Origin of the sequence: Streptomyces albicerus (assembly GCF_008905045.1) — a bacterium.
GTDB classification, from domain to species: Bacteria; Actinomycetota; Actinomycetes; order Streptomycetales; family Streptomycetaceae; genus Streptomyces; species Streptomyces albicerus.
Window position 1 is genome coordinate 1 of record NZ_VWMY01000018.1, and the last position, 56074, is coordinate 56074.

Consider the following 56074-nt stretch of genomic DNA (forward strand, 5'->3'; position numbering starts at 1 on the left):
CTCGCGGACCGCGATGACACGGCACGCACCGACCTGGCCGCGTGCTTCGAGGCATGGGAGGGATACCTCGTCGATGGCCTCACACACATGAGGGACCGAGGCGGCCTCGCACCGAACGCCGATCCCCGCCTACTCGCCATGGCGACCTTCGCCAGCCTGCAGGGCGGACTCCTCTTGGCCAAGACGCACAAGGACGACGAGCCCCTTCGCGTCGCCCTCGACGCGGCCTACGCCCACCTGCGCACCTTCCAGACCACCAAGGCCACGCCACGCACCGGCTCTTCGCACTGACGGCTGACACGATCCCCACCAGCCAGGACGGTGGACGCCGCCGACAACAGGAGACGCGATGACCACGATCGCGGACTTCACCCGACGCGTCCCCCTCGATGGCCGCCTGTCCCTCCTCGGTGCGGCGCCGGTAGCGGTAGCCGTAGGGGGCTCCGGGGAGCACGTTGACCGTGCCCGAGCGGGCCCGGTGGGCCTTGCCACGGCAGGTGCGCTCGGCGATCTGGGCCCGCTCGTACTCGGCGATCATGGTCTGGAACCGGACCAGCAGAACGTCCTCGGGGCTGTCGGTGCGCGGGGCCTTCGCTAAGACCACCTCGGTCTCGCACCGCGCCGGCTCCTCGACCAGCAGAGCCCGGTGGGCGTACTTGCGGGCCAGTCGGTCCAGCGCGTGACACACCACCACATCAACCAGCACCTTCGCGACCAGGTCCCGCAGGATGCAGAAGACCACGGCCCGGGTGATGACCGCCCTGCTGTATACCGAGCAGGAAACGATGACCGCGGCCGATCTGTGCGAACAGTTGTCGATCAGTTCGGGTGCGGTCTCCACCTCGGTCAAGCAGCTCATCCCCGTTGGACTGGTTGAGCGCGTCCCCGCCCCTGGCAGCCGCCGCGACCACTACCGCTTCCGCGAGGGCGCCTGGGCCACTCTGATGTCCCAGCAGAACGCCATGCTCGCCGTGATGCACGACGCGGCCCAAGAAGGCATCGACGCCGTCGGCGAGGACACCCCCACCGCTTCGGCGCCTGCACGAGATGCAGGACTTCTACGCCTACGTGACCCGCGAGATGCCTGCATTGATCGACAACTGGCGTAAGCAGTATCAGGGGTGACACCCGATCAGCCCACTGGAGTGGCTACTCGTCGCCACCGGGCGAGCCGCTCGGGCCGTCTCCCTCGTACACGTCGAGGGCCCGGAGCAGCCCCAGCTGCTAGAGCCACGGGCCTGGGGCCCACGTGGGTGGGACCACGACGCCGAAGAGGATGGCACCGGCGGACGCCTTCGGGACCGTACTGCCCTGGTTCCCGGACGTGCTGACCGTCGCGGTGCTGCTGTTCGCCTTCTCCACGATCCTGACCTGGGGCTACTACGGCCTCAAGGCATGGTCCTACCTCTTCGGCAAGAGCAGGACCAGCGAGAACGTCTTCAAGGTCACCTGGAGCGTGTTCGTCGTCCTGGGCTCCCTGCTCTCCCTCGACTCACTGATCAGCCTGGCCGACTCGGCACTCTTCATGCTGTCGGTGTTCAACATCATCGGCCTCTACCTGCTGGCCCCCGTCGTCAAGCGCGAGCTCGACTCCTTCCTGGACTTCGTCCGGGGCCGGGCCGCGCGGGCCACCGTGGGCGGCGCGGACCCCGAGGACGAGCGCGAGACCGCCAAGGTCGTCTGACCCCCGCACCGGCCGTTTCAGCATATGGGCCCGCCTTATACCACCCCTCGGTATGAGGCGGCCCTTCTGTTTACCCTGACCGACATGCTGACCATCACCAAGACCCTCGTCGACCAGATCGTCACGCACGCGCGCCAGGTGCGCGTGGCTGCGACAACCAGGTGAAGCGTATGGCGGCGTCGGCCTCTCAGCGCTGCTTGCTCGTCGTCCCGGCCGGGCCTGACGCCGCCAGCACCCGGCGCAGGTCTGCTTCGCTCGGTGCGCCGTCCGTGGTGCCGTCGGTGTGGCGGTAGAGGCGGCACGACAGGCTGGGCCCGGCGCCCGGGACGGCGAACGGATCGACACCGTCGAGGAGAAGGGTGGGCGAACCCGTCATGTGCCACCGTGTGGCCGTGGCCTCGTCGGACACCTCGACGAACTCCACCGCCACGGCGTGGCCTTCGCGAGCGGCCGCGATCCGCTCACGCACGACCGGCACGTTCGGGCAGCCCGGAACCGCCAGCACCGTGATCCGTATTCCAGCGTCCCGTACTCCAGCGTCCCGTACTCCAGCGTCCCTCACGTTCATGGCGACACCTCCTGGCTCCTTGTGGGGACCGTAGACCTTCCAGCGCACTGGAAGGTCAAGAGCTAGCCTTAGGCATGCGCATCGGCGACCTCGCCGCCACCAGCGGGCTGTCCACGAAGACCATCCGCTTCTACGAACAGGCCGGGCTGCTGCCGGAGCCACCCCGCACCCCGGGCGGCTACCGCGACTACCCGGAGCGGACCACGCAGCGGCTGGCGTTCATCCGCGACGCCCGGGGCGCCGGGCTCACCCTCGCCGAGATCCGCTCCGTCCTGGCATTGCGCGACGCCGGAGCCTCCCCCTGCACCCACGTCACCGCGCTCATCGACCAGCACCTCACCGACATCGACCGGCGCCTGACCGAACTGCGCCAGACCCGCGCCGCGTTGCGCGCACTCGCCGAACGGGCGGCCGCAACCGACCCGGCCGAGTGCACGGACGCCGACATCTGCCGCATCCTGGCCGGGACGAACAGTGAGCGCCCTTACTGAGCCGCGCCCTCGCCCGGGCACAGCGTTCCGGAGGTGAAGAACCTCCACCACGCATGACGAGGAGCACGGCAATGCTGCGCGCAGTATGGAACGGCACCGTGATCGCGGAAGCCCCGCGCACCGTGATCGTCCAGGGCAACCACTACTTCCCGCCCGAAGCACTGCACCGCGAGTACTTCACCGAGACCCGCAGCCGGTCGCTGTGCTTCTGGAAGGGGCTCGCCCGCTACTACACCGTCATGGTCGACGGGAGGACCAACCGGAACGCGGCCTGGTACTACCCGCACCCGAGCCCACTCGCCCGCCGCATCAAGAACCACGTCGCGTTCTGGCAGGGCGTACGGATCGAGGGCGAGCCGGGGGGCACGTCGTGAGCGGCCGCAGCCTGGTCCGGACGGCGGCCGCGGCGGCCATGGCTCGGGAACTCGGCGCCGACTGGCACCAGCGCCACCTCAACCCCGCCCGCAAGACCCGCGATCTCGTCCGCCAGCTCCAGGCCCTCGGCCACCAGGTCGCCCTCACACCGACATCAGCCTGACCACTCGCCTCACCGACATCCAGTCCGCAAGCGGCCCGGATGCTGCCGCATGCCCGCCCGAAGATCGATTTTCCGATCAGCTTCCGTCCTGGTCGATTGGACTGCTCCGGCCCAGCAGCGCTGTCGGAGGGGCGGACGCGCCGAGCTCGCGTGTCGTGATGAAGTCCGCGCCGCGCGCGAGTCCCCGGTGGGTAGACCGGATTCGCAAGGTCGCTCGCGCTCCCGAACCGGTAACCGTCAGCAGCATTCTCGGTCCGGCGTTCACTCCCCGCCGCCCCAGGCGGACCGTATCCGACGGGACGCGGCGTGGGTGCGGGCCTCGATCAAGGAACGCATCCCTCGGACACTGAACGGTGTGACGGCGAACCGGAGCGGCAGCGGCTGGGCAGCACGGGTTGCATTGGCCGGTTCGGGGCATTTTGCACTGTGCAAACGAGTGTCGCCCCGCCCCTCACCACCGCATGAGGTAGTCGTCGGTACGTCCACGCCCGACCTGCCCGCCGCGGAGGCTCCTCCCGATGGCCAAACGTCCCTCACGCCTCACCACCCGCAAGACCCTGCTCGGCGCCACAGCCGTCGTCGCCCTCGTCGCGCTCAACGCCCCGGCCGTGGCGGGCTTCGCGCAGCACGTCTACCACCGCTGGGAGATCAACCAGCCCGAGTACAAGGCGAAGTACGGACACTGGGCGCTCGCCTCGCTCCCGGAGAAGTACCAGCTCAACTCCATCCACGCGATCCTGCTCCACACCGGCAAGGTGCTGCTGATCGCGGGGTCCGGGAACAACGTCAAGCAGTTCGACGGCGGCGTCTTCAAGAGCACCCTGTGGGACCCGGCCATGGATACCTTCAAGAAGATCGACACGCCGGCGGACCTGTTCTGCGGCGGCCACGCCCAACTCCCCGACGGCAAGGTACTCATCGCCGGCGGCACCGCTCGCTACGAGGTCCTCAAGGGCGACGTGAAGCACGCCGGGGGCGCCATGCTGGTCAAGAACGAGGACCCGGACCGCGCCCGCACCTTCCCCAAGGGCACCGTCTTCCACTCCCCCTCCGGCGTCGAGTACCGCTCCCAATTCCCCGTGCACGTGCCCGCCGCGAAGAAGACACCGACCGGCCGGGGCGGCAACGTCAAGGTCATCGCAAGCGAGGCCCGCGTCTTCGTCGAGGCGGTCGAGGAAGGCCGACTCGGCATCACCAACACCACCGAGCAGTACGCCATCCGGGGCCTGGAGGGCACGGACGCAAACAACGTCTACGGCATCGCCAACAAACTCGGACTCGACAAGAAGGACTTCCAAGGCATCAAGGACGCCTACGAGTTCGACCCGGTCACCGAGAAGTACACCAAGGTCGACTCGATGAGCGAGGCACGCTGGTACCCGACGCTGACCACGCTCTCCGACGGCCATGTCCTGGCCGTCTCCGGCCTGGACGACATCGGACAGGTCGTCCCCGGCAAGAACGAAATCTACAACCCGAGGACCAGGACCTGGTCGAAGGCCCCGACCCGCTACTTCCCCACCTATCCGTCCTTCTTCCTCACCGGCAAGCGGAAGATCTTCTACTCCGGCTCCAACGCCGGCTACGGCCCCGCCGACAAGGGCCGCACACCGGGACTGTGGAACCTGGCGGACAACACCTTCACCGCCATCGGCGGCCTCAAGGACCCCGACATCCTGGAGACCTCGTCCTCCGTGCTCCTGCCGCCTGCGCAGGAGGGGAAGGTGATGGTGCTCGGCGGCGGAGGCGTCGGCGAGTTGCGGGCAGCCACCTCCCGCACCGCGATCGTCGACCTCGACGCCGCGCGTCCCGCCTTCACGAAGGGCCCTCGTCTACCCGAGAACACCCGCTACTTGAACAGCGTGATCATGCCGGACGACACCGTCTTCACCTCCGGCGGCAGCCACGACTACCGCGGCAAGGGCGCCAGCGACATCCTCAAGGCCCAGATCTACGACCCCGCCAAGAACACCTTCACGCCCGCCGCCGACCCCACAGTCGGCCGCAACTACCACACCGAGGCATTGCTGCTGCCCGATGGCCGCGTCGCCGTGTTCGGCTCCGACCCCCTCTTCGCCGACAAGGCCGACTCCCGCCCCGGCCACTTCGAGCAGCGTGTCGAAGTCTTCTCCCCGCCCTACCTCCATCGAGGCGGCCACCGTCCCAGCCTGGCGCCCGGCGGCAGCACTGACGTCGAGCACGGCACCGAAGTCAGCCTCCGGACCGCCGACCCCGCGCGAATCACGCGCGTCAGGCTCATGCGCCCCGGCTCGGCCACCCACGTCACGGACTTCGACCAGCGCTCGGTCGCCCTCGACATCACAGGACGCGGCAGCGGGTCACTCACGGTCCGGGTGCCCGACGACGGGTCTCTGGTTCCGCCCGGCTGGTACATGGCCATCGCCACGGACAAGGTCGGTGTCCCGTCGAAGGCGATCTGGCTGCACATCCGCCCCACGACGTGACCCGCCCGGTACGCGCCCGGCGATATTGCACGATCGGGTCTTCGGTCGTCGCGGACCGTGCGGGGTACGAGTCCGGCCGCATCGCTGCGACCAAGACCACCGCGGCGACGTGGTGCTCACCAACTGTCGTGGTCTCCGTCGCCTGCCCGCGCCCCCGCCGTCTTGCTGTGTGACCGACAGAACAGAGCACAGTGCAAAATTTACCCTGAGCAATGATCGATTCGCCCGCCGCATCCATACCTCCCGGCATACAAGCCACTCGCGTCAGGAGGCCCCATGCCCATCCCCGGCAACAAGGTGGGAAACATCTTCGTGTTCGGTGCGCTGGGTCTGACCCTTGCCGCGCTCGCGTACCCCGCCATCCTCGGAATAGAGAACACGGCCACCAACTCGGAGCGCATCATCGCCAACACCCGCTACGGGCCACTCACCGAGGCGGACCGGGACTTCGTGGTCAAGGTCCGTTCGGCCGGGCTGTGGGAGCACCCTCTCGGCCTGATGTCGATGGAGCGCGGCACGACGAAGGAAATGAAGGAGGCCGGCGAACACCTGGTCGTCGGACACGCCGGCCTCGACGAAATGTGCCGCAAGATCGCCCCCGAACTCAACATCACCCTGCCCAACCAGGCCAGTCCGCAACAGCAGCAGTTCGTGGCCACCGTGGACTCGAAAACCGGCAAGGAGTTCGACTCCACCGCGGTCAACATCATGCGCGTGACCCACGGCCAGATCTTCCCGACGATCGCCAAGATCCGCGCCACGACCAAGAACACGCTGGTCCGCCAGCTGGCCGACCTGGCCAACGACACCGTCCTCGACCACATCACCGTGCTGGAGAAGACCGACCTGGTCAACTACGACCAGGTCAACTTCCAGCAGACCACCCCGCCGAAACTCCCCAAGGACGAGCTCACCCCGCCCGCACCCCAGCCGGGTTCGCCCGTCGTCGTGCTCACCGAACCTCCGGGCCTGGACGTGAACACCGCCTCTCCGACGCCCACCCCGACGGTCGGCTGATCACCGGAGAGCAGCGCCGACGTCACCGGGCGCCCCAGACCCCGAGGCCGACGCGGCGGGAGAGCCGGATGCGGTGCCGGAGAGCCGGTAGGAGCGTACGACCGCGACCACACACCCGGCCATCAGGGCGGCAGCCCAGGCGGCCAGGCCACGAAGCGGTCCCGTCGCCGAGGCCCCTGTCTCCTGGCCGCGCGGAGCCACCCGCCCTTTCGAGTCGGATACGACGGCGAGGGTGTCGCCCGGCCGGGTGGCCCGCCCGCACCCCCGCCAGATGCGCGTCTTGAGCGGTACACCGTCCTGGTCGATCACCGAGCAGAGATAGCGGCCATGGTCGGAGACGGCTGCCGGTCCGCCCTCGACCGATGTCACGACAGCGGACTCCACCCGTCCCCGCTCCGCCAGCACCATGCCGGCAGCCGCCTGGGGGGCCTGGAGCGCGAGGCACACACCGAGCAGGGTGACGATGCCGACCAACGCCCGCCCGGCACGCGCCACGCAGAGATAGAGGGCGAGCGCCGCGGCGCACACCAGGCCGCCCTCGCCGTCCGCCAGCTCGGGAACCCCGTACCAGGCGCCGGCAAGGGTGCTGCCGATGATCGCCGCCGCTGCCAGACATCCGGCGAGAACTCCCTTTCCGGCGAGCCGGTAAGGCGGCAGGCCGACGAACTCAGCCGGCCCCCAGACCGTCGTGCGCAGATGCGCCATCAAGGGCGGCTGGGACGTGGGCAGGGGTCGACGCCGATGGCGCATGCGCTCCTCCACCTCCAGCGTCGTTCCATTCCCGTTCACGGCCTCGAACCCTGGCGTCACCGACGGATGATCCGCACTACCTCCGGCCGCAGATGCTCGCGCGGGCCGCATTGCCAGGATCGGGCAGCGGCCGCACTTTCACCGTTCCCTTGCATTATGCAAAGCACGACGAGGGTACAGAAGTGCCGCCCGGTCCGACGCGAGCCAGGCCCACGCGCTCAGGCGTCGCGCGTCACCGGGCCATCCAGAGCCCAGCCCAGGGGGTATGGCCCCGAATCGTCCATCGCCGGCGCGGGCGACTCTCCCCCAGTACGCAGCCGAGGACCGTCATTCAGTTCGACAACCGCCATCACGCCGTCACCGCCTTACGCCCGGCGGCACCCGCGAACCGCCTGCCGCCTGTACGTGTTCATGGGCCTTCCCGCAGACGGCGGCGAGGCGTCGTTCCGGCCGACGGTCCGAGCCATCCTCCTCGTCCGGTTCAACGCTCCGGCACCCCATCGACACGCACCGGGACCTGTCATCTGGGACCCGGTCCTGCGGCGTTTCCCCTGCGCCCGCGCCGCTCCATGGCCCGACGCCGACGTCCGGATTTCTCGGACCTGCGGCGGTGACACGACTCAGGAGCTTGTCGAGAGTAGTTCACCGCAAGCAGCCCGAAAGACTGGCGATCTTATTTTGCGCTATGCAATGATTGCAAGCCGGGGGAGCCAGCCGGCGGCCGGTTTCCGCTCGGCGCCCAGGAGTGAAGCCGGTTACGCACAGAACGGCATGCCGGCCGCCAGAGGGCCGCTTGCGTGGTGGAGCAGGCCAGCAAACGCCCCACAGCAGCTCTCAGGTCCCTGCCCTGCGTGGCGGTTCCGGCGTCGAATCGGCACTGCGTTCGGTGACTGCACTTGACCGCCCACGTGCTACACCGCGCCCCGTACGGAGGGACGGAGGGACTGGGCAGACCGCACAAGCGACATCCCTCGCGTATACAGCCTGCGTTCTCGCGGGAGACGTCGTCCGGCGCAGGATGGATGCATTGTCCCGACCGTCACCGGTCATGCGTGAACTCGAGGGGAAGACGATCGCCCGATCACACCGTCAGAAGGCGTGCGACAACCAGGTTTGCGGAGTTGCTTCGGGGGCACTCCGAGGTCCACAGCAACCGAGTGGGGCCCTCGCTGGCAGCCCCTCGGCGGAGAGGTCCGGGCATGAACTGCTACGAATGCGTCCAGTCGGGGCGCGCCCAGGAAGCAGTAGCCGTCTGCTGGCTGTGCGGTGCCGCTGTCTGCACCGAACACGTGCGCTCGGAGACGGTTCAAGTGCGCGAGCCCGCCCAGCCCGGCAAGGTGATACATGACCAACCGGCCCGGCGGCTGACCTGTCCGGTATGCCGTGCGGCGGAGGAGTCGCCCTGAGTTTCTGTCCCAGCACCAGTCGCCGCCCCGTCCTGGTCGGGAATACGTAAGGCCCGTCGGCTGCCCGTTATTGCTGGGGTGCACCCGTACAGCAGTCCCCGGCCAACGCTCGCCGCGCTGCCGGAGAAGTACCAGCTCAACTCGACGGCGGCGTGTTCAAGAGCACGCTGTGGGACCCGGCCACGGATACCTTCAAGAAGATCAACACGCCGGCGGACCTGTTCTGCGGCGGCCACGCCCAACTCCCCGACGGCAAGGTACTCATCGCCGGCGGCGCCGCTCGCTACGAGGTCCTCAAGGGTGACGTGAAGCACGCCGGGGGCGCCATGCTGGTCAAGAACGAGGACCCGGACCGCGCCCGCACCTTCCCCAAGGGCACCGTCTTCCACTCCCCCTCCGGCGTCGAGTACCGCCGCGTCCTGGCCGTCTCCGGTCTGGACGACATCGGCCAGGTCGGCCCAGGCAAGAACAAGATCCACGATCCGCGGACGCAGACGTGGTCACCCGCCCCGACCCGCTACTTCCCCACCTACCTCTCCTCCTTCCTGGTCGGCAAGCGGAAGATCTTCTACCCCGGCTCCAACGCCGACTACGGACCCACTGGCAAGGGCCGCACACCGGGCCTGTGGAACCTGGCGGACAATCAGCGGCAGGCCGGCACGTACCACGCAGAGCTGGAGGGCGAGCGCATTGCACACACCAGGCCCCCTCGCCGTCCGCCAGCCCGGGAATACCGGGCACCGGGGACCGTGACCCCGACATTCGCTGCCGCTCCCACGCATCCGGCGAGGAGCGCTTCGGCTGCTGCCACCATGGCGGCAGGCGGACGAACTCGGCGGGCCCCCACACTGTGCTCCGCAGATGCGCCATCAGGTGCGGTCCCGCGTGTGCAGGGGCGACGTCGTCGGCGCATGTGCGTCTCCCCTCTTCGGTATTCTTCAGCCCTTTCGGCGTTCTTCAGCGTCGGCCATCCTGGTGCGTCAGACGCCCGGACCGCGCTGCCCTCGCCGGGACGATTCCTTTGCCTTATGCAAAAGGCAGGGGCGGGGAGTAGCACCCCGTATCCGACGATGACGCCAGGTGGGTCAGGAGTCGCGGGCCACCGGGACGTCCACTGCCCAACCCAGCGGGTGCGGCTCCGCGTCGTCGAACGCCGGAGCCGGGGGCTCTCTCCCGGCTTCGTTGAAGGCGGCGAGGGCCTCCATGAGTGCCAGGCGCTGCACCGGTGTGAGCCGTTCGACGATCGCGGCGATCTCGCTGCGCCGTCGGGCGGTGACGTCCTCGACCGTGCGCCGCCCTTCCTCAGTGAGCTGCAGGAGGGTCTCACGGCGGTTGTCGGGGTTGAGGTGCCGGTCGGCCAGCCCGGCCGTGATCAGCCGGTCCACCATCCGCATCGCGGTGGAGGGCGCCACCTGGAGCAGGTCGGCGAGCGCGACCAGCTTGGTGGCTCCGCGTGTGGACAGCACCACCAGCATTCTGAACTGCGGAAGCGTCACACGTTCCTCGACCTCGGCGAGGGAGCGGGCGGAGACCGCCACCAGCAGTCGCGACGCGGTCAGCACCGCCCGGGTCACCACGTCAACATCGTCCATCGCCCCCGCGGGGGTCTCACGCTCCGGCATACGTCCTTTGTACCGCGTCGAAGTCCCTGCTCACTCACGTGATGGGAACAGATTTTCCTTCCCCGTGACCGTGGTAGCGGAGCAGGAGCATCGCGGCGTCGTCGTGGGGCGGCCCGCCGGCATGCTGGGCCAGGTCCGAACGCAGGGCCTCCAAGGCCCGGTGTGCGTCGGGGTCCTTCAGCAGGTGCGCCCGCTCGTCGAGCGGGTAGAAGTGGCCGTTCTCATTCCGGGCCTCGGTGACGCCGTCGGTGTACAGCAGGAGTTGCTCGCCGGGGGCGAAGTCCACCCGATAGGGCTTGGGGCCCTCGCTCCCGTGCGCGCCCAGCCCCAGCGGAAGGGCGTAGGCGGGCGGCTGGGGGAAGTCGACGGCACCGTCGTGGCGTACGACCATCGGGGCCGGATGGCCGTAGTTGAGGAAGACGGCCTCATGTCGAGTGCCGATCTCGGAGAGGATCGCGGTGACGAACTTCTCCCCCTCCAATTCCCGGGCCACGCTCCGTTCCAGGCGCTCGCCGAGGCCCACCAGGTCCGGCTCGTCATGGGCCGCCTCCCGGAAGGCGCCGAGGACGACGGCGGCCGTCTCCACCGCGGCCAGCCCCTTGCCCTGCACATCGCCCACGATCACCCGGATGCCGTGCGGCGAGGCCACCACCTCGTACAGATCACCGCCGATGCGCGCCTCCGCGACCGCCGAGGTGTACGACACCGCCGCCTGCAACGGCCCCGCGGTCAACGGTACCGGCCGCAACAGCACCCGCTGGGCGACCTCCGCGATCGACCGCACGCTGGCCAGTTCCGCCTCCCGGCGCGAACGCATCACGGCCGCCGCGATGCCGACACCGGTCACGCCGGCCACCGAGGCCAGCGCGGTGAACCCCCGACGCTCCTCGAACAGCCCGTCGTACACACCGAGTGCCCCACACAGCACCAGCGCGACCAGCCCGAACACCGCCGTACGACGCCACCCCCCGACCAACCCGGAGAAGGCGGGCCCGAGTGACACCAGCGGGAGGAACCCGACCCCAGGCCCGGCCACGACGTCCATCACCGCGACCACCGCCATCACCACCACCGGCATCCAGGACAGCACGGTCCAGCTCGATGGCGGCTTCTTGTCGGTCATGACGCACTCCAGCGGTGTCGCAGCGCTCGAGAGCCGCCCCTCGTCCCTGCAGGCGCCCCTCCCCCACCTTTAGACTATGCAAAGGTGGCTCGCGCGAGGCGGCTCTCAACCCCGGTCCTTTACCCAATCGAGGCCGAGAGCCGACATTTCCGACCCGCGGAAGGCGACCATGACGCACCGAGACACCGCACCCCGCCGCCCCCAACTCCCCACCGGATGACGGCGCTTGGCCGCGCGGCTGCCGATCCTGTTCTTCCACGCGGGGCTGGGGTCCCTGTTCGGGAAACGGCTGCTCCTGCTGCACCACGTCGGCCGCGTCAGCGGCCTGGACCGCACGGTGGTCCTGGAAATCGCGTTACTCGTACTCGTGCGGGAGTCCTTCGATGCGCTGGTTGTTGATGGACTCTTCTGTCGCTGTCCGTCAGGCGAGAGTGAAGTAGCGAGGCCAGAAAGTAGCGGCCATGCCGCGCAGGTAGCGCCACAGCGGGGCATGCCAGGCGTTCACCAGCTCGGTGAACGCCTGCCGCTCCCCGAGCTGAAAGCGCGCCACCAGCAACTCGCTGCGCTCGTTCCCGGCCACCGCACCTCCATGTCCCGTGCCGCCCGTCACCAAGCCAGTCGGCATCAGGACCAGAAAGGTTCACCACCCCAGGCAACCCGATCAGCGGGAGCCGTCAGCACGCGGCGGGATGGGGAATCAAAGAGAGCGCCTCTAAGCAATGAGTGAGGTTTTCTCAGAGGCTAAGTTCAACGTCTCTGCGGGATCCGGCGTGGACCACTTCGAGTATCCGCGGCCTTCGCCGGTAGGCAGTCACACCGGGTCCGGCAGGTCCATGAGCGCGAGTTCGGCCGGGTCGACCACGGCGGTGATCTCGGTGATGTGGCCGTCGGCGACAGTGAAGGCCAGGAGGGAAAGCGGGGTTCCGTCCTCGCTCCAGGAGATGACGCCGGGGCGGCCGTTGACGGTCGCCGCATGTCCTCGTGCCCCACTGCCGGCCAATCGCGCGCGGGTGGCGACTTCGGTGGCCCCGAGCGTGACGAACGTGCCGTTCGGGGTGTGGACGGTGAACTTCACTTCGGGGTGGAGAACCTGCAGCAACTGCTCGAACCGGCCCTCGCGTGCTGCGCCCAGGAAGGCTTGGACCACCTCGCGTTGTTGTCGTCCGGCGCTTGCGGGCTGCTGCGCGGCCTGTACCTTCCTGCGGGCGCGGCTGGCGAGCATTTTGGTCGCGTCGGCGGATTTGCCGAGAATGGTGCCGATCTCCGCGAAGGGCACGGCGAACACGTCGTGCAGCACGAACGCCAGACGTTCGTCAGGGCGCAGCAAGTCGAGGACCGTGAGGAGCGCGAGGCCGACGGAGTCCCCGATTGCCACGAGGTCTTCCGGAGCGGGAACGTCGTCGAGCGTCACGGTGAATTCGGGCAGCTGGTCGCCGTAAGAGACTTCCGGGCGCGTCCGGCCCGACCGCAGGACATCGAGGCTGATGCGGCCGACCACGGTGGTCAGCCAGCCGCCGAGGTTGTCGATGGTGTCGGTGTCCTGGCGGGAGAGACGCAGCCACGCCTCTTGGACCACGTCTTCCGCATCGGCATGTGATCCGAGCACGCGGTAGGCGACGGCGCGGAGCCGGTCACGGTGGGACTCGAAGGCATCGGTGATCGGGTCCGCGGGATGGGCGTCGGCCATGTTGTTACCTCCGTGGAAACTGCTCCGTCATAGGGATGACGCGCACAGGCGCCGCAACGTAACCCGATGAAGGAGAGCACTCCCACATGGAAAACCGGCTCAAGAACAAGAACACGACCAACCCCGATGTGTGGACCGCGATCCAGCACCTCCAGAAGGCGATCGCCGCCGGGGGCGTCGACCCGAAGCTGCTCGCGCTGGTCCACCTGCGCGCCAGCCAGATCAACAGCTGCTCGGCGTGCGTCTACGCCAGTGTCGCCGGAGGGAAGAAAGCCGGTGACACCGACGAGCGGCTGCACAACGTCGCAGCGTGGCGCGAGGCGCCGTTCTACACCGACGCGGAGCGCGCGGCACTGGCGCTGACCGAGGCCGCCACCCGGCTGCAGGACGGTGCGCCGGGCGTCACCGACGAGATCTGGGAAGAGGTCAACGCCCACTTCACCGAGGAGCAGATCGGCGCGATCAACCTGGAGATTGCGCTGACCCACTTCTTCAACCGGATCAACCGCACGGTCAAAGAACCGGCCGGCAAGACCTGGGGCTGAGCCAGCGCGGCTCTTACCCACTGAGGCTTCCCCAGCGAAATGATCTCCGGGTGGCCCACGGGGCCGGGCAGGCGTGAAGCCCCTGGTAGGACTGGTCCGCCAAGATCATGTCCGCTCCAACCAGAGGCTTCACGTTGGTCACCTATGCTGCCGCGCTCGACGTCCCACGCCACATCGTGGAGTTCCTCGCCCGGCTGCTGGCCGCCCACCGGCGCGGGATCGGCACCCCGAAGGGCTCTCGCGTCCTGGGCCCGTTCCGCCAGGCCGTACTGGTGCTGCGCTGGTTCCGAGAACACGGCTGCGTGCACTGCCTGGCCCGGGACGCCGGGATCTCGCAGGCCACCGGCTACCGCTACCTCCCTGAGGGCATCGGCGTGCTGGCCGCCCAAGCTCCTCCGTGTCCCTCGTCGGCTGTGTTGCTTTCACAGCCAGGCTGTTGATCGACGTGTGTCGCAAGCGCGGAACTCACCGGTCGCCTTCCCGGGTCAGCAGGTCCCAAAGCCACGCTCAGCAGCCTTGTGCCGAGGGTCAGGACGACGAACTCGGTTCAGCCGCCTACCTCGACTTCGAGCCCCGGGACGCCGTTCCGGACATGTGGAAGGAGACGGGAGTCCGTGCTTTAGGGAAGAGGAAGCGGTCGAGGTGTTCGATGGTGAATCCCGCGCGTGTGATGGCTTCTTGTGTGTCGCGGCCGGTGTGACAGCCGCCGACGAGGAGCGGCCAGACGGTGGCGTCCAGCAGGCGCTGAACCCGGGTGAGGCCAGAGGTATCGGCGCGGACGTGTTCCAGGAAGCGGAGTCGTCCGCCGGGTCTCAGTGCGCGCAGGGCTTCATCGAGTGCCGCGTCGGGATCGGGGACCGTGCACAGCACGAAAGAGAACACTGCGGCGTCAAAGCTCTCACCGGGCACGGGCAGACCCTCGGCACTGCCGGCGACGACCTGGACCGGAACGGGCGCCGGCTGCGCGGCGGATTGGGCGAGTCGCCTCAGGTGCGGTTCGGGTTCAACGGCCAGTACGTGGGTGACGGTGGGCGGGTAGTGGGTGAAGTTCGCGCCGTCCCCCGCACCGATCTCGATGACCTCGCCGGTGAGTCCGGCGAGAAGGGTGCGGCGGTGTTCGGTCATGCCTGCTTGTTCCATGGCTTTGCTCATGCGGGGGTAGAGCCGGGAGAAGAGAGGGCGGTTCATGTCGATCACCAGGCCACGGGGAGGTTGACGAGGCCGCCCGTTAGCACCTCGCTGCGGACGGTCAGTTCCTCGACCGGTATGGCGAGCCGCATCGTGGGGAAGCGCCGGACGAGCTGCGCGAGGGCGACCTGCAGCTCGATGCGGGCCAGGGGTGCGCCGAGGCAGTAGCGCGCGCCGTGTCCGAACGTGAGGTGGGAGGCGGCGCGGCGTGTGATGTCGAAGCGGTCGGGGTCGGGAAAGGCCGCGGGGTCGTGGTTGGCGGCGCCGTTGTCCAGCATCACGATCCCCGGCTTGGATGGTGACGCCGCCGATGTCGAAGTCGGTGCGGGCGTAGCGGGGTATGCCTCCGCCGCCTTTGCCGGGAGCTCGCAGGATCTCTTCGACCGCTCCCGGGACCCGGTCGGGGGCCTTCGCCATGGTCTGCCACTGGTCCGGGTTGGAGAGCAGCAGCAGTGCGCCGAGGCCGATCTGGACGACGGTGGTCTCATAGCCGGCGAACAGCAGGGCCATCGCGAGCATGGCGATCTCGTCGTCGCCGACCCCGTCGGTCGCGCAGAGACGTGAGATCACGTCGTCACCTGGATCGCAGCGCTTGCGCGCTACCAACTCCATCCCGTACTGGAACAGTTCACCCAGTCCCTGTTCGGATCGCGGACGGTCGAGCACGTCGGCGGCGGCCTGCGTCCAGGTGCGGAACCGGGCGCGGTCTTCGTACGGCACGCCGAGCAGCTCGCAGATGGCCAGGATCGGCAGCGGCAGCGCGAGGGCTGTGACGAGGTCGGCCGGCTGGCCCTGGTGGGCGAGTTGGTCGAGTAGTCCTGCGGTCAGAGCTTCCAGGCGAGGGCGGAAGGCGCGCATGCGCCCTGGCGTGAAGTGCGGCTGGAGCAGGGAGCGCATGCGGACGTGGTCGGCATTCTCGGTCGCATAGTTGCCCAGCGGTCCGCCGAAGAGGGCCGACTCGTTGGAGCGGGCGGCGGCTTCCGGGCAGGGGTGGGAGCGGCCGAGGCGGGCGTCGTCCAGGAGCCGGCGCACCTCGTCGTATCCGGTGACCAGCCAGGCGTCGTCGCCGACGCGGGTGCGGATCTTGTGGACGGCTCCCTGGGCCTGCAACTCGCGCAGCAGCGGAGGGATCTGCAGGGGGCCGGTCTGTTCGAAGGGCAGCTGGGGAGTCACGGCAGCTCCTGAGAGCTCGTTTGTATACTCTGACGTAAACAAACGTACTTGTACACTCGTGAGTAAACAAGAGGAGGGTCATCGGGTGGCAGAGCAAGCGGGCTCCGCGGGCGTCGAGCCGGTGAAGCGGATGCGGCGGGCCGAACGGCGCGAGCAGATCTTGGATGCCGCCACCCGGGCGTTTGCGCGCGCCGGCTTCGTGGGCACCGGCCTTGATGACGTCGCCGCCGAGGCTGGCATCACTCGGGTGATGCTCTACCGGCACTTCGAGTCGAAAGCCGACATGTACCGGGCGGTCCTGGACCGAGCCTGCGTCCGTCTGGCAGAAAACGTGGGCAGCGACAACTTCGACGAGGACTCGGTCCCCGCCCTGGTCCGTGCCGCGGCGGCCGACCCCGACGCCTTCCGGCTGCTGTTCCATCACGCCGCCCGGGAGCCGGAGTTCCGCGACCTCATCGACACGCTCACCACGGCTTCAACCGAGATCGCCCAGCACAACCTCGCCGCACTCCTGCCCGCCGGACCCTGGCTGGACTGGGCGGCGCGGGTGATTCCCGTCTTCACCATCGAGGCGGTCATCGGCTGGCTGGACGCCGGACAGCCCGACCCCGATGCCGCGGCATCCAGGATCAGCGAGGCCATCCACGGCGTCATCGAGGCCGCACGCCCGGCCGACATCTGAACCTTGCGCGCCAAAGCCGCAGTCTCAGGGCCCGGCCGCGGCCGGGTGCCACGGTGCGTCGGCACGAGTGGGGCGGGCGCGGGCGTTGAGCCGCAGCGCGTACACCGGCCGGTCGGGGCCAGGGGCGGGGCCGAGGTAGGTGTGGCCGGTCATGTGGCACCAGGCGGGCAGGTCGAGCGGGGCGGCCGGGTCGGTGGCGATGACGTGCACGACCGTGTCCGGCTCGGCCTCGGCGATGCGGGCGCGCAGCTTCAGCAGCAGGGTTACGCACAGCAGGCCGGTGCCATCGACGGTGATGTCCGCCGCCGGAACGGCCGCCGTCATGGCGCCGGTCTCTGGGTGACGCGCTACAGACGGCGGGGCAGCGCGCCCTGCTTGCCCTTCTCCAGCCGTCTCCGCGGCCATCATTTCCCTGCTCGCTGAACACGTTGAGGATGCTCTCGTGGCGCGGTAGTAGAAACGGCGGTGATCAGCTCGATGGTCCGCTCGATGTCGTCGGCGGTGGTCCAGCGGCCCAGCGAGAGGCGGAGCGCGGCGAGGCTGCGGGTGTCGGGCAGGCCCATGGCGCTCAGTACCGGGGAGGGCCGGTGGTCGCCGCTGTGGCAGGCCGAGCCGGTGGAGGCGGCGATCTCAGGTACGGCGTCGAGGAGTTCGTGACCGCGGATGCCGTCGATGCTGATGTTGAGCGTGTTGGGCAGGCGCGGTTCTGCGGGGCCGTTCAGGTGGATGCGGCCGGGGAGTCGGGCGGTGAGGCCGGTGTGGAGGCGGTCGCGCAGTGCGGCGATGCGCTGTGCGCCGCCGTCGGTCAGCTCCTTGGCGGCGAGTTGGGCGGCGGCGCCCAGGCCAGCGGTGAGGGCGACGCTCTCGGTGCCGGAGCGCAGGCCGCGTTCCTGGCCGCCGCCGTAGATCAGCGGTTCGAGGGCGACATCTGCGCGGATGTACAGGGCGGCGATGCCCTTCGGGGCGTACATCTTGTGGCCGACGATCGTCATGAGGTCGACGCCCAGGTCCCGTACGTCCATGGGGATCTTTCCGGCGGCCTGGGCGGCGTCGCAGTGGAAGAGCGCGCCGTGGGCGTGGGTGATGCGGGCCAGTTCGGCGATGGGCTGGAGGGCGCCGGTCTCATTGTTGGCGGCCATGACGGAGACCAGGACGGTGCGCTCGGTGAGTGCGGAGGCCAGTACCGCCGGGTCGACGAGACCGTCGCCGTCGACGGGCAGGTACGTCACCGCAGTGCCATGGTGCCGTTCGAGGGCGTGGCAGGTTTCCAGAATGCCGGGGTGCTCGGTGACCTGGGTGATCACGTGCGGGCGGTCGGTCTTAGCGGCGAGTACGGCGCCGCGCAGGGCGAGGTTGTCGGCCTCGGAGCCGGAGCCGGTGAAGACGATCTCTGAGGCGTCCGCGCCGATGAGTGCGGCGACCTGGCCGCGGGCGAGGGCAAGGGCCCGCTGGGGCTCGGCGCCGTAGGCGTGGCTGCTGGAGGGGTTGCCGAACCAGTCGGTCAAGTACGGGCGCATCGCCTCGGTGACCCTTGGGTCGACCGGGGTGGTGGAGTTGTAGTCCAGGTAGACGGGGCTGCCCTCGATCGCGGGGATCACGCGGCGACCCCGCTGTCCACGGGCAGCTCAGCGAGGCGCCACTCCAGCATCCCGTCGGTCAGCCGGACCGCCTTGCGGCCGCGGGCGTGCAGCAGGCGTACGGCGTCGTAGGCCAGGACGCAGTAGGCGCCCCGGCAGTAGGCGACCACTTCGGCATCGTCCGGCAACTCGGCGATGCGGTCAGTGAGTTCGTCGACGGGGATGGAGATCGCGCCGGGGATGTGTCCGGCGGCGTACTCCTCGGCCGGGCGGACGTCGAGGACGACGACCCCGCCCGCCTGGGCGCGCGCCAGGAGGTCCTCGCGGTTGACCTCCTCTGCTTCGTCCGTGCCGAGGTAGGCGGTGCGGGCTGGTTCGACGGCGGCCTGGTGTGTCTGGGCGACCTGGCGCAGCAGGGCGTAGAGGGCGGCGACGTCGTCGCCGGCCAGCCGGTAGTGGATGCGCACGCCCTCGCGGCGGGTGGCCACGAGGCCGGCCTGCTTCAGGGTCTGCAGATGCGCCGAGGCGGTGGTCAGGTTCAGCCCCGCGGCCTTGGCGAGCGCGTCGACGGTGCGCTCGCCCTGTGCCAGCAGATCGAGCAGTTCCAGGCGCTTTCCACTGCTCAGTGCCTTGCCGGTGCGGGCGAAAGCGTCGTACAGCGCGGCTTTGCGCTGGGGGTCTCCCATGGCATCCTCCATCATTCCATGGAATATTGTAGCTAAGGGTGGGCGTTGAGGCGACCCGCACCTGATGGGACACCCTGGAGGACCCGATGGGCTTCACCGACGATCACTTGGTACCGCTGGTCGATGAGGGTCTGGGCAACAGCGCCTACCTCGTCGACCTCGGCGGCGGACGGGCCCTGGCCGTCGATGCGAGTCGCGATCTGCGGGCACTGCGTGCAGCCTCCGACCGACGCAGCCTCACGGTGGCCTTCGCCGCCGACACCCACCTGCACGCCGACTTCCTGTCCGGTGCGGTGCAGCTGGCCGCCGACGACGGCGCCGCCGTACTCGCCTCCGCCGCCGGCAACCGAGCCTTCCCGCACACCGCGCTGGCCGACGGCGACGAGATGGACCTCGGCGGCCTTACCTTGCGCGCGCTGGCCACCCCCGGCCACACCGACGAGCACCTGTCCTTCCTGCTCCTGGACGGCGCCCGCGAGCTCGGAGTCTTCACCGGCGGTTCCCTGATCGTCGGCTCGGCCGCCCGCACGGACCTGCTCGGCGCCGACCGCGCGGAGGAGCTGGCCCGCGCCCAGTACCGCTCGCTGCGCCGCCTGGCCGAACTGCCGGACGCGACAGCCGTGTGGCCGACACACGGCGCCGGGTCCTTCTGCTCCGCACCGCCGGGTGCCGAACGCACCACCACCATCGCCGCGCAGAAGCGGGCCAACCCCCTGCTCGCCGCACCGGACGAGGACACCTTCGTACGGCAGCTACTCGACAGTCTCGGCTCCTACCCCGCGTACTTCGACCGCCTGAGCGAGGCGAACCGGCACGGTCCCGCCGTCCTCCGCTCCGCCCCCAGTCTCCCGGCACTCTCCCCGGACCAGATGCGCCACTTGATCGGCGAAGGCGCCCAGATCATCGACGTACGCCCCGTGGCGGACTTCGCCGCAGGGCACATCCCCGACGCCGTCTCCATCCCACTGCGGGACCAGTTCGCCACCTGGCTGGGCTGGCTGCTGCCCGACGACACCCCACTCGTGTTCGTCACCAACCCCGATCAAGACCTCGCCGAACTCACCTGGCAGGCCCTGAAGATCGGCTACGAGCGACTGGCAGGACACCTCGACGGCGGCATGGACGCCTGGACCACTGGCGGCGGAGAGCAGGAACGCATCGAGCTGCTCACGGCCGACCGGATCGCCGAACGCCCCGTCCTCGACATCCGCCAGCAGGCCGAACACATCGCCGGACACATCCCCGGCGCGATCCACATCGAACTCGGCGACCTCACCGAACACAGCGCCGAGGCACCTCGGCGCCCCGTCGTGGCCTGCGGCCACGGTGAACGCGCCATGACCGCAGCCAGCCTCCTGCAGCGCACCGGCCACAAGCAGCTCGCCGTCCTCGACGGCGGACCGACCGACTGGTCCAAGGCCACCGGCCGCCCCCTGGAGGAGACCGCGTGACCACCCACACCCCCGGCGAGACCCGCCCCGCAATACGCCTCGGACTACGGGCCAACCTCGCCCAGTTCAGCCTCCTCGTCGTGGTCAACGCCCTGGTCGGCGGCATGCTCGGGCAGGAACGCACCGTCCTGCCATTGCTGGCCGACGACGTCTTCCACCTGTCCGCATACACCGCGGCCATGACCTACATCCTGGCCTTCGGCGCCACCAAGGCCGTCACCAACTTCTTCGCCGGCACCTGGTCCGACCGCTACGGCCGCAAACCGGTCCTGATCGCCGGCTGGCTCATCGCCCTGCCCGTGCCCGCCATGCTCGCCTGGGGCCCCTCGTGGGGCTGGATCATCGCCGCCAACATCCTGCTCGGCATGAACCAGGGCCTGACCTGGTCCACCACCGTCATCATGAAAATCGACCTGGCCGGCCCAGAGCGCCGCGGCCTGGCCATGGGCTTCAACGAGGCCGCCGGATACGTCGCCGTCGCCGCCACCGCCATGGCCACCGGCGCCATCGCCGAACACGCCGGACTGCGACCCGAGCCGTTCCTGCTCGGCGCCGCCTACGTCGTCCTGGCCCTGGGCCTGTCCACCCTCGCGGTCCGCGAGACCCGCGACCACGCCCGCTACGAGGCAGCCCGCCACGTCACCATCGCGGGCAACGAGCACGACGCGGAACTGACCACCGCCCAGATCGCCCGCCTCACCAGCCTCCGCGACAAGGCGCTGTCCGCCGCCAGCCAGGCCGGCATGGTCAACAACCTCAACGACGCCCTCGCCTGGGGCATCTTCCCCCTCCTCTTCGCCGCCCACGGCCTGTCCATCGCCCAGATCGGCATCCTCGCCGCCCTCTACCCAGCCGTCTGGGGCGCGGGCCAGATGCTCACCGGCTGGTGGTCCGACCGCATCGGACGCAAACACCTGATCACCGCCGGAATGCTGCTGCAGGCCGCCGCCATCGCCCTCGTCGCCGCCGGTACCACCTTCGGCGTCTGGGCCACCGCCCAGATCCTCCTCGGCGTCGGCACCGCGCTGGTCTACCCGACCCTGCTCGCCGTCGTCGGCGACGTCGCCCACCCCGCCTGGCGGGCGCGCGCTGTCGGCGTCTACCGCCTCTGGCGTGACGGCGGCTTCGCCGTCGGCGCCCTGCTGGCCGGAGCCCTCGCCGACGCCTACAGCCTCACCACCGCCATCTGGGCCATCGCCGCCCTCACCGCCGCCTCCGGCCTGGTGGTGGCGGTGCGGATGTACGAGACACATCCACGAACCTGACGTATCGAAGAAGAACGCCACTGGTGTCCGCGAGATCGGTTCGGCGAGATTCCTGGCGTCTGCACCTACAGGTACAGGTGCAGGACTGCGGGGCCGAAGGTGAGGCAGCGCAGCGACTCGTAGGAGCCGGGCAACGCTGTGGAGCAGGGTACTCAACCTCGAACGCTGCCGTTACGGCTCGCCCGCACCAGGGCGACCAACTGTCTCGACCGGTCAGCACCGATCCGCAGTTCTTTACGCAACGACTCGGCCGAGACCGGGCGCTGATGCAGTTCCCAATGCCGAGCATCCATCCGCCGGGCACGCTCCAGAAGCGGATCAACGTGGGCCCGGTCACGGTCGGGATCATTCTCGCTGTGCTCCTCATCGCCGATTTCCACCTTCGCCCGGCCCGCCGGCCGGTGCGCCAGCAGCTCCACCGACAACAGCAACGCGACCGGTGGCCACCCGGCGACCAGCACCGGCTTCCAGGCCAGCGACGGCGCGGCCGCGATATTCGCCGCCAGGGACACCACGATCCCCAGCAGAAAAGCCAGCCACACGACGTATCGTGCCCGACGGCCACCACGCCCGGACGGCTTCAGCAAGCCGACCGTCGCCAACAGCAACAAACCGTCCACCGACAGCGGCCACAACGACGCGCTCACCTCATCCGCGCCACCCTGCAGGGCGAAATCCCGCTGATGAACGTACGAGGCATACGCCGCAACCCCCGCGACCACCAACGCACAGCCACACCGCAGCCACGCATCAAAATCAGGCGACTCGCCCCTCACCGTCCGGCGCGGACCTTCGCCCGGGACAGACCCCACGTCCGAGTCGCCCATCACACCGACCCATCCCACGCCGCAGGACGAAACCGCCCCTCCACCACCAGCCGCCCAACAAGAAACCGCTGGTCAGCCCTGCAACCCTCTGCATGTGGCCCCGCCGGGGACTCGAACCTGCGGTCGTTATTCCTTCGTTGTGCGCAGGTGAGGCGCCCCAGCGGCTGGAACTGGAACCGGTTGGAAATCGGACATGGTTCCAAGACGCCAGTGTCCAAACCCAGCACGAGAATGCGCCTTCTCCGGTGACCACGAGCAGTCCCATGGCTCGTGCATCACGAAGGAGAAGGCATGCGATCTTCCCGAATGGCTCCGTCGGCGACCACCGTGAGGTCGTGGGCTTCATAATCCTCACGATCGTGCCGACCTCCTTACGCGAGGCCAGCAGGTTCATCACGGAGCATCACCGCCACCATCGTCCGCCCCAGGGAATGAAGTTCGCCCTCGGTGTTGCCGCGGATGGAGTGCTTGTGGGTGTGGCTGTGGTGGGCCGGCCCGTCACTCGGCACCTGGACGACCGTGCAACGCTCGAGGTGACGCGCTCGTGCACCGATGGCACCCCCAATGCGAACTCCAAGCTGTACGGGGCGGCATGGCGGGCCGCCCGTGCGCTGGGCTACCACCGCCTTGTCACCTACACCGAAGAAGGCGAATCCGGTGCGAGCCTGCGCGCCGCCGGTTTCCGGCCGGTGGGAGTCGTGGCGCCGCACGCGGGGTGGGACAGGCCCAATCGAAGCTGGCATGCGCAGGCACGGGCGGTGACACGAACGCGCTGGGAACTGATCACAGCGGGCTACTGCCGCCCAGATACCGAGTCGTCAACTGCACTTGACTGCAGCCCTTCTGGCACTAATATCGCAGCCCCGGCGCCAGCCCCCGGGCCGCATGACCAGCCCGTTCACGCAGCGACCGCATGCTTGCGAGCCCACGGCGGGCAACGCAGCACGCGCAGGTCGTCGTGAGCCGCAGCGACGACGCCGACGTGACCGTTGAGGTCCCGGATGAACCACCGGTCCTCACGCCGCTCGCGGCAGCCGCGCTGCTGCGTCTGATCTGTGATGCCGCGCATCGTCCTGCTGACACCGAAGCCCGGATGCCGCCCGGCGGGCTGTCCACTGCAGAAGATTCGAGGCACGAAAGGAAGCCGGATCAGTGATCTCATTCGCCTTCGCCGGCCGGTGCTCGACCGAGGACCAACAAGATCCCGAGACCTCCCGAAACTGGCAGCTCACGCGCGCGGGTCCTGATCGAATCGCACGGTCAGATCGTGGCCGAGTACTTCGACATCGGGCAGTCCCGCTCCATCCCGTGGAAACGCCGACCGCGGGCCTCCCAACTCCTGGAGGCTCTCAAGGATCCGGACCGGGGTTTCGACGCGGTGGTGATCGGCGAACCGCAGCGGGCCTTCTACGGCAACCAATACGGTCTCACCTTCCTCGTCTTCACCCATTACGGCGTACGCCTGTGGGTGCCGGAGGTCGGCGGCCCCATCGACCCCGACTCCGAGGCCCACGACCTGGTGATGTCGGTGTTCGGCGGGGTGAGCAAGGGCGAACGCACCCGCATCAAGATCCGCGTCCGTACCGCGATGGCGGCTCAAGCCCGGGTCGAGGGCCGCTTCCTCGGCGGCCGCCCGCTCTATGGCTACCGCCTCGTCGACGCCGGGCTTCACCCCGATCCGGCGAAGGCGGCCGACGGCAAGCGACTGCACCGTCTCGTGCCCGACGGGGTAACCGCCTGGGTCGTGCGACGCATCTTCGCGGAATACCTGGCCGGCTTCGGCATCTTCGCCATCGCACAGCGTCTGACGAACGACGGCATCCCCTGCCCTTCAGCCCATGATCCGCAACGCAACCGGCACCGGTGCGGAGTCGCCTGGTCGAAGAGTGCGGCCCGGGCGATCCTGCAGAACCCGCGCTACACCGGCTACCAGGTCTGGAACCGGCAGCGTAAGGAAGAGCTACTGATCGACGTCGACGACGTCGCGCTCGGGCATCGGACCCAGCAAACCTGGAACAAGAAGGGTGCATGGATCTACTCCGACAAACCAACCCACAATCGCGGGCTGGATCCGTGAGGTGCAGACACAGCGCGCGGCCGCTCAGTCCACCTTGGACAACAGCGCTCGCAATGGCGGGAAGGCCGCCCGCACCGTCAGCCGCGAGGAGATCCGCGGCATCGTGGAGGGTTTCGGCGGCCTGCTGGCGCTCCTCCGCCAGGCCGACCCCGCGAACAAGGCCGAGTTCTATCGCCGACTCGGCCTGCGCCTGACCTACGACCACGAAACACGGATGGTGCTGGCCGAAACCCGGCCAGCACCATCCGTGTGCGCAAAGGTTGTGTCCGAGGGGGGACTTGAACCCCCACGCCCGATAAAGGGCACTAGCACCTCAAGCTAGCGCGTCTGCCATTCCGCCACCCGGACTAGGTGTCTGCCGCCTTGACGGGGGTGTTCCCCGGGGCGACGTGGACAACAATACCAAGCTTTCGGGGTGGCTTTCACCTGCGTTTCTGGGCTGTGAGGGTGGTCGTGGGGACCGGATGCGCACCCTGTACGAGGGGTACGCATCCGGTCACTGCCGGCACTCGGAGGCAGATGCCGAGGGCCGGGAGGCCGGGAGCGCGTTCCGGTTCAGCGCGTCCCGGCCAGCACGTCCCGGCCAGCACGTCCCGGCCAGCACGTCCCGGCCAGCGCGTCCCGGTCAGCGCGTCCCGGTCACGGCATGAGGTGGTAGTCCGGGAAGTTCCCCGGCAACCGCTCCCCCGCCGGACCTCGCGTCACCGCGCGCACCAGCAGCTCGCCGCCCACGAAGGCGCCGCGCCAGGACGCGCCGAAGCCGCCGAAGAGCTCGTCCCGGTCGCCGCGCGAGCGGGGCTTGCTGCGGCCGACCTTGAAGGCGCGGATCTGCGGGGCCAGACGGTTGTAGGTGGTCTCGTCATCAGTCGACAAGGTCGCGACGAGCGCGCCGTTCGACGCGTTCATGGCAGCGAGCAGCTCGGCCTCGGTATCGACCAGGACGATGGTGTCGACCGGGCCGAAGGGTTCCGCGTGGTGGAGGGGCGAGGACGGGGGCGGGTTCAGGAGGGTGACCGGCTGGACGTACGCCGCCGTGTCCTGGCCGGGCAGGAAGCGGGCGTCGGACAGCTTGCCGCGGTGCAGCGGGACGGCGCCGCGGTCGATGGCCTCGGCGACCTGGTCGTGGAGGTCCTTCGCCTTGGCCGCGTTGATCACCGGCCCGAAGTCCAGCTGCGGATACGGGTCGTCGGGTTGCTCGACCGCGAGCGGGTGGCCGACCCGGAGGGTGCGGACCGCCGGGAGGTACGCCCCGAGGAACTCGTCGAACAACTCGCGCTGGACGACGAAGCGCGGGTAGGCCGTGCAGCGCTGCTTCCCGTAGTCGAAGAGCTTCGGGATGACGGTCGTCAGTGCGTCCCAGTCCGTGTAGTTCCAGATGCCCCAGGTGTTCAGGCCCTCCTGTTCCAGTACGTGTCGCTTGCCGAGGTCGGCGACGGCCGTGGCCACCGCGGCGCCCGTGTCGCGGCCGCCGACAAAGGAGACGCAGCCGATCTCGGGCGCGCGCACGAGCGCCTCCGACAGCTCGCCTCCGCTGCCGCTGACGAGGGTGACGGGAATCCCTTCGCGTGCGGCGAGCGCGCAGGCCAGGGTGAGACACGCGACGCCGCCGTCGGTCGGGGTCTTGGCGATGACCGCGTTGCCTGCCAATGCCTGTACCAGCATTGCGTGAACGAGCACGCTCATCGGGTAGTTCCAGCTCGCGACGTTGGACACGGGCCCCTCCAGCGGGGCCCGGTCCTCGAGCATGGGATCGATTCCGTCGACGTACCAGCGCACACCGTCGATGGCCCGGTCGACGTCGGCCTGCGCGAGCCGCCAGGGCTTGCCGATCTCCCAGACGAGGAGGAGGGCGAGCAGTTCGCGGTGCTGGGTGAGCGCGTCGAGGGTGGCCGCGACGCGGGCCCGGCGTTCGTCGAGGGGTACATGCCGCCAGGCGCGGTGGTGGTCGAGGGAGGCGCGTACGGCCTGTTGGGCGGTGGCGCGGTCCAGGCGGGGCGGGCCCGCGATGGGGCTGCCGTCGACGGGGCTGGTGGCGGGCAGCGCCCGGCCGTCCGCCTGCCAGGCGGCGCCCCAGAGGTTGAGGACACGGTCGTCCCGGAAGGCTTCCGGCGCCACGGCGAGACAGCGCTGCCAGGCGTCGGTCCAGGAGGTGTGGGACTTGAGGGTGAGGGTGGGTGCCATTCGGTTGCTCCGCTCTCGGTGCACAGTCGAGAAGGAAAGGGCCCGAAGGCCCTTCCTTGGAGGGGCGGTGGCGGGAGACGGGTGGGCGGTCGTGCATGGCCCGCCTCGCGTACGGGAGCACTGCGGTACGCACTCGCGTACGGAGGCGTCGTACGCGGGACGCTAGCGAGGCGCCGCTGCGCCTGTAAGTAACCTCACGTCAACTATGAGTGACGTCACGGCCGCTCTTCCAGTACGGCGAGTACCAACCGTGCAGTCTCGGTCGGCGTGTCGCCCACCCGTACCCCGGCCGCCTCCAGGGCTTCCTTCTTCGCCTGGGCCGTGCCGGAGGAGCCGGACACGATCGCGCCCGCGTGGCCCATCGTCTTGCCCTCTGGGGCGGTGAAACCGGCGATGTAGCCGATGACGGGCTTGGTGACGTGCTCGCGGACGTACGCGGCCGCGCGTTCCTCGGCGTCGCCGCCGATCTCCCCGATGAGGACGATGAGTTCGGTGTCGGGGTCGTCCTGGAAGGCGGCCAGGCAGTCGATGTGGGTGGTGCCGACGACGGGATCGCCGCCGATGCCGACGCAGGTCGAGAAGCCGATGTCGCGGAGTTCGTACATGAGTTGGTAGGTGAGTGTGCCCGACTTGGACACCAGGCCGATGCGTCCTGACTTGGTGATGTCGGCGGGGATGATGCCCGCGTTGGACTGGCCGGGCGTGATCAGGCCCGGGCAGTTGGGGCCGATGATCCGCGTGCCTTTCGTCTTCGCGTACGTGGTGAAGGCGACCGAGTCGTGGACCGGAATGCCCTCCGTGATGACGACGGCGAGTCCGATGCCTGCGTCCGCGGCCTCCACAACTGCCGCTTTGGCGAAGGCGGGTGGGACGAAGACGACGGTGACGTCGGCGCCGGTCGCCTCGATTCCCTCGTGCACGGAGCCGAAGACGGGCACGGCACGGTCGTCGAAGTCGACGGTCTGCCCGGCCTTGCGCGGGTTGACTCCGCCGACGACGTCGGTGCCGGCGGCGAGCATGCGCCGGGTGTGCTTCATGCCCTCGCCACCGGTCATGCCCTGGACGAGGACCTTGCTCTCCTTGGTGAGGTAGATGGCCATGTCCCGCTCCTTCAGATGGCGTTGGCGAGTTGGGCGGCGCGGCGCGCGGCGCCGTCCATGGTGGTGGCCTGCTGGACCAGGGGGTGGGCGCGGTCGTCGAGGATGGCGCGGCCGCGTACGGCGTTGTTTCCGTCGAGGCGGACCACCAGCGGTTTGGTCAACTGGACGGTGTCCAGGGCCTGCACGATGCCGTCGGCGACCGCGTCGCACGCGGTGATGCCGCCGAAGACGTTCACGAAGACCGACTTCACGGCCGGGTCGGAGAGGATGACCGAGAGGCCGTCGGCCATGATCTGGGCCGATGCTCCGCCGCCGATGTCGAGGAAGTTGGCGGGGCGCGCGCCGCAGCCCGCGACCACGTCGAGGGTCGACATGACGAGGCCCGCGCCGTTGCCGATGATGCCGACCTCGCCGTCCAGCTTCACGTAGTTGAGGCCCTTGGCCGCGGCGGCCGCCTCCAGCGGATCGTCGTGCGCCGACTCCTGGTCGCCCCAACGCGCCTGCCGGAAGCGGGCGTTGTCGTCGAGCGTGACCTTGCCGTCGAGCGCGAGGATCTGCCCCTGGGCCGTACGGACGAGGGGGTTCACCTCGACCAGGACGGCGTCCTCACGGATCAGCACGTCCCAGAGCCTGACCAGGACGTCGACGGTGTGCGGAGGCAGGTCCGCCGCCTCGGCGATCTCGGTCGCCTTCGCCGAGGTGACGCCCTCGGCCGGGTCGATGTGGACACGTGCCACGGCGTCCGGCCGGGTGGCGGCGACCTCCTCGATGTCCATGCCTCCCTCGGCGGAGGCGATCGCGAGGAAGCGGCCGGCGGCACGGTCGAGTACGTAGCTGACGTAGAACTCGCTCTCGATGTCGACCGGTTGGGCCAGCATGACCTTGCCGACGGTGTGGCCCTTGATGTCCATACCGAGGATCTGGCGTGCCGTCAGTTCGGTGGCGGCCGGGTCGGCGGCGAGCTTCACGCCGCCCGCCTTGCCGCGTCCGCCGGTCTTCACCTGTGCCTTGACGACGACGCGGCCGCCGAGCCTGCGGGCGATCTCGCGTGCCTCCTTGGGCGAGTCCGTGACCTCCGCCCTCGGCACCAAAATTCCGTGTTCCTCGAAGAGTTCCCTTGCCTGGTGCTCGAACAGGTCCATCTCGGCTCCCTCTTAAAAGTGCCGCACGCCCCCTGGACACCACCCACCGGATGCGGGATAACAAGCTTCATACAGTATTCGTCGACTGTATGCAATCTACCGCGACGGCATCCACGAGCAGTGCGCGCACACCGTCTGAGCTGCATCAGAGCGCGCCCAATCCCCTACGAAGGGACAGGACTTCGCCATGCCCGACGACAACAGCCAGAACCTCATCTCCGGTGGGCACCTGGTCGCCAAGGCACTCAAAGCGGAGGGTGTGGAGGTCATCTACACGCTCTGCGGCGGCCACATCATCGACATCTACGACGGCTGCGTCGACGAAGGCATTGAGGTCGTCGACGTCCGCCACGAACAGGTCGCCGCCCACGCCGCCGACGGCTACGCGCGCATCACCGGCAAGCCCGGCTGCGCGGTCGTCACCGCCGGTCCCGGCACGACCGACGCCGTGACGGGCGTCGCCAACGCCTTCCGCGCGGAGTCCCCGATGCTGCTGATCGGCGGCCAAGGGGCCCACACGCAGCACAAGATGGGGTCCCTGCAGGACCTGCCGCACGTCGACATGATGACCCCGATCACCAAGTTCGCGGCGACCGTGCCGGACACCGCGCGCGCCGCCGACATGGTGTCGATGGCGTTCCGCGAGTGCTACCACGGGGCGCCGGGCCCGTCCTTCCTGGAGATCCCGCGCGATGTCCTCGACGCCAAGGTGCCCGTGGAGAAGGCGCGCGTGCCCAAGGCGGGGGCCTACCGCGCCTCGACCCGCTCGGCCGGCGACCCCGAGGCCATCGAGAAGCTCGCCGACCTGCTCGTGCACGCCGAGAAGCCCGCGATCCTGCTGGGCAGCCAGGTGTGGACCACCCGCGGCACCGAGTCCGCCATCGACCTCGTACGCACCCTCAACATCCCCGCCTACATGAACGGCGCCGGACGCGGCACCCTGCCGCCCGGGGACCCGCACCACTTCCAGCTCTCGCGCCGGTACGCGTTCTCGAACGCGGACGTGATCGTGATCGTGGGCACCCCCTTCGACTTCCGTATGGGCTACGGCAAGCGGCTGTCGGCGGACGCGACCGTCGTGCAGATCGACCTCGACTACCGGACCGTCGGCAAGAACCGGGACATCGACCTCGGAATCGTCGGCGACGCGGGGCTGATCCTGAAGTCGGTGACCGAGGCGGCCTCCGGGCGCGTCAACGGGGGCGCGTCGAAGCGCAAGGAGTGGCTCGACGAACTGCGCGCCGCCGAGCAGACCGCCATCGAGAAGCGGCTGCCGAGCCTCAGGTCGGACGCCTCACCGATCCACCCGTACCGGCTGGTCAGCGAGATCAACGACTTCCTCACCGAGGACTCGATCTACATCGGCGACGGCGGCGACATCGTCACCTTCTCCGGTCAGGTCGTGCAGCCCAAGTCGCCCGGGCACTGGATGGACCCAGGTCCGCTGGGCACGCTCGGCGTCGGTGTCCCGTTCGTGCTCGCGGCCAAGCAGGCGCGGCCCGACAAGGAAGTAGTCGCCCTCTTCGGAGACGGCGCCTTCTCGCTCACCGGCTGGGACTTCGAGACCCTCGTCCGCTACAACCTCCCCTTCGTCGGCATCGTCGGCAACAACTCCTCCATGAACCAGATCCGTTACGGCCAGGCCGCCAAGTACGGCCTGGAGCGCGAGCGGGTCGGCAACACCCTCGGCGACGTCCACTACGACAAGTTCGCCCAGATGCTGGGCGGTTACGGCGAGGAGGTCCGCGACCCCGCCGACATCGGCCCGGCGCTCCAGCGCGCCCGCGAGTCGGGCAAGCCGTCGCTGATCAACGTCTGGGTCGACCCGGACGCGTACGCCCCCGGAACCATGAACCAGACGATGTACAAGTGAGGTGGCCCCGATGACAGCGACGATACCGACGGCAGCGACGCCGGCGGCCTCGACCAAGGCTCTCGAAGGCATCCGCGTTCTCGACATGACGCACGTCCAGTCCGGGCCGTCCGCCACCCAGCTGCTCGCCTGGCTCGGCGCGGACGTCGTCAAGCTGGAGGCGCCGACCGGTGACATCACGCGCAAGCAGCTGCGCGACCTCCCGGACGTCGACTCCCTCTACTTCACGATGCTCAACTGCAACAAGCGGAGCATCACCCTCAACACCAAGACCGAGCGCGGCAAGGAGATCCTCACCGAGCTGATCCGGCGCTCCGACGTCATGGTCGAGAACTTCGGACCGGGCGCGATCGACCGCATGGGCTTCACCTGGGACCGCATCCAGGAGATCAATCCGCGGATCGTCTATGCCTCCATCAAGGGATTCGGGGACGGCCCGTACACCAACTTCAAGGCGTACGAGGTCGTCGCGCAGGCCATGGGCGGGTCGATGTCGACCACCGGATTCGAGGACGGGCCGCCGCTGGCGACGGGGGCCCAGATCGGGGACTCGGGCACGGGCATCCACGCCGTGGCGGGGATTCTCGCGGCGCTGTACCAGCGGGAGAACACCGGGCGTGGTCAGCGGGTCAACGTGGCCATGCAGCATGCCGTGCTCAACCTCTGCCGGGTGAAGTTGCGCGATCAGCAGCGGCTGGCCCATGGACCGCTCGCCGAATATCCCAACGACGACTTCGGCGACGAGGTTCCCAGGTCCGGGAACGCGTCCGGCGGCGGCCAGCCCGGCTGGGCCGTCAAGTGCGCGCCGGGCGGTCCGAACGACTACGTGTACGTCATCGTGCAGCCGGTCGGCTGGAAGCCCATCAGCGAGCTCATCGGGCGGCCCGAGCTGGCCGAGGACCCCGAGTGGGCGACCCCCGAGGCACGGCTGCCCCAGCTCAACAAGATGTTCCAGCTCATCGAGGAGTGGTCCGCCACGCTCCCCAAGTGGGAGGTCCTGGAGAAGCTCAACTCCCACAACATCCCGTGCGGCCCGATCCTCTCCACCAAGGAGATCATCGAGGACCAGTCGCTGGTCGCCAACGAGATGGTCGTGACGGTGCCGCACCCCGAGCGGGGCGACTTCGTGACCGTGGGCAGCCCGCTGAAGCTCTCCGACTCCCCCGTGGACGTGACCAGTTCGCCGCTGCTCGGCGAGCACAACGAAGAGGTGTATGTCGGCGAGCTCGGTCTCGGTGACGAAGAGCTGCGCCTGCTCAAGTCGAACGGAGTGATCTGATTGATGGCCGAAGACCGGGTGCTGAGGGTGCGTACACTCCTCGACGCCGTGCGGGCCGAGGGGCGGACCGCGCTGACCGCGCCCGAGGGCAAGGTGATCGCCGACGCGTACGCGATCGCCGTCCCCGGCGAGGAACTGGCGACCGACGTCGAAGAGGCGGTCGCGTACGCGGCGCGCTTCGGCGGCCCCGTCGTGATGAAGATCGTCTCCCCGGACATCCTCCACAAGACCGACGCGGGCGGCGTGATCGTCGGCGTGGAGGGCGCGACCGACGTACGGGCCGCGTTCCACAAAATCATCGACAACGCACGCGCGTACGCGCCGGACGCCCGTATCGAGGGCGTGCAGGTGCAGGAGTTGCTCCCGCAGGGGCAGGAGGTCATCGTCGGTGCGGTGACCGATCCGACGTTCGGGAAGGTCGTAGCCTTCGGACTCGGCGGTGTTCTCGTCGAGGTCCTGAAGGACGTCACGTTCCGGCTGGCGCCGGTGGACGCGGACGAGGCGCTGTCGATGCTGGACTCGATCCGGGCCGCGGAGATCCTGCGCGGGGTGCGCGGCGCGCCGCCGGTGGACCGGTGGGCGATCGCCGAGCAGATCCGCCGGGTCTCCGAACTGGTCGCGGACTTCCCGGAGATCGCCGAGGTGGACCTCAATCCGGTGATCGCCACCCCGGAGGGTGCGGTGGCCGCGGACATCCGGGTCATCCTCGCCGAGGAGGTGGCGAAGCCTCGGCGCAAGTACTCACGCGAGGAGATCCTCACCTCGATGCGCCGGCTGATGCAGCCGAGCTCCGTCGCCGTGATCGGTGCCTCCAACGAGCAGGGCAAGATCGGCAATTCGGTCATGCGCAACCTCATCGACGGCGGCTTCTCCGGAGAGATCCATCCGGTGAACCCCAAGGCCGATGACATTCTGGGCCGCAAGGCGTACAAGAGTGTCACGGACGTTCCCGGTGAGGTGGATGTGGCGGTCTTCGCTATCCCCGCCAAGTTCGTGGCCTCGGCCCTGGAGGAGGTGGGACGCAAGGGGATCCCCAACGCCGTCCTGATCCCCTCGGGGTTCGCGGAGACCGGTGAGCAGCAGCTCCAGGACGAGATCGTGGCCATCGGCGAGCGGTACGGCGTCCGGCTGCTCGGGCCGAACATCTACGGCTACTACTCGACGTGGCAGGACCTCTGCGCCACGTTCTGCACGCCGTACGACGTGAAGGGCGGCGTCGCCCTCACCTCGCAGTCCGGTGGCATAGGGATGGCCATTCTGGGTTTTGCGCGCACTACGAAGACGGGTGTTTCCGCGATCGTGGGGCTCGGCAACAAGTCGGACCTGGACGAGGACGACCTGCTGACCTGGTTCGGCGAGGACCCCAACACCCAGTGCATCGCCATGCACCTGGAGGACCTCAAGGACGGGCGCGCCTTTGTGGAGGCCGCGCGGGCGACCGTCCCGAAGAAGCCGGTCGTCGTCCTGAAGGCGGGCCGTACGGCGGCCGGTGCCAAGGCCGCGGGATCGCACACGGGAGCCCTCGCGGGCGACGACGCCGTGTACGACGACATCCTGAAGCAGGCCGGAGTCATCAGGGCGCCCGGTCTGAACGAAATGCTGGAGTACGCGCGCGCGTTGCCGGTGCTGCCGACTCCGCAGGGCGACAACATCGTGATCATCACCGGCGCGGGCGGCAGTGGCGTACTGCTGTCCGACGCCGTGACCGACAACGGGCTCTCCCTGATGGAGATCCCGCCGGACCTGGACGCGTCCTTCAGGAAGTTCATCCCACCCTTCGGGGCCGCCGGCAACCCGGTGGACATCACGGGCGGCGAGCCGCCGTCGACGTACGAGGCGACGATCCGGCTCGGTCTGGAGGACCCGCGGATCCACTCGCTCGTCCTCGGCTACTGGCACACCATCGTGACCCCTCCCATGGTCTTCGCCGAGCTCACCGCGCGCGTGGTGGCCGAGTTCCGGGAGCGCGGGATCGAGAAGCCCGTTGTGGCGTCGCTCGCGGGCGACGTCGAGGTCGAGGAGGCCTGCCAGTACCTCTTCGAGCACGGGGTCGTGGCGTACCCGTACACGACCGAGAAGCCGGTGGCCGTGCTCGGCGCGAAGTATCGCTGGGCCAGGGCGGCGGGACTGTTGGGGGGCGGTCGATGAACTGAGCGACGGCCGAACCACGGGGCCTGCGGTGCCGCTCGCCGCAGGCCCCTGCGCGAAGAGAACGGACAGGGGGCGCTGGCCAGGCTTCTTCCACGCGAAGGGTTCGAAAGAAATGGCGACAACTGACATCTCCACATCCGTCCCCTACAGGGAGGTGACGGACGCCAACGGCCGGATATACCGGCTCGGCGAGACCGATATCGACATCATGGGGCGCAAGCGCAAGTGGATGGTCATCCTGCCCTGGGTGGGCATGATGGGCATCAGCTCGGCGGAGTACGCGTTCGCGTCCGCCGAGGACACACTGCACGACGCGCACCACTGGTCCAGCCAGAACATCTACTGGATGCTCACGGCCTGGGTCTTCTGTCAGGCCGCGGTCGCCTTTCCGGCGGGAAGGCTGCGTGAAACCGGCAAGCTGCCGGCCCGTTGGGCGATGATGCTCGGCGCGGGCGGGACACTGATGGGCTATCTCTCGCTGGCCTACGCGCCGAACGTCGCACTCGCACTCATCGGCTTCGGTGTGTTCAGCGGTATGGGCGCGGGCATGGTGTACGCCACCTGCGTCAACATGGTCGGCAAGTGGTATCCGGAACGCAAGGGCGGCAAGACCGGCTTCGTCAACGGGGGCTTCGCTTACGGCTCGGTGCCCTTCGTCTTCCTGTTCACCACCGTGATGGACATCTCCAACTTCAAGGTCGTCCTGGTCTCGGTCGGTGTCTTCCTCGCCGGGGTCGTGGCCGTCGCCGGCTACTACTTCAAGGACCCGCCGAAGAACTGGTGGCCCGCGGATATCGACCCGCTGAACCCGCCGGATGACCCGCGCGCCCGCCGTGCGCTGGAGAAGAACCCGCCGGCCGTCCACCAGTACACGCCCATGGAGGCCTGGAAGACCGGCCGGGTGGCGCTGATGTGGTTCTGTCTGGCGTGCACCTCCGGCGTGAACATCTTCGGTATCTCCTTCCAGATCGATATCGGCGAGCACGCGGGCTTCGCCGGCGGGATCGTGGCCACCGCCATGTCGCTCAAGGCGATCGTCAACGGCACCGGGCGCGGTGTCATCGGCTGGCTCTCCGACCTCTACGGCCGCAAGCAGTGTCTGATCTACGTCTGTGTCATCCTGGGCGCCGCCCAGTTCGGCATCATCTGGTCGGCCGAGATCAAGAACCTGCCGCTGTTCCTGATCTTCTCCGCGATCTCCGGCTTCGGCGGCGGCGCCATCTTCCCGATGTTCGCGGCCATGACCGCGGACTACTTCGGGGAGAACAACAACGCGACCAACTACGGCATGGTCTACAGCTCCAAGCTCGTCTCCGGTCTGGGCGCGGGTATGGGCTTCATGGTCGTCGATGCCTGGGGGCTCAACGGCGCCTTCATCCTCGCCGGCTGCATCTCGTTCTTCGCCGGCTTCGTGGCGTTGTTCCTCCACCCGCCGGGACGTCCCCACAAGGGCAGCATCTCGCCCAATCCGCAGCCGATCAGCCGCGAGGTGATCGACGGGCCGGACCGAGCGGAGTGACACACGGAAACCGGGACCGCCCGGGCCTCGGAGGCCCGGGCGGTCCCGTCCTGTGCGCCTGCCGAACAGAGACCGCGGCGAGGAGGCGCGCAGCTCGACCCTGCCCATCAGTTACCACTGAAATTCCCCGCCCTCACATGTCGAGAAAGATAAAAAATTGGATCAGAAATGCAATCTCAAATAAGGCTCAAAAATCACGGAAGTGGGTCCACTAATCCGCAGCCACAAGTACCCTTCCGCTACGGGTGAAAGCTTCGAACCGGAGGAATTTCATGCCAAGAATAAGACAGGTGGCGGCAGTCACCTTGGCGGCCGCAATGTTGATGATCACAGGCGCCAATTCAGCCCATGCCGATGACTATTCGGTTACGCTGCGCAGTTCGAGTGGAACACTCCTCGCTCAGCTGAACTTCATAGACAACGGAGATGACTTCGAAGTCTGGGACCACCGTGCGGATAGTCACGGCGTGCGGGCGTACGTAGAACGGTTCTACAACGATCGTTGGCACTTCTTCGCAACCAAGTACAACGGCGGCGGCGCGGGGAGCTACACCGTAATCAACAACGTCGACGTTCTGAGCGCCTTCGCGCACCGGATGAGGATCTGTCGGGTGGACGGCGCAAGCGACGAGAGTCCAGTCGACTGCTCCAGCTGGAAGACCTTCACAGAGGTCGGATAGGTGTGATCCGCCGATGAACTGCAGGGCACGCCCACCCCTCTGATCTGGGCTGAGCGCACAACGGTCGGCCCTGGAATGCATGGATCCAGGGCCGACCGTTTGTGTACGAAGTTGTCAGTCGCCGCAGCGCTCGCGCAGCGAGTGCAGGTGCTCGCTGGACTTGCGGGCGAAGGCGAAGGACTCGACTGGGTTGTCGTGTTCGGCCTGCCAGTGGTGGGCCAGACGGTGGCCGCGCAGGCGGGTGACGCCGGAGATAAAGCGCTGGTAGTCAATGTCGCCGTCGCCGACGTCCGTCATGCGGTAGCCGTACGTGTTCGACGGGTCGCTCACGCCGTCCTTCACGTGGAAGAGCGGGTAGCGGTCGGGCTGCTTGAGCACGTAGTCGAGGGGCTCGAAGGGCGCGGGCGTGCCGTCGGGCCGCTTCGAGAAGCGGAACTGGCCCGAGTACGCCCAGAAGATGTCCATCTCCAGGTAGACGAGCTTCGGGTCGGTCTCGGCGAGCAGCACGTCGTAGAGGCGGACCTTCGGGTTGTCGGTCGCGAAGGAGAACTCCTCGGAGTGGTTGTGCTGGTAGAACTTCATGCCGCGCGCCTTCGCCGCCGCGCCGTAGGTGTTGAACTCCTCGGCCGCGCGCTTCCACGCGTCGACGGTCGAGCCGTAGCGGAACGGGCCCGAGGCGGTGCCGATGTGCTTGAGGCCGAGCGCCTGGGCGTCGTCGAGGACCTTGGTGAGGTTCTGGGCGAAGGTGTAGGCGTTCGGGTCATCGGAGTAGTAGCCGACGTGGCTGCCTATGGGATTCAGGCCGTAGTTGCGCGCCAGCCGCTTGAGCTGGGCGAGGGTGATCGGGCCGGCCGAGCCCTGGGTGTATCCGGCGAACTCGACCTCGTCGTAGCCGTACTTCTCCAACTCGGCGAATACGGGGGCGAAGCCGAGCGTGGAGACCTTGTCGCGCAGGCTGTAGAGCTGGATGCCGAGCCGGCCGGGCGGCAGGACGGGACGGCCCCGGCCCTTCTCCGCGGCCGCTGCCGGGGTGGCGGCGGTGCCGAGCAGGGCGGCCGCGGTGGCGCCGGCCGCGACGCCCAGCATGCCTCTTCTGCTGAGTCGGTGGGCGAGTTCGGGATCGTCGTTCTTGCTGGTGGAAGCCGTGAAGGAGGTACGGCTGGAGCGGCTCATGCCTGGAAACTCCTCGATGTGAGAGGGCGTTGTCAGTGGTGAGTGCTTCACTGGGGACCAGTCGGAAAAGACGGGTCGGAAGCGACGGATCGGGACGGGACCGGTGGGCCGAGGCCTGCCAGTCGTTGCGGTCAGTCGAGACCGGCAAGTTGGAGCAGCAGTGACTTCACATCGGTGGCCGCGACGCGGTCGCCGACAGCGCGGGGGGTGGAGCAGATGATGAGCGGACCTTCGTCGTCGCTCATGGGGAGGCGGCCGTGGCTGCCGCGAATAGGTGAGGGATCGAGGGGCACGACCGCCATGCGGTAGCGCATGCCGAGCTTCTTGCGGGCCAGCGCGCCCGCGGCCTTGACCTTGACGTACGGGTCGAGCGGATCCATGAAGAGCTCGACGGGGTCGTAGCCGGGTTTGCGGTGGATCTCGACGAGCTGCGCGAAGTCGGGCGCGCGGTCGTCGTCGAGCCAGTAGTAGTACGTGAACCAGGCGTCCGGCTCCGCGACGGCGACGAGTTCGCCGGAGCGCGGATGGTCGAGGTGATGGGTCTTCTTGCCCTCGTCGTCGAGGAGTTGCTCGATGCCGGGCAGGTCGGCGAGCGCCGCTTTCGTGGCCTCCAGGTCCTCGGGGCGGCGTACGTAGACGTGGGCGATCTGGTGGTCGGCGACGGCGAAGGCACGGGAGGCCATCGGGTCGAGGTACTCCATGCCGTCCTGCGTGTGCACCTCGAGGAGTCCGGCGCGGCGCAGAGCGCGGTTGATGTCGACGGGGCGGTCCACGCGGGTGATGCCGTACTCGGACAGGGCGACGACCGTACGGCCTTCCGCTCGCGCGTCGTCGAGAAGAGGGGCCATGGCCGCGTCCAGGTCGGCGGCCGCTTGCAGGGAGCGCGGGTCGTCGGGGCCGAAGCGCTGCAGGTCGTAGTCGAGATGAGGGAGGTAACAGAGGGTCAGGTCCGGGTGGCGGGTGCGCATGACGTGGCGGGTCGCGTCGATGATCCAGCGGCTGGAGACGAGGTCGGCGCCGGGACCCCAGAAGTGGAAGAGCGGGAACGTGCCGAGTTTCTCGGTGAGTTCGTCGTGCAGGGCCGGCGGCCGGGTGTAGCAGTCGGGTTCCTTGCGGCCGTCGGAGTAGTAGATCGGACGAGGGGTGATGGTGATGTCGGTGTCGGCGCCCATGGCGTACCACCAGCAGATATTGGCGACCGTGTAGCCGGGGTGCGCGCGCCGGGCGGCGTCCCAGAGCTTGTCCCCGGACACCAGGCCGTTGTGCTGGCGCCACAGGAGGACGTCACCGAGGTCGCGGAAGTACCAGCCGTTACCGACGATGCCGTGCTCGGCGGGGTGCGTGCCGGTGAGGAACGTGGACTGCGCGGCGCAGGTGACGGCGGGCAGCACAGTGCCGAGCGGGGCCCGTGAGCCGGACTGGGCGAGGGACTTGAGGTGGGGCATGTGGTCGAGGAGACGGGGGGTGAGGCCGACGACGTCCAGGACGAGGAGCGGGGTGGGGCCGCTGGATTCCAAGGGCTGGTTCACGGCAGCTCCTTCAGGCCGAGGTCCGTCAACAGGTCGCGGGCGAGGGTGAGTTCCGCGGCGATGCCGTCGGCGAGCTGGGCGCGGGCGCGGGGGCGCAGCTCGGGCGGGAGGGCTTGCCAGGTGTAGGTCTCGACCTCGAGGTGACGGGTGAGCGGGTGCGATCCGCCGACCAGCCGGGTCAGTGCGTCCTTGAGTACGGGGAGCGTGGAGGTGAGGGGTGCGGCGGGGGCCGCGTGCAGCGGCACGTGGAAGTGGGCGCGCCACGGGGAGGCGTCGGGCAGGGCGTCCTCCTTGAGGGCCTCGCCGAGGTCGTCGGTGCCACGGAGTCCGGCGGCGGTGAGGGTGCGGGTCTGGTGCAGGAAGCGGGGTTCGTCGAAGGCGGCGAGGGCCTCACGGACTTCGGGGAGGTGGGGGTGTTCGGCGTGCAGGGCGGCTGAGAGCTGGGATTTGACGATGGGGACGCCGGCGTTGGTCAGCGCGTCCAGGGCGGTGTGCGGAGCTTCGAAGGAGGTGGCGAGGTGGCAGGTGTCGACACAGACGCCGAGGCGGTCGTGGCCGATCGCGGTGAGCGGGGCGATGGCGTCGGCCGTGGTCTCGACGGTGCAGCCGGGCTCCGGTTCCAGGCCGATGCGGATGGACCGGCCGGTCAGCTCCTCCAGCGCGTCGAGGCGTTCGGCGAGGGTGATCAGAGCCGTGGTGGCCTTGGCGGCACGGGTGTCGTCGTACACCGTGCGCCAGGCGAGCGGCAGGGTGGAGATGGTGCCTTCGGTGACATCGTCCGGGAGGAGTCCGGCGAGTACGCGGGCGAGTGCGGTGGTGTGGTCGAGTCGCTCGGGGTCGGCCCAGTCGGGCTTGTAGACGCGGTACTTGACCTCTTCGGCGCCGAATCCTTCGTACGGGAAGCCGTTGAGGGTGACGACTTCGAGGCCGCGGGTGTCGAGTTCCGTGCGCAGGCGGCGCAGGGCGGACGGGTCGGTGACGAGGGCGTGGGCGGCGTCCTTGGCGAGCCACAGGCCGATGCCGAGACGGTCGCGGCCGAGGCGTTTGCGTACGGGTTCGCAGTGGTCGCGGAGCTGGGCGAGGACGCCGTCGAGGGTTTCGGCGGGGTGGACGTTGGTGCAGTAGGCGAGGTGGACGGTGGAGCCGTCGGGGTGGCGGAAGCGCATGGGTCACGCCTCCGTGGTCGCCGGGTCGGTCTTCAGGGCGGACTTCGGGGCGGGCTCGGGGTCGGTCTTCGGGGCGCCGCGGAGGATGGAGTTGCCCTCGTGGGTGGCGTCCGTACCGGCGACCTCCAGGTCGAGGCGGCCGCTGAGTCCGTAGAACGCGACGGGGTTGTGCCACAACACCTGGTCGACGTCGTCCTCGGTGAACCCGGCCTTCAGCAGGGCGTCGCCCACCTTGCGGGTCTTGAGGGGATCGCTTCTGCCCCAGTCGGCGGCGGAGTTGACCAGCACCTTCTCCGGCCCGTACTCCTGCAGGACCGCGACCATCCGTTCCTCGTCCATCTTGGTGTCCGGATAGACGGAGAAGCCGAGCCAGCAGCCGCCGTCCTTGGCCTCCTTGACCGTGGTCTCGTTGAGGTGGTCGACCAGGACGCGGTCCGGGGGCAGTGCGGACTCCCGGACGACGTCGAGGGTGCGGCGCAGGCCCGCCAGTTTGTCGCGGTGCGGGGTGTGGACGAGCGCGGGCAGTTCGTACTCGGCGGCGAGCTGGAGCTGGACGGCCAGGGCGGTGTCCTCGGCCGGGGTCATCGAGTCGTAGCCGATCTCGCCGACGGCCACGACGTGGTCCTTGACGAGATACCGGGGCAGTTCGTCGAGGACGGGGACGCAGCGGGGGTCGTTGGCTTCCTTGGGGTTGAGGGCGAGGGTGCAGTGGTGGGCGATGCCGTACTGGGCGGCGCGGAAGGGTTCCCAGCCGAGCAGGGAGTCGAAGTAGTCGAGGAAGGAGGCGGGTGAGGTGCGGGGCTGGCCTAGCCAGAAGGCGGGTTCGACGACGGCTCGGACGCCGGCTGCGTACATGGCCTCGTAGTCGTCGGTGGTCCGTGACGTCATGTGGATGTGGGGGTCGAAGATGCGCATCAGGACTCCTTGCCGGTCGGAGTGCCGGGGTGGGGGGACGCTGTCGGAGCTTCGGACGCACTGGTCGTGGGCCCGGCGCCGGATTCGCTCCCGGATTCGCTCCCGGACTCGGTCAGGGCCTCGGTCAGGGCCAGGACGCGGTACAGGTCCTCGGGAACGGGACGGTCCGCGGCGGTGCGTTCGTCGGCGTAGTCGCCGAGCATGCGGGCGAGTTCGGCGTCGGCGCGGGCCCGGCGGGGCAGGTCGGCCACGGCGTTCACGGGGACGCCGGTGAACAGGCACTTCAGGACGGCGTGCCGCCAGTTGTGGGCGTCCAGGTGCCGGGCGGCGTACGGGCCGACGGCGGCGGCCACCAGCCGGGTGTCGTTGGTGCGCAGGGCGTCCTCGACGATCGGCAGGGCGTCGGGGCCGGGCACGAGGTGGGGCAGGGCCTCGAGGACGGCGCGGCGTTCGGCGGCGGTGCCCTGGCGGTAGACGCGGGCGAGGGTGGCGGCGTCGGCCCGCGCCGCGTGCAGGAGGAGGATGCGGGCCGCCTCCGCGTGCTCGGGTCCGCAGCGGCGGCCCGCCTCGGCGATCCGCAACTCCCATACGGAGATGGGTCCGCGGGCGCCCGGGTGGGCAGCGGCCTCGTCGAGGGCCTGGTCCAGCCAGGCGCGGGCGGCACCGTCGAGCCGGCTGTTCAGGCGGGTGTGCAGGGCGGCGAGGGCGGTCGGGGCGGCGTCCGTCGGAGTGCCGGGGGCGTCGTGGAGGTGGTTCACGGGGTTCTCCCTTCGGAGGCGACGGTGCCCTCGCCGGGGTTCGACGGCCGGTCGGCGCGTGGGGAATGGACGGTCGCGGCCGCGTGGTGGAGGAACGGGAGGGATTGCTGGGCGAGTTGAGGGCCGGCGTGGGAGTGGCGAGGCAGTTCGACGGAGACCAGGCCCTGGTAGCCGCAGGCGGTGAGGGCTTCGAGTACGGGAGGGAAGTCGATCTCTCCGTCGCCGAAAGGGAGGTGTTCATGGACGCCGCGGCGCATGTCCTCGATCTGGACGTGGCGCAGCCAGGGGGCGGCGGCGCGGACGCAGTCGGCGGGTGACTGGGGTTCCAGGCACTGGCAGTGGCCGATGTCGAGGGTGAGGCCGAGGGCGTCCGGGCTGCCGAGTGCGGTGCGCAGACGGTGGAAGTCGGCGAGTGTGGCGAGGAGGTGGCCGGGTTCGGGTTCGACGGCGAGGGGGACTCCGGCGTCGGTGGCGGCGTCGAGGACGGGGGTGAGGGTTTCGGCGAGGCGCTTCCAGGTGGCGTCCTCGGTCGCCCAGGTCCTTGCCGCTGCGCCGTCCGTTTCGCCCGCCGTTTCTCCCGCCGTCTCCCCGGCCGTGTCCTTCGGGGCGATGCCGCTGAAGCAGTGCACCGCGTGGGCGCCGAGGTCGGTGGCGACCTGGACGGCCCGGAGGAGCAGGTCGACGCGTCGGGCTCGTTGGTCGGGGTCCGGGTCGAGCAGGGACGGGCCGTGCTTGCGCCTCGGGTCGAGTACGTAGCGGGCGCCTGTCTCGATGGTGACGTCGAGGCCGAGTTCGTCCAGCCTGCGGGCGAGGGTGCGTGTGCGGGCCGCGAGGTCGGGGGCGAGGGGGTCCAGGTGCATGTGGTCGAGGGTCAGACCTACGCCGTCGTAGCCGAGGTCGGCGAGGAGGGAGAGGGCGTCGTCCAGGCGGAGGTCGGTCAGACCGTTGGTGCCGTAGGAGTAGCGGAGGGGGTGAGCGGTTGCGTGCCGGCTCGGCTGAGGGCTCATGTCAGGCTCACCCTTCGGCTGAATCTGCGGGCGGCCGGAGCGAGGGCCGCTGTCAGCAGGGCGGTGACGGGGGCGCCGGAGCGGGCCGCGAGGGCGGCCTGGAGGGGGATCATGGCTCGGATGCCGCCGCCGACGGCTCGTTGGGTGAGTGGGGGTGACGGGTTGAGGGCGGCGTGGAAGAGGGGCCGGGCGCAGGTCACGGCGTAGACGACGGCGAGCGCTCCACGCAGGGCGGCTTCGCCCTGCGCGGTTGCGCCGGAGGCGGTTGCGCTCAGGGCAGTTGGCCTCGGGGTGGTTGTGTTCGAGGCGGTTGCGCTCGGGGCGGTTGCGGTGCGCCCCGATGCCAGGAGTCGCCGGGCCACGGGAACCCTCGGGGCCGGTCCCCACGAGAGCGACCCCGAGATACGTGCCTCGGAGCCGGAAGTCGGCGCGGCGAGGCCGGCCTCCGGCCCGGGAGCCGAGGAGACGGCACGGGTTCCCAACCGGGCAGCCGGCCCACCGGCTTGGTTCCGTGCCTGGTCGTCGCGCGTGACCGCCCAGGTCAGAGCTGTCGTCGTCGCCAGCGCCGTCAGCGGGGCCCAAGGTGAACCGCCCTGGGTCTCGTGGCGGGAGACCGTGGTGACGGCCAGGGTGTGGGTGCCCAGGGCCAGCGCAGAGGGCAATGCCCTGCGGATGTCACCACCGATGTCGTCACGGATGTCACCGTTGGTGGCTGCCGTGCCGAGGAGGAGGTCCAGAGCACGGGCGGCGGCCATCGCCACCGGGCCCGCGGGGGTGCGTTTGAGGACCAGGTCGTACGACCAGACCGTGGCCGCCAGCGCGCCGGCGACGGCGAGCGGTCGGCGTCCCGCGCGGGATGCCAGGGCCAGGCCCGCCGCCGTCAGGCCGCAGGCCGCCGCGAGGGCCGCGGGCGGCTTGATGCGGCCCGAGGGCAGGGGGCGTTGCGGGCGGTCCACGGCGTCCTCCGCGCGGTCGGCCCAGTCGTTGAGGGCCATGCCCGCCTCGTACAGGCAGAGGGAGGAGGCGATGGCCAGCAGGGTTCGCGGGTTGGGGCGTGCCCCGGCCGCGGCGGCGCCCGCGAGCGCGTCGCCGGGGACCGTGAACAGGGCGGGGAGGCGGAGGAGTTCCACCCACGGGTTGGGCCCCGTGCTTGCGCCGAGCGTCCGGCGGCCCGTTCCGAGGGCCCGGCCACCCGCGCGGAGCGCCTGGCTGTCCGTGCCGACCGGGCTGTCCGTGCCCACCTGACCGACCTGGCCGATCGTGCCGACTGTGCGACTACCCGTGCCCACGGGTGAGGATTCCGTGGCGTCCGCCTGGGCATCCTCGGCCACTTCCGACCGCCGTCCAAGCAGCGCGCCCGGCCAACGCCCGAGCATCACCCCCGACCGACGCCCACGCGTGGCGCTCCGCCCACGCCCACTCGTTCCGCCCCGCCCACGTCCGATCACCACAACCAGCGCGGTTCCGAGCACGGCTCCCTGCAAGAGCCCGAGCCTTCCGGCCCTCAGCCGGCTCATCGTCCCTCCCCCGAGTTGCCGTGCGGCTCCCGAAATCCCCGCAACCGCTCCGCGAACCCCACCAGTTCCGCGTACTGCTCCCCCAGGGCGGCGGGCCCCTCCCCCACCGGGTCCTTGAAGTAGAAGCCGAGTTCGCTCAACGGGCCGGAGAGGCCGACCTCGTGGGCCCGGGCCGTCAGCCGGGCCAGGTCCAGGATCAAAGGAGCCGCGAGGGACGAGTCGCAGCCCTGCCACGTCGTCTGGAGGATCATCCGGGTGCCGAGGAAGCCGTCGAAGGCGATGTGGTCCCAGGCGGTCTTCCAGTCGCCGAGTGCCGGTACGTCGTCGATGTGGACCTCGCCCTCGGGGACCGTGCCGAGGGTGTCGGCGAGGACGCGTTCCTTGCCGGCGTTCTTCGCGGCCGCGGCTCCCGGGTCGGCCAGGGCCGCGCCGTCGCCGCCGCCCAGCAGGTTCGTGCCGGACCATGCCCGGACCGTCAGCGCGCGCTGCGCGAACATCGGGCCGAGGACCGACCGCAGCAGGGTCTGGCCGGTCTTGCCGTCGCGGCCCGCGTAGGGCAGTCCGGACGACGCGGCCGCCGACTCCAGCGACGGGTGGTGCAGACCCGTGGACGGTGTGAAGTTGACGTACGGGCAGCCCGCTCGCAGCGCTGCCGCCGCGTACAGGGAGCTGGCGGGGAGCGCCGAGCCGGCGGGCATGGGTTCCGTGGACGCCACGTTCACCACGACGGCCCTGGCAAGACCGCACCGGCGTACGAAGTCGCGTATGTCGGAGGCCAGCGCCTCGATCAGTTCGTTTTCGTCACGTGTGTCGCCGGGCTGGGGGCCGCCGAGCCTGATCTCCCCGTCGGCGGCGGCCAGTTCGGCGCGTACGGCCGACGGAATTCCCGGCGGCAGCACACCCCCGGCGGCCAGCGCCTCGGCCCGCTTCGGCAGCGGGCAGTCCACCACGTCATGGCCGCCGAACACGAGAGACGACAGCGGGGGCAGGCAGCAGTCGGCGAAGGCGGGGGTCTCGGTGACCATGCCCGTCGGTGGGTGCAGCCCGGCGGTCACCGCGGCGCAGCCCGCGACGGCCGTAGTCGCGACGGAGCCGCGTGCTCCGATCAGCCACACTCCCACCCGGGACGGGGAGACGGACGGTTCGGCGGACATGGGCAGCCTCCTTGTCGTACGTGAGGTCATACGCGCGCCAGAAACGCGAGCCGGATACGCAAAGTCAGGTGCGCGAAGTCAGATGCGCGAGCCGGAAACGCGAGCCAGAAACAGGAACCAGAAAGGGGCCAAGACGGCGGGCGGAGGTCCGGCGTCCTCCGCCCGCCGTCGCTCAATCGCCCTGCGCGGCGGATCGCGCCGGCAGTTCCTTGATCCGGATGTCACGGAAGGACACCTGGTCTTCGGCCCCGTGGTTCTGGATGCCGACATGACCGTCCCGCAGGCTCCGGGCCGGATCGGTGTTGGTGAAATCGTTGATCTTCACGCCGTTGAGCCAGACGCGGAGCCGTTCGCCCTCCACGCGGATCTCGTACGTGTTCCACTCCCCCGGCGGGTTCAGCGCACGGTCGCGCTTCTTGATGTCGGCGGACTGGAAGCTGTACACGGACCCGGTCGTGCGGTCTGCCGCGTCCGTGGCGTCGATCTGGATCTCGTACCCGTTGTTGACGGCCGACCAGGGGTCGTCGGAGGCCGGGAAGCCCACGAACACACCGGAGTTGTCGTCGCCGGAGGCGCTCGCCATCTTCCAGTCGAGCTTCAGCGAGTACGAACCGAAGCCGCGGGCGCCGTACCAGAGCATGCCCAGGCCGCCGGACGACGTGAGCGTTCCGTCGTCCGAGAGCGAGAACGAGCCCGGCCCCGCCTGCTTCCAGTCCGCCAGCGACTCGGCGGTCCCGTCGAAGAGAGGCGCATACCCCTTCTCCGGACGGCAGTCGGCCTGTGCGGCGCCGACTGTCCACCGGATGCCGCCCAGCAGGTGCTGCCGGAAGGCGGGATCGGCGAACGACTCCTTGGTGTGGCCGCTCCCGGTGTAGAAGGCGCGGCCGCCCCGGTACTCCTGACACCAGGCGATCGGATGGTCGCCGTTCATCGTGCCGCCGCTGTACGACGACTCGTCGAGCGAGGCCAGGACATGGGCCCGGTCCCGGGGGTTGGAGCGGTAGTTGTACCACTCGTCCGTACGGTTCCAGGACTCCCCGAGGTGCGAGGTGGCCGGGTGTGCCCGGTCCTCGACCTCGATCCGGGCCGGCTGGATCGCCGGGTGCGACTGGAAGTAGGCGCCCGCGAGACCGCCGTAGAACTCCCAGTCGTACTCGGTGTCGGCGGCCGCGTGGATGCCCACGTATCCGCCGCCGCGCCGGATGTAGCCCTCGAAGGCGCTCTGCTGTGTCTCGTTGAGCACGTCACCCGTGGTGGAGAGGAACACGACGGCGTCGTACCGGGCGAGGTTGCGTGAGGAGAAGGCTCCCGCATCCTCGGTGGCGTCCACCGTGAACCCGTGCTCGGCTCCGAGGGCCTTCACCGCGGCGATCCCGTCGGGGATGGAGTCGTGCCGGAACCCGGCGGTCTTGGAGAACACCAGGACCCGCTCTCCCGCGGACGACGCGGACGACGCGGACGAGTCAGCTGAATCAGACGATTCGGAGGGTCCCTTCGAAGCGGCCGGCCCCGACACACACCCGATGAGCAGGGCGGCGCCGACAACAGCGGTCACTGTTCTACCAGTTGCTCGCATGGCGCACCCCTCAGCCGGTTGTGAAGGTGAAGTCGTCCACGTCGTACAGCGCTCCGGTCCCGCTCCCCTTGAAGACGAGGTAGAGCGTGGTGGTTCCACCCGGCGCACGTGTCAGATCGGCGCTGACGTCCTGGAAGTTCTCCCAGCCGCCGGTCACCGGAACGGTCGCGGTGCCGAGCAGGCGGCCGGTGGGCGAGCCCGCGCGGACCTCGAGCTTTCCGCCCGTGCCGCCGGAGGAGATACGTGCCGTGATCTTCTTGGCGTTGCTCAGGACGTACGGCTCGAAGGAGATCCAGTCGCCGTTGTTGACGTCACCGACGGTCTTTCCGCCGTGTGCGGTGGCCTTCGTGATGATCGACACGCCCTGGGACTTGCCGTAGTGCTCAGCCTGCCGGTGCTTGGGCTGGACGACGCTCTGGTCGTGCGAGGTGAGCGGCTCCTGGCCGCCGCCTCCGCCGTCGGTGTACTCCGCGTCGAAGACACCGAAGATGTTCGCGTCCTCGTCGTGGCCGCCGTCGGCGCTGGTCTGGATGGTGCCGGAGCAGCCGTTCGCCGAGGTCACGGGGTGGCCGTGGCTGTCGTGGCCGAGGACGAAGGTGACCTTCACCTTGGCGCAGTCGATCGTGCCGTCCTCCGGGTCGGTCACCCGCACCTTGAACGGCACGGCGTCACCGAAGCTGAACATCTGCCCGTCGCGCGGTAGATCCAGCACGACCTTCGGCGCCGTGTTGCCTACGACGATCTGCACGCTCGCGCTTCCGGTGCGCCCCGAGGCGTCCTTAGCGGTCAGCGTCGCCGTGTAGGTGCCGTTCTTCTTGTACTTGTACGTGGGGTTGGCCGACGTCGACTTGCCGCCGTCGCCGAAGTCCCAGCTGTACGTGAGGGCGTCACCGTCGGCGTCCGACGTGCCGGCGGAGGAGAACTTCACCCGCAGCGGCGCCTGTCCCGACGTCCGGTCGGCCGCGGCCTGTGCCACGGGCGAGTGTCCGTCGGTCGCGTTCTCGATCCGGTACAGAGCGGAGTTCTCGTCGCCGCCGAACCACGCCAGGCCGTAGTCGAGGACGTACAGCGCGCCGTCCGGGCCGAAGGCCATGTCCATCACCTGGGTGCCGGTCCACGGCACGTCGTTGATGGACTGCACCGCACCGCCGGCATCCGACTCGATCCGCTTGATCCAGCGGCGGCCGAACTCGCCCGCGAAGAAGTCCCCGTCGTACGCCTCCGGGAACTTGACCGGCGAGTCGAGCGAGGCGTCGTAGTGGTAGACCGGGCCGCCCATCGGGGACTCTGAGCCGGTGCCGAACTCGGGCACGGAACCGCCGTCATAGGGGATCCAGGCCGTCTCGGCCGGGGGCAGATCCGTGAGGCCGGTGTTGTTCGGCGAGGTGTTCTTGGGGGCGGCGCAGTCGAAGGCCGCACCCGAAGCGCCGGTCGCGAAGTCGTAGTCGATGTAGGCGTCGTTGTCGCCCGTGCAGTACGGCCAGCCGAAGTTGCCGGGCTTCGTCACGCGGGCGAACTCGACCTGTCCGGCCGGGCCGCGTGCGGGGTCGGCGGCACCGGCGTCCGGGCCGTAGTCGCCGACGTACAGAATCCCGGTCTTCTTGTCGACGCTGAAGCGGAACGGGTTGCGGAAGCCCATCGCGTAGATCTCGGGCTTCGTCTTGTCCGTGCCGGGGGCGAAGAGGTTGCCGTCGGGGACCGTGTACGAGCCGTCGGCGTTCACCTTGATGCGCAGGATCTTGCCGCGCAGGTCATTGGTGTTGCCGGAGGTCCGCTGGGCGTCGAAGACCGGGTTGCGGTTGGCGCGCTCGTCGATGGGCGTGTAGCCGTCCGACTGGAACGGGTTGGAGTCGTCACCGGTCGACAGGTAGAGGTTGCCCGCGGCGTCGAAGTCGATGTCGCCGCCGACGTGGCAGCAGATGCCGCGGGTCGCCGGGACGTCCAGGATCTTCTTCTCGCTGGCGGCGTCGAGGGTGCCGTCGGTCTTCAGGACAAACCGGGAGAGCCGGTTGACGCCGTCGAAGGGCGCGAAGTCGGCGGGGGTGCCCGTCTCGGGGGCGTCGCCCGCCGGGGTGTCGAGCGGCGGGGCGTAGTAGAGGTAGATGAAGCGGTTGTCGGCGAAGCCGGGGTCGACGCCGACGCCCTGCAGGCCTTCCTCGTCGTGCGAGTAGACGTCGAGCTTGCCCGCGAGCTTCGTGGTGCCCGCCGCGTCGGTGAGGCGCAGTTCACCGTCGCGCGAGGTGTGCAGGACCGAGCGGTCCGGGAGGACGGCCAGCGACATGGGCTCGCCGACCTCGGGTTCGCCCTTGGCGAGGGTGACCTGCTGGAAGTCCTCGGCCGCGGGAGCGGCGGCGGGAGCCGCGTTCGGATCGGCGACGGCGGCGCCCGCCGGAGGTGCGGCGAGAGTGAGGGACGCGCCCGCGAGGAGCGCACCCGTCAGCAGGGCGAGCGCCTTGCGGAGTCGGAGTCTCGGGCGTCGTCTGTGACTCTCGGTTCTGTTGGTGCTGGTGGGGTCGTTCGCGTGCACGGATGCCTCCAGAATGGGGCCGGTTGTACATGCGGGTGCGTTACGCCGGGGTGCGCCGTCACCCCGGAGACTCTGCGAGGGGGGTGGCTAGTCGTTGCCGCCGAACGCCGCGTCGAAGGACGCCGTCGGCGGTTCGAAGTCGTACGCCTTCAGTCGGGTGAGTGCCTCGGGTGCGCCCTGGAGGCGGTCCATGCCCGCGTCCTCCCACTCGACGGAGATGGGGCCCTGGTAGTCGATGGAGCGCAGCATCCGGAACACGTCCTCCCAGGGGACGTCGCCGTGGCCCGCGGACACGAAGTCCCAGCCGCGGCGCGGGTCGCCCCACGGCAGGTGCGAGCCGAGGCGTCCGTTGCGGCCGTCGAGGCGCTTGCGCGCTTCCTTGCAGTCGACGTGGTAGATCCGGTCGCGGAAGTCCCACAGGAAGCCGACCGGGTCGAGGTCCTGCCAGACGAAGTGCGAGGGATCGAAGTTCAGCCCGAAGGCGGGCCGGTGGTCAACTGCCTCCAGCGCGCGCTGAGTTGTCCAGTAGTCGTACGCGATCTCGCTCGGGTGGACCTCGTGCGCGAACCGCACGCCCTCGGTGTCGAAGACGTCGAGGATGGGGTTCCAGCGCATCGCGAAGTCGTCGTAGCCGCGCTCGATCATCGACTCGGGGGCGGGCGGGAACATCGCGACCAGGTGCCAGATCGCGGAGCCCGTGAAGCCGATGACGGTGTCGACGCCGAAGGCGGCCGCGGCACGCGCGGTGTCGGCGATCTCGGCCGCCGCCCGCTGCCGTACACCCTCGGCCTCGCCGTCGCCCCAGATCCGGGCCGGGAGGATCGCCTGGTGGCGTTCGTCGATGATGGCGTCGCAGACGGCCTGGCCGACCAGGTGGTTGGAGATGGCCCAGCACTTGAGGCCGTACTTGTCGAGCAGTTCCCGCCGGGAGTCGAGGTAGGTGGAGTCCGCGAGGGCCTTGTCGACCTCGAAGTGGTCGCCCCAGCAGGCGAGTTCGAGTCCGTCGTAACCGAAGTCGCGGGCGAGCCGGCAGACCTCCTCGAGCGGCAGGTCGGCCCACTGGCCGGTGAAGAGCGTGAAGTTGCGCGGCATGGGACTGGCCCTCCTCAACTCGCTATGGGTGTGTAGACGGAGTTCTTCTCGGCGCTCTCCTCGACCGCCGCGAGCACACGCTGCACCTGCAGCCCGTCGGCGAAGGAGGGCAGCGGTTGCTCGCCGGCCGCGATCGCGTGCACCAGGTCGCGGGCCTGGTGGACGAAGGTGTGCTCGTAGCCGAGGCCGTGGCCCGGCGGCCACCAGGCCTCCAGGTAGGGGTGGTCGGGTTCGGTGACGAGGATGCGGCGGAAGCCCGCGTGCGTGCCGGGTTCCGTTCCGTCGAGGTACGAGAGCTCGTTGAGCCGCTCGAGATCGAAGGCCAACGAGCCCTTCTCACCGTTGAGTTCGATGCGCAGGGAGTTCTTGCGCCCGGTCGCGTACCGGGTGGCCTCGAAGGAGGCGAGGGCACCCGAGGCGAACCGGCCGGTGAACAGGGCGGCGTCGTCGACGGTGACCGGGCCGAGTTCGCCTCCCGAGACGGCGGACAGGCCGCTCGATGCCGCTTGGGGCACCGGCCGCTCCCGTACGAACGTCTCGGTGAGCGCGGACACCCCCACGACCGGCTCCCCCGCCAGATACTGCGCGAGGTCGACGATGTGCGCGCCGAGGTCGCCGAGGGATCCCGAGCCCGCCGTCTCCTTGCGCAGCCGCCAGGTCAGCGGGAACTGCGGGTCCACGAGCCAGTCCTGAAGGTACGTCACCCGTACGTGCCTGAGGGCGCCCAGACGTCCCTCGGCGACCATCTTCCGGGCGAGCGAAGTGGCGGGCAGCCGACGGTAGTTGAAGCCGACCATCGCCAACTGGCCGCGCGTCGCCGCCTCTTCGGCCGCCCGGGTCATCGCCTCGGCCTCCTCGACCGTGTTGGCGAGGGGCTTCTCGCACAGCACGTGCTTGCCCGCGGCGAGCGCCGCGAGGGCGATCTCGGCGTGGCTGTCGCCGGGGGTGCAGATGTCGACCAGGTCGACGTCGTCGCGGGCGATCAGCGCCCGCCAGTCGGTCTCGGCCGCCGCCCAGCCGAGCCGGTCGGCCGCCGCGCGTACGGCCTGTGGATCACGGCCGCAGACGGCGGCGAGGACCGGTCGGCGCGGCAGGTCGAAGACGCGGCCCACGGTGCGCCAGCCCTGGGAGTGGGCGGCGCCCATGAACGCGTATCCGACCATGCCCACGCCCAGCGCGGGCTTGTCGGGCCCGGCATCGGCCCGGGCCCCTGCCTCGTCGCCCTCGTGCGGCTGTCCCATGCGGAAGTCCTCCTCGTCGTCGTGGCGCTGTGGGGGGTTGGACCTGCTTGGCAGGCCTTTGGAGCAGTGCGCATCACTTGAAGCCGGTGGACATGTACTGCTTGACGTTCTCCTTGTCGACGACGGCCGAGTAGAGCGTCAGGGACGCGGGGATCTCGAACTCGGCGAGGCCGCCGACGCCCTTGCCCTGGCCGAGGGCGCGGGCGAGGTCGATCGCGGACGCGGCCATGGTGGGCGGGTAGAGGACGGTGGCCTTGAGGACGCTGTTGTCCGACTCGATGGCCTGCATCGCGGACAGGGCGCCCGCGCCGCCGACCATCAGGAAGTCGTCGCGTCCGGCCTGCTCGATGGCGCGCATGGCGCCGACTCCCTGGTCGTCGTCGTGGTTCCACAGGGCGTCGAACTTCGACTGGGCCTGCAGGAGCTGGGACATCTTGGCCTGTCCCGACTCGACGGTGAACTCGGCGGCCTGGCGGGCCACCTTCTTGATGTTCGGGTAGTTCTTCAGGGCCGCGTCGAAGCCCTGGGTGCGCTGCTGCGTGAGCTCCAGGTTGTCGAGGCCGGCGAGTTCGATGACGCGGGCGTTCTTCTTGTCCTTGAGCTTCTCGCCGATGTAGTGGCCGGCGTTGAGGCCCATGCCGTAGTTGTCGCCGCCGATCCAGCAGCGGTACGCCTGCGGGGAGTTGAAGATCCGATCGAGGTTGACGACGGGGATGCCGGCGCGCATGGCCTGCAGCCCGACCTGGGTGAGGGCCTTGCCGTCGGCGGGCAGCACCACCAGGACGTCGACCTTCTTGTTGATCAGGGTTTCTATCTGGCCGATCTGTGCGGCGGTGTCGTTGGAGCCCTCGGTGATCTCCAGCGTCACGTCCTTGTACTTCTTGGCGCGGCTCTTGGCGTTGTCGTTGATCGCGTTGAGCCAGCCGTGGTCGGCCTGCGGGCCCGCGAAGCCGATGGTGACCTGCTTGCCGGGCTTGTCGTCGGCGGCGGGCTGGTCGTTGGAAGCCGGCTCGTCGTCGGATTCGTTGCTGGTGCAACCGGCGAGGAGGACACCGGCCGAGACGGCGGCGGTGCCGAAGAGCAGTCCTCTGCGGCTCGTGAGCTCTGGCATGGCGGTGGTCCCTTTCCTCAAGGCGTGTCCCTCGGGTCGTGCTGGAAGTGCGTCAGGCGGTGCTTCAACACGTCGTGCTTCCCGTCGTGCTTCACGTGGTGCTCTAGGTCGTGTTGGCGGTGCGGCGCTGGACGAGCACGGCGGCGACGATGATCGCGCCCTTCGCGATCTGCTGGACGTCGCTCTGCAGGTTGTTCAGGGCGAAGATGTTGGTGATCGTGGTGAAGATCAGGACACCGAGCACCGAACCGACGATGGTGCCGCGTCCCCCGGTGAGCAGCGTGCCGCCGATGATCGCGGCGGCGATGGCGTCGAGTTCGTAGAGGTTGCCGTTGGTGTTCTGGCCCGAGCCGGACAGGATGATCAGCAGGAAGGCCGCGATGCCGCAGCACAGTCCGGACAGCAGGTAGAGGTAGAGGCGCTGGCGGCGTACGTCGATGCCGGCGAGCCGGGCCGCCTCCGCGTTGCCGCCGACGGCGACCGTGCGCCGTCCGAAGGTGGTGCGGTTGAGCACGAGCCAGCCGATGATCGTCACGACCGCGAACACCATGACGAGTGGCGGAATACCGAGGACGTAGGAGTCGCGCTCGCCGAGATCGAGGATGCCGTCGACGGTGACGACCTGGGTCTTGCCGTCGGTGATCTGGAGGGCGAGCCCGCGGGCCGAGGCGAGCATGGCGAGCGTCGCGATGAACGGCACCATCGCCCCGTATGCGATCAGCACCCCGTTGACGAGGCCGCAGCCGACGCCGACGAGCACCGCCGTGAAGAGGATGCCGACGAAGCCGAAGTCCTGGGTGGCGACGGTCGTCGCCCACACCGAGGCGAGCGCGACGATCGCGCCGACGGACAGGTCGATGCCGCCGGAGATGATGACGAAGGTCATGCCGACCGTGACGACACCGATCACCGAGGCCTGGGTGAGGACGAGTTGGAGATTGCGGGTGTCGAGGAACTCGTCCGGCTTGGTGATGCCTCCGATGAGGATCAGGGCGGCGAGCACACCGAGCAGCGAGAGCGTGCGGACGTCGGCGCGGGCCACGACCGCCCGCCACGGACTTGGTTCGGCCTGCGGTGACACCTTGGGGGTGTCATCACGAGGCGGGGACACGGGCTGCGTCATGACGCCGGGCTTCCTTCCATGACGAGGTCGAGTACGCGGTGTTCGTCGAGCTCCCGGGCGGGCGCCGTGTGGACGACCTGGCCCTCGCGGAGCACCAGGACGCGGTCGGCGAGGCCGAGGACCTCGGGTACTTCGCTGGAGACCAGGAGCACGGCCAGGCCTTCGTCGGCGAGGCGGCGGATGACGGCGTACAACTCGGCGCGGGCGCCGACGTCGACGCCGCGGGTCGGTTCGTCGAGCAGCAGCACCCGGCAGCCGCGCAGCAGCCAGCGGGCCAGGACCGCTTTCTGCTGGTTGCCGCCGGAGAGGGTGCGGATGGGTACGGACGGGTTGTCGGGGCGCAGCGACAGCTCGCGCGTCGCCTTGCGCGCCGCGTCGCGCTCGGCACCCCGGTCGAGCCAACCCCCGTACGAGAAGCGGGACATGGAGGACACCGACACGTTCCGCGTGACGGATTCCAGCATCAGCAGGGCCTGTGCCTTGCGCTCCTCGGGGGCGAGGCCGAGTCCGGCGCGGACGGCGGCGCGGACGCTGCCGGGCTTCAACCGCCGTCCGTCGACGAGGACTTGACCCGCGGTCGGCTTACGAGCGCCGTAGATGGTCTCCAGGATCTCGGAGCGGCCGGAGCCGACGAGTCCCGCAAGGCCGACGATCTCGCCGGGGCGCAGGGTGAGGTCGAGCGGCGCGAACTCTCCGTCACGGGCCAGGCCTTGGACCTCCAGGACCGGCTCCGGCAGCGCCTGATCCGTGGGCCGGTCCGGGAAGACGTACTCGACGTTCCGCCCCGTCATCAGCGCGACGACCTCGCGTGTCGGCGTGGACTTCGCGGGCAGCCCGCCCGCCACCGCCCGCCCGTCCTTGAGCACGGTCACCCGGTCGCCGATGCGGCGGATCTCCTCCAGGCGGTGCGAGATGTAGACGACGGCTACGCCCTCCGCGGTGAGGTCGCCGACGATGCGGAAGAGGTTGTCGACCTCGTCGGGGTCGAGGGCCGCGGACGGCTCGTCCATGACGATGAGGCGTACGTCGTGGGAGAGCGCGCGTGCCATGGAGACGATCTGCTGCTGGGCGGCGGACAACTCGCCGACGAGCCGGGCGGGATCGATCTCCGAGTGCCCAAGTCGCTTGAGCAGAGCGGCAGTTGAGGCCTTCGCGTCCTTGCCGCGTACGACGAATCCGGCGGACGTCGGTTCATGGCCGAGGTAGACGTTCTCGGCCACCGACAGGTGCTCCACCAGGTCGAGCTCCTGGTAGATGGTGGCGATACCGAGGCGCATCGCGGCGATCGGCGAGCGGAGCGTGACCCGTTCGCCGCGCCAGCTGATGGTGCCGTCGTCCGGCTGGTGGGCGCCGGCCAGGACCTTGATGAGCGTGGACTTTCCGGCGCCGTTCTGGCCGAGCAGGCAGTGCACTTCGCCGGTCTGGACGTCGAGGTCGA

General features: G+C 69.3%; 53 protein-coding genes, 1 tRNA gene and 3 pseudogenes (1 of these 57 cut by a window edge). 25 read left to right on the forward strand and 32 right to left on the reverse strand.

The genetic code is table 11. The features are described from left to right. Together GAS53_RS55180 and GAS53_RS57610 are read left to right on the forward strand one after the other, a co-directional pair. Positions 1 to 291, forward strand: a 291-nt coding sequence (locus tag GAS53_RS55180) for a TetR family transcriptional regulator C-terminal domain-containing protein (protein ID WP_192583147.1), incomplete at its 5' end; no start/stop codon positions are given. Between the two features lie 58 nt (positions 292 to 349). Further along, positions 350 to 598 (forward strand): hypothetical protein, encoded by a 249-nt coding sequence (locus GAS53_RS57610; RefSeq protein WP_263974147.1) that lies wholly within the window; start codon positions 350 to 352, stop codon positions 596 to 598. Here the strand turns inward: GAS53_RS57610 and GAS53_RS58345 are convergent. Further along, positions 521 to 841: pseudogene (locus GAS53_RS58345) on the reverse strand (recombinase family protein); the annotation flags it as partial. The gene GAS53_RS57610 and the pseudogene GAS53_RS58345 sit on opposite strands and share 78 nt — an antisense overlap. On the opposite strand from GAS53_RS58345, the gene GAS53_RS17380 reads away from it, so the two are divergent. Continuing rightward, complete coding sequence (locus GAS53_RS17380; RefSeq protein WP_225858957.1) at positions 729 to 1109, forward strand: GbsR/MarR family transcriptional regulator; 381 nt, start codon at positions 729 to 731, stop codon at positions 1107 to 1109. The pseudogene GAS53_RS58345 and the gene GAS53_RS17380 overlap by 113 nt on opposite strands. Before the next feature lie 131 nt (positions 1110 to 1240). Continuing rightward, a pseudogene (locus GAS53_RS17385) lies at positions 1241 to 1684 on the forward strand (alanine:cation symporter family protein); the annotation flags it as partial. 187 nt (positions 1685 to 1871) lie between these two features. Here the strand turns inward: GAS53_RS17385 and GAS53_RS17390 are convergent. After that, a complete protein-coding gene (locus GAS53_RS17390) occupies positions 1872 to 2252 on the reverse strand; it encodes a thioredoxin domain-containing protein (RefSeq protein ID WP_151478530.1) in 381 nt (126 codons plus the stop codon). Positions 2253 to 2326: 74 nt separating this feature from the next. Between GAS53_RS17390 and GAS53_RS17395 the strand changes: the two genes are divergently transcribed. The 5 genes from GAS53_RS17395 to GAS53_RS17410 all read left to right on the forward strand — a co-directional run bounded on the left by GAS53_RS17395 (position 2327) and on the right by GAS53_RS17410 (position 6763). Beyond that, positions 2327 to 2743, forward strand: coding sequence for a heavy metal-responsive transcriptional regulator (locus GAS53_RS17395; RefSeq protein WP_151478531.1), 417 nt, complete (start codon positions 2327 to 2329; stop codon positions 2741 to 2743). A gap of 71 nt (positions 2744 to 2814) precedes the next feature. Continuing rightward, positions 2815 to 3117, forward strand: coding sequence for a DUF427 domain-containing protein (locus GAS53_RS17400; protein WP_151478532.1), 303 nt, complete (start codon positions 2815 to 2817; stop codon positions 3115 to 3117). After that, a complete protein-coding gene (locus tag GAS53_RS55190) occupies positions 3114 to 3281 on the forward strand; it encodes a hypothetical protein (protein ID WP_192583148.1) in 168 nt (55 codons plus the stop codon). The genes GAS53_RS17400 and GAS53_RS55190 overlap by 4 nt, the downstream gene beginning before the upstream one ends. 518 nt (positions 3282 to 3799) lie before the next feature. Then, positions 3800 to 5746 (forward strand): radical copper oxidase GlxA, encoded by a 1947-nt coding sequence (locus tag GAS53_RS17405; RefSeq protein WP_151478533.1) that lies wholly within the window; start codon positions 3800 to 3802, stop codon positions 5744 to 5746. 276 nt (positions 5747 to 6022) lie between these two features. Next, positions 6023 to 6763, forward strand: a complete 741-nt coding sequence (locus tag GAS53_RS17410; RefSeq protein WP_151478534.1) for a DUF4142 domain-containing protein — start codon at positions 6023 to 6025, stop codon at positions 6761 to 6763. Here the strand turns inward: GAS53_RS17410 and GAS53_RS17415 are convergent, their stop codons facing one another. Then, positions 6764 to 7552, reverse strand: coding sequence for a hypothetical protein (locus tag GAS53_RS17415; RefSeq protein WP_225858958.1), 789 nt, complete (start codon positions 7550 to 7552; stop codon positions 6764 to 6766). A 1160-nt stretch (positions 7553 to 8712) separates the two neighbouring features. On the opposite strand from GAS53_RS17415, the gene GAS53_RS17425 reads away from it, so the two are divergent. Next, a complete protein-coding gene (locus GAS53_RS17425; protein WP_151478535.1) occupies positions 8713 to 8919 on the forward strand; it encodes a DUF2180 family protein in 207 nt (68 codons plus the stop codon). A gap of 119 nt (positions 8920 to 9038) precedes the next feature. After that, positions 9039 to 9563: pseudogene (locus GAS53_RS56315) on the forward strand (galactose oxidase); the annotation flags it as partial. A gap of 441 nt (positions 9564 to 10004) precedes the next feature. Here the strand turns inward: GAS53_RS56315 and GAS53_RS17435 are convergent. From GAS53_RS17435 to GAS53_RS17455, 4 genes are all read right to left on the reverse strand, one after another. Then, the gene (locus GAS53_RS17435) at positions 10005 to 10541 is read right to left on the reverse strand and encodes a MarR family winged helix-turn-helix transcriptional regulator (RefSeq protein WP_151478536.1); all 537 of its coding nucleotides are present in this window, start codon (positions 10539 to 10541) and stop codon (positions 10005 to 10007) included. Positions 10542 to 10575: 34 nt separating this feature from the next. Beyond that, on the reverse strand, positions 10576 to 11664 hold the full coding sequence (locus tag GAS53_RS17440) for a PP2C family protein-serine/threonine phosphatase (RefSeq protein ID WP_151478537.1): 1089 nt from the start codon (positions 11662 to 11664) through the stop codon (positions 10576 to 10578). A gap of 421 nt (positions 11665 to 12085) precedes the next feature. Then, positions 12086 to 12244, reverse strand: coding sequence for a hypothetical protein (locus tag GAS53_RS17450; RefSeq protein WP_192583149.1), 159 nt, complete (start codon positions 12242 to 12244; stop codon positions 12086 to 12088). Between the two features lie 231 nt (positions 12245 to 12475). Beyond that, positions 12476 to 13351 carry a sigma-70 family RNA polymerase sigma factor gene (locus tag GAS53_RS17455; RefSeq protein ID WP_151478538.1) on the reverse strand — a complete coding sequence of 292 codons (876 nt, stop codon included), beginning with the start codon at positions 13349 to 13351 and terminating at the stop codon, positions 12476 to 12478. Between the two features lie 86 nt (positions 13352 to 13437). On the opposite strand from GAS53_RS17455, the gene GAS53_RS17460 reads away from it, so the two are divergent. Both GAS53_RS17460 and GAS53_RS58350 read left to right on the forward strand, forming a co-directional pair. Then, positions 13438 to 13896 carry a carboxymuconolactone decarboxylase family protein gene (locus tag GAS53_RS17460; RefSeq protein ID WP_151478539.1) on the forward strand — a complete coding sequence of 153 codons (459 nt, stop codon included), beginning with the start codon at positions 13438 to 13440 and terminating at the stop codon, positions 13894 to 13896. 134 nt (positions 13897 to 14030) lie between these two features. After that, a complete protein-coding gene (locus GAS53_RS58350; RefSeq protein ID WP_192583150.1) occupies positions 14031 to 14336 on the forward strand; it encodes a hypothetical protein in 306 nt (101 codons plus the stop codon). 115 nt (positions 14337 to 14451) lie between these two features. Here GAS53_RS58350 and GAS53_RS17470 read toward each other — a convergent pair whose 3' ends face one another. Both GAS53_RS17470 and GAS53_RS58000 read right to left on the reverse strand, forming a co-directional pair. Further along, positions 14452 to 15084, reverse strand: a complete 633-nt coding sequence (locus GAS53_RS17470; RefSeq protein ID WP_192583151.1) for a class I SAM-dependent methyltransferase — start codon at positions 15082 to 15084, stop codon at positions 14452 to 14454. Between the two features lie 5 nt (positions 15085 to 15089). Beyond that, complete coding sequence (locus GAS53_RS58000; protein ID WP_225858959.1) at positions 15090 to 15572, reverse strand: cytochrome P450; 483 nt, start codon at positions 15570 to 15572, stop codon at positions 15090 to 15092. Positions 15573 to 15987: 415 nt separating this feature from the next. Between GAS53_RS58000 and GAS53_RS56335 the strand changes: the two genes are divergently transcribed. Together GAS53_RS56335 and GAS53_RS17480 are read left to right on the forward strand one after the other, a co-directional pair. Further along, positions 15988 to 16269: a hypothetical protein gene (locus tag GAS53_RS56335; protein ID WP_225858960.1), complete on the forward strand. Its 282-nt coding sequence runs from the start codon at positions 15988 to 15990 to the stop codon at positions 16267 to 16269. Positions 16270 to 16342: 73 nt separating this feature from the next. Beyond that, positions 16343 to 16939: a TetR/AcrR family transcriptional regulator gene (locus GAS53_RS17480; protein WP_225858961.1), complete on the forward strand. Its 597-nt coding sequence runs from the start codon at positions 16343 to 16345 to the stop codon at positions 16937 to 16939. Between the two features lie 24 nt (positions 16940 to 16963). On the opposite strand, the gene GAS53_RS17485 is transcribed toward GAS53_RS17480, so the two are convergent. The 3 genes from GAS53_RS17485 to GAS53_RS17495 all read right to left on the reverse strand — a co-directional run bounded on the left by GAS53_RS17485 (position 16964) and on the right by GAS53_RS17495 (position 19202). Next, positions 16964 to 17263 (reverse strand): sulfurtransferase TusA family protein, encoded by a 300-nt coding sequence (locus GAS53_RS17485; RefSeq protein WP_151478540.1) that lies wholly within the window; start codon positions 17261 to 17263, stop codon positions 16964 to 16966. A gap of 80 nt (positions 17264 to 17343) precedes the next feature. Then, positions 17344 to 18537: a cysteine desulfurase family protein gene (locus GAS53_RS17490; RefSeq protein ID WP_225858962.1), complete on the reverse strand. Its 1194-nt coding sequence runs from the start codon at positions 18535 to 18537 to the stop codon at positions 17344 to 17346. Beyond that, entirely contained in the window at positions 18534 to 19202 is a 669-nt protein-coding gene (locus tag GAS53_RS17495; RefSeq protein WP_192583152.1) for an ArsR/SmtB family transcription factor, read from the reverse strand. Before GAS53_RS17495 ends, GAS53_RS17490 begins: the two co-directional genes overlap by 4 nt. 86 nt (positions 19203 to 19288) lie before the next feature. Between GAS53_RS17495 and GAS53_RS17500 the strand changes: the two genes are divergently transcribed. Together GAS53_RS17500 and GAS53_RS17505 are read left to right on the forward strand one after the other, a co-directional pair. Next, positions 19289 to 20653 carry an MBL fold metallo-hydrolase gene (locus GAS53_RS17500; protein ID WP_151478542.1) on the forward strand — a complete coding sequence of 455 codons (1365 nt, stop codon included), beginning with the start codon at positions 19289 to 19291 and terminating at the stop codon, positions 20651 to 20653. Continuing rightward, complete coding sequence (locus GAS53_RS17505) at positions 20650 to 21918, forward strand: MFS transporter (RefSeq protein ID WP_151478543.1); 1269 nt, start codon at positions 20650 to 20652, stop codon at positions 21916 to 21918. The genes GAS53_RS17500 and GAS53_RS17505 overlap by 4 nt, the downstream gene beginning before the upstream one ends. A 152-nt stretch (positions 21919 to 22070) precedes the next feature. Here the strand turns inward: GAS53_RS17505 and GAS53_RS17510 are convergent, their stop codons facing one another. Beyond that, positions 22071 to 22745: a DUF2637 domain-containing protein gene (locus tag GAS53_RS17510; RefSeq protein WP_151478544.1), complete on the reverse strand. Its 675-nt coding sequence runs from the start codon at positions 22743 to 22745 to the stop codon at positions 22071 to 22073. Between the two features lie 263 nt (positions 22746 to 23008). Here GAS53_RS17510 and GAS53_RS58355 point away from each other — a divergent pair, with 263 nt between their 5' ends. The 3 genes from GAS53_RS58355 to GAS53_RS17525 all read left to right on the forward strand — a co-directional run bounded on the left by GAS53_RS58355 (position 23009) and on the right by GAS53_RS17525 (position 24822). Continuing rightward, positions 23009 to 23707, forward strand: a complete 699-nt coding sequence (locus GAS53_RS58355) for an XF1762 family protein (protein WP_404829245.1) — start codon at positions 23009 to 23011, stop codon at positions 23705 to 23707. Next, positions 23704 to 23901 carry a hypothetical protein gene (locus tag GAS53_RS17520; RefSeq protein ID WP_151478545.1) on the forward strand — a complete coding sequence of 66 codons (198 nt, stop codon included), beginning with the start codon at positions 23704 to 23706 and terminating at the stop codon, positions 23899 to 23901. The genes GAS53_RS58355 and GAS53_RS17520 overlap by 4 nt, the downstream gene beginning before the upstream one ends. A gap of 108 nt (positions 23902 to 24009) precedes the next feature. Beyond that, positions 24010 to 24822: a recombinase family protein gene (locus GAS53_RS17525; RefSeq protein ID WP_404829250.1), complete on the forward strand. Its 813-nt coding sequence runs from the start codon at positions 24010 to 24012 to the stop codon at positions 24820 to 24822. Between the two features lie 263 nt (positions 24823 to 25085). On the opposite strand, the gene GAS53_RS17530 is transcribed toward GAS53_RS17525, so the two are convergent. The 4 genes from GAS53_RS17530 to sucC all read right to left on the reverse strand — a co-directional run bounded on the left by GAS53_RS17530 (position 25086) and on the right by sucC (position 29245). Next, positions 25086 to 25170 (reverse strand) — tRNA-Leu (locus GAS53_RS17530). A 291-nt stretch (positions 25171 to 25461) separates the two neighbouring features. After that, positions 25462 to 27003, reverse strand: coding sequence for an aldehyde dehydrogenase family protein (locus GAS53_RS17535; RefSeq protein ID WP_151478546.1), 1542 nt, complete (start codon positions 27001 to 27003; stop codon positions 25462 to 25464). Between the two features lie 215 nt (positions 27004 to 27218). Beyond that, a complete protein-coding gene (gene sucD / locus GAS53_RS17540) occupies positions 27219 to 28103 on the reverse strand; it encodes a succinate--CoA ligase subunit alpha (protein ID WP_151478547.1) in 885 nt (294 codons plus the stop codon). An 11-nt stretch (positions 28104 to 28114) separates the two neighbouring features. Beyond that, positions 28115 to 29245: an ADP-forming succinate--CoA ligase subunit beta gene (gene sucC / locus GAS53_RS17545; protein WP_151478548.1), complete on the reverse strand. Its 1131-nt coding sequence runs from the start codon at positions 29243 to 29245 to the stop codon at positions 28115 to 28117. A 187-nt stretch (positions 29246 to 29432) separates the two neighbouring features. Between sucC and GAS53_RS17550 the strand changes: the two genes are divergently transcribed. The 5 genes from GAS53_RS17550 (at position 29433) to GAS53_RS17570 (ending at position 36747) form a co-directional block, all read left to right on the forward strand. After that, on the forward strand, positions 29433 to 31118 hold the full coding sequence (locus GAS53_RS17550) for a thiamine pyrophosphate-binding protein (RefSeq protein ID WP_151478549.1): 1686 nt from the start codon (positions 29433 to 29435) through the stop codon (positions 31116 to 31118). Positions 31119 to 31128: 10 nt separating this feature from the next. Beyond that, positions 31129 to 32397, forward strand: a complete 1269-nt coding sequence (gene frc, locus GAS53_RS17555) for a formyl-CoA transferase (protein ID WP_151478550.1) — start codon at positions 31129 to 31131, stop codon at positions 32395 to 32397. A gap of 3 nt (positions 32398 to 32400) precedes the next feature. Then, on the forward strand, positions 32401 to 34545 hold the full coding sequence (locus GAS53_RS17560; protein WP_151478551.1) for an acetate--CoA ligase family protein: 2145 nt from the start codon (positions 32401 to 32403) through the stop codon (positions 34543 to 34545). Between the two features lie 115 nt (positions 34546 to 34660). Continuing rightward, the gene (locus GAS53_RS17565; RefSeq protein WP_151478552.1) at positions 34661 to 36067 is read left to right on the forward strand and encodes an OFA family MFS transporter; all 1407 of its coding nucleotides are present in this window, start codon (positions 34661 to 34663) and stop codon (positions 36065 to 36067) included. A gap of 290 nt (positions 36068 to 36357) precedes the next feature. Continuing rightward, positions 36358 to 36747: a hypothetical protein gene (locus GAS53_RS17570; RefSeq protein ID WP_151478553.1), complete on the forward strand. Its 390-nt coding sequence runs from the start codon at positions 36358 to 36360 to the stop codon at positions 36745 to 36747. A 114-nt stretch (positions 36748 to 36861) separates the two neighbouring features. Here GAS53_RS17570 and GAS53_RS17575 read toward each other — a convergent pair whose 3' ends face one another. The 15 genes from GAS53_RS17575 to GAS53_RS17645 form a co-directional block, all read right to left on the reverse strand. After that, positions 36862 to 37920 carry a sugar phosphate isomerase/epimerase family protein gene (locus tag GAS53_RS17575; RefSeq protein WP_151478554.1) on the reverse strand — a complete coding sequence of 353 codons (1059 nt, stop codon included), beginning with the start codon at positions 37918 to 37920 and terminating at the stop codon, positions 36862 to 36864. 131 nt (positions 37921 to 38051) lie between these two features. Further along, a complete protein-coding gene (locus tag GAS53_RS17580; protein ID WP_151478555.1) occupies positions 38052 to 39449 on the reverse strand; it encodes a nucleotide pyrophosphatase/phosphodiesterase family protein in 1398 nt (465 codons plus the stop codon). Then, on the reverse strand, positions 39446 to 40615 hold the full coding sequence (gene eboE, locus GAS53_RS17585; protein ID WP_151478556.1) for a metabolite traffic protein EboE: 1170 nt from the start codon (positions 40613 to 40615) through the stop codon (positions 39446 to 39448). The genes GAS53_RS17580 and eboE overlap by 4 nt, the downstream gene beginning before the upstream one ends. Positions 40616 to 40618: 3 nt before the next feature. Then, complete coding sequence (locus tag GAS53_RS17590; RefSeq protein ID WP_151478557.1) at positions 40619 to 41530, reverse strand: TatD family hydrolase; 912 nt, start codon at positions 41528 to 41530, stop codon at positions 40619 to 40621. Further along, positions 41530 to 42288: an EboA domain-containing protein gene (locus tag GAS53_RS17595; RefSeq protein ID WP_192583153.1), complete on the reverse strand. Its 759-nt coding sequence runs from the start codon at positions 42286 to 42288 to the stop codon at positions 41530 to 41532. Before GAS53_RS17595 ends, GAS53_RS17590 begins: the two co-directional genes overlap by 1 nt. Continuing rightward, the gene (locus GAS53_RS17600; RefSeq protein WP_151478558.1) at positions 42285 to 43295 is read right to left on the reverse strand and encodes a sugar phosphate isomerase/epimerase family protein; all 1011 of its coding nucleotides are present in this window, start codon (positions 43293 to 43295) and stop codon (positions 42285 to 42287) included. The genes GAS53_RS17595 and GAS53_RS17600 overlap by 4 nt, the downstream gene beginning before the upstream one ends. Next, positions 43292 to 44584: an SCO3242 family prenyltransferase gene (locus GAS53_RS17605; RefSeq protein ID WP_404829247.1), complete on the reverse strand. Its 1293-nt coding sequence runs from the start codon at positions 44582 to 44584 to the stop codon at positions 43292 to 43294. The genes GAS53_RS17600 and GAS53_RS17605 overlap by 4 nt, the downstream gene beginning before the upstream one ends. 224 nt (positions 44585 to 44808) lie before the next feature. Beyond that, positions 44809 to 45966, reverse strand: a complete 1158-nt coding sequence (locus GAS53_RS17610; protein WP_151478560.1) for an inositol-3-phosphate synthase — start codon at positions 45964 to 45966, stop codon at positions 44809 to 44811. 172 nt (positions 45967 to 46138) lie between these two features. Further along, positions 46139 to 47542, reverse strand: a complete 1404-nt coding sequence (locus GAS53_RS17615) for a ThuA domain-containing protein (protein ID WP_151478561.1) — start codon at positions 47540 to 47542, stop codon at positions 46139 to 46141. Positions 47543 to 47552: 10 nt separating this feature from the next. After that, entirely contained in the window at positions 47553 to 50069 is a 2517-nt protein-coding gene (locus GAS53_RS17620) for a PQQ-dependent sugar dehydrogenase (RefSeq protein WP_151478562.1), read from the reverse strand. Positions 50070 to 50156: 87 nt separating this feature from the next. Next, the gene (locus tag GAS53_RS17625; RefSeq protein WP_151478563.1) at positions 50157 to 51161 is read right to left on the reverse strand and encodes a sugar phosphate isomerase/epimerase family protein; all 1005 of its coding nucleotides are present in this window, start codon (positions 51159 to 51161) and stop codon (positions 50157 to 50159) included. A 14-nt stretch (positions 51162 to 51175) separates the two neighbouring features. Further along, the gene (locus GAS53_RS17630) at positions 51176 to 52402 is read right to left on the reverse strand and encodes a Gfo/Idh/MocA family protein (RefSeq protein WP_151478564.1); all 1227 of its coding nucleotides are present in this window, start codon (positions 52400 to 52402) and stop codon (positions 51176 to 51178) included. 73 nt (positions 52403 to 52475) lie between these two features. Further along, complete coding sequence (locus GAS53_RS17635; protein ID WP_151478565.1) at positions 52476 to 53513, reverse strand: substrate-binding domain-containing protein; 1038 nt, start codon at positions 53511 to 53513, stop codon at positions 52476 to 52478. Between the two features lie 103 nt (positions 53514 to 53616). Then, positions 53617 to 54636, reverse strand: coding sequence for an ABC transporter permease (locus GAS53_RS17640; RefSeq protein WP_151478566.1), 1020 nt, complete (start codon positions 54634 to 54636; stop codon positions 53617 to 53619). Further along, positions 54633 to 56074, reverse strand: the 3' portion of a protein-coding gene (locus GAS53_RS17645) for a sugar ABC transporter ATP-binding protein (protein ID WP_151478567.1). It continues 76 nt past the right edge of the window; 1442 of the gene's 1518 nt are visible here — the last part of the coding sequence; its start codon lies off the right edge, out of view — the gene reads right to left on this strand; it ends in the stop codon at positions 54633 to 54635. The genes GAS53_RS17640 and GAS53_RS17645 overlap by 4 nt, the downstream gene beginning before the upstream one ends.

Coding starts and splice junctions, on each gene's coding strand:
- GAS53_RS57610 (WP_263974147.1), top strand. CDS start 350: ATGACCACGATCGCGGACTTCACCCGACGCGTCCCCCTCGATGGCCGC.
- GAS53_RS17380 (WP_225858957.1), top strand. CDS start 729: ATGCAGAAGACCACGGCCCGGGTGATGACCGCCCTGCTGTATACCGAG.
- GAS53_RS17390 (WP_151478530.1), bottom strand. CDS start 2,252: ATGAACGTGAGGGACGCTGGAGTACGGGACGCTGGAGTACGGGACGCT.
- GAS53_RS17395 (WP_151478531.1), top strand. CDS start 2,327: ATGCGCATCGGCGACCTCGCCGCCACCAGCGGGCTGTCCACGAAGACC.
- GAS53_RS17400 (WP_151478532.1), top strand. CDS start 2,815: ATGCTGCGCGCAGTATGGAACGGCACCGTGATCGCGGAAGCCCCGCGC.
- GAS53_RS17405 (WP_151478533.1), top strand. CDS start 3,800: ATGGCCAAACGTCCCTCACGCCTCACCACCCGCAAGACCCTGCTCGGC.
- GAS53_RS17410 (WP_151478534.1), top strand. CDS start 6,023: ATGCCCATCCCCGGCAACAAGGTGGGAAACATCTTCGTGTTCGGTGCG.
- GAS53_RS17425 (WP_151478535.1), top strand. CDS start 8,713: ATGAACTGCTACGAATGCGTCCAGTCGGGGCGCGCCCAGGAAGCAGTA.
- GAS53_RS17435 (WP_151478536.1), bottom strand. CDS start 10,541: ATGCCGGAGCGTGAGACCCCCGCGGGGGCGATGGACGATGTTGACGTG.
- GAS53_RS17440 (WP_151478537.1), bottom strand. CDS start 11,664: ATGACCGACAAGAAGCCGCCATCGAGCTGGACCGTGCTGTCCTGGATG.
- GAS53_RS17455 (WP_151478538.1), bottom strand. CDS start 13,351: ATGGCCGACGCCCATCCCGCGGACCCGATCACCGATGCCTTCGAGTCC.
- GAS53_RS17460 (WP_151478539.1), top strand. CDS start 13,438: ATGGAAAACCGGCTCAAGAACAAGAACACGACCAACCCCGATGTGTGG.
- GAS53_RS17470 (WP_192583151.1), bottom strand. CDS start 15,084: ATGAACCGCCCTCTCTTCTCCCGGCTCTACCCCCGCATGAGCAAAGCC.
- GAS53_RS58000 (WP_225858959.1), bottom strand. CDS start 15,572: ATGAGACCACCGTCGTCCAGATCGGCCTCGGCGCACTGCTGCTGCTCT.
- GAS53_RS17485 (WP_151478540.1), bottom strand. CDS start 17,263: ATGACGGCGGCCGTTCCGGCGGCGGACATCACCGTCGATGGCACCGGC.
- GAS53_RS17495 (WP_192583152.1), bottom strand. CDS start 19,202: ATGGGAGACCCCCAGCGCAAAGCCGCGCTGTACGACGCTTTCGCCCGC.
- GAS53_RS17500 (WP_151478542.1), top strand. CDS start 19,289: ATGGGCTTCACCGACGATCACTTGGTACCGCTGGTCGATGAGGGTCTG.
- GAS53_RS17510 (WP_151478544.1), bottom strand. CDS start 22,745: ATGGGCGACTCGGACGTGGGGTCTGTCCCGGGCGAAGGTCCGCGCCGG.
- GAS53_RS58355 (WP_404829245.1), top strand. CDS start 23,009: ATGGCTCGTGCATCACGAAGGAGAAGGCATGCGATCTTCCCGAATGGC.
- GAS53_RS17535 (WP_151478546.1), bottom strand. CDS start 27,003: ATGGCACCCACCCTCACCCTCAAGTCCCACACCTCCTGGACCGACGCC.
- sucD (WP_151478547.1), bottom strand. CDS start 28,103: ATGGCCATCTACCTCACCAAGGAGAGCAAGGTCCTCGTCCAGGGCATG.
- sucC (WP_151478548.1), bottom strand. CDS start 29,245: ATGGACCTGTTCGAGCACCAGGCAAGGGAACTCTTCGAGGAACACGGA.
- GAS53_RS17550 (WP_151478549.1), top strand. CDS start 29,433: ATGCCCGACGACAACAGCCAGAACCTCATCTCCGGTGGGCACCTGGTC.
- frc (WP_151478550.1), top strand. CDS start 31,129: ATGACAGCGACGATACCGACGGCAGCGACGCCGGCGGCCTCGACCAAG.
- GAS53_RS17560 (WP_151478551.1), top strand. CDS start 32,401: ATGGCCGAAGACCGGGTGCTGAGGGTGCGTACACTCCTCGACGCCGTG.
- GAS53_RS17565 (WP_151478552.1), top strand. CDS start 34,661: ATGGCGACAACTGACATCTCCACATCCGTCCCCTACAGGGAGGTGACG.
- GAS53_RS17575 (WP_151478554.1), bottom strand. CDS start 37,920: ATGAGCCGCTCCAGCCGTACCTCCTTCACGGCTTCCACCAGCAAGAAC.
- eboE (WP_151478556.1), bottom strand. CDS start 40,615: ATGCGCTTCCGCCACCCCGACGGCTCCACCGTCCACCTCGCCTACTGC.
- GAS53_RS17590 (WP_151478557.1), bottom strand. CDS start 41,530: ATGCGCATCTTCGACCCCCACATCCACATGACGTCACGGACCACCGAC.
- GAS53_RS17600 (WP_151478558.1), bottom strand. CDS start 43,295: ATGAGCCCTCAGCCGAGCCGGCACGCAACCGCTCACCCCCTCCGCTAC.
- GAS53_RS17610 (WP_151478560.1), bottom strand. CDS start 45,966: ATGTCCGCCGAACCGTCCGTCTCCCCGTCCCGGGTGGGAGTGTGGCTG.
- GAS53_RS17615 (WP_151478561.1), bottom strand. CDS start 47,542: ATGCGAGCAACTGGTAGAACAGTGACCGCTGTTGTCGGCGCCGCCCTG.
- GAS53_RS17625 (WP_151478563.1), bottom strand. CDS start 51,161: ATGCCGCGCAACTTCACGCTCTTCACCGGCCAGTGGGCCGACCTGCCG.
- GAS53_RS17630 (WP_151478564.1), bottom strand. CDS start 52,402: ATGGGACAGCCGCACGAGGGCGACGAGGCAGGGGCCCGGGCCGATGCC.
- GAS53_RS17635 (WP_151478565.1), bottom strand. CDS start 53,513: ATGCCAGAGCTCACGAGCCGCAGAGGACTGCTCTTCGGCACCGCCGCC.
- GAS53_RS17640 (WP_151478566.1), bottom strand. CDS start 54,636: ATGACGCAGCCCGTGTCCCCGCCTCGTGATGACACCCCCAAGGTGTCA.